At 56.1% G+C, this 56,570-nt stretch carries 53 protein-coding genes, 3 pseudogenes and 1 riboswitch (1 of these 57 running past the window's edge); of the genes and pseudogenes, 29 read left to right on the plus strand and 27 right to left on the minus strand.

The window, feature by feature from the left end; genetic code table 11:
• Window positions 1–400 precede the first annotated feature (400 nt).
• A riboswitch (TPP riboswitch) is annotated at window positions 401–504 on the plus strand.
• Window positions 505–562: 58 nt separating this feature from the next.
• From thiD to Q1A20_RS21525, 17 genes are all read left to right on the plus strand, one after another.
• A complete protein-coding gene (thiD, locus tag Q1A20_RS21445) occupies window positions 563–1,342 on the plus strand; it encodes a bifunctional hydroxymethylpyrimidine kinase/phosphomethylpyrimidine kinase (protein ID WP_299409789.1) in 780 nt (259 codons plus the stop codon).
• Window positions 1,339–2,319, plus strand: a complete 981-nt coding sequence (locus Q1A20_RS21450) for an FAD-dependent oxidoreductase (RefSeq protein ID WP_299409792.1) — start codon at window positions 1,339–1,341, stop codon at window positions 2,317–2,319. Before thiD ends, Q1A20_RS21450 begins: the two co-directional genes overlap by 4 nt.
• Entirely contained in the window at window positions 2,297–2,494 is a 198-nt protein-coding gene (gene thiS, locus Q1A20_RS21455; protein ID WP_299409794.1) for a sulfur carrier protein ThiS, read from the plus strand. The genes Q1A20_RS21450 and thiS overlap by 23 nt, the downstream gene beginning before the upstream one ends.
• A 1-nt stretch (window position 2,495) precedes the next feature.
• Window positions 2,496–3,266, plus strand: a complete 771-nt coding sequence (locus Q1A20_RS21460) for a thiazole synthase (protein WP_299409797.1) — start codon at window positions 2,496–2,498, stop codon at window positions 3,264–3,266.
• Window positions 3,263–3,859, plus strand: coding sequence for a thiamine phosphate synthase (locus Q1A20_RS21465; protein WP_299918620.1), 597 nt, complete (start codon window positions 3,263–3,265; stop codon window positions 3,857–3,859). The genes Q1A20_RS21460 and Q1A20_RS21465 overlap by 4 nt, the downstream gene beginning before the upstream one ends.
• A complete protein-coding gene (locus Q1A20_RS21470; protein WP_299918622.1) occupies window positions 3,856–4,812 on the plus strand; it encodes a HesA/MoeB/ThiF family protein in 957 nt (318 codons plus the stop codon). Before Q1A20_RS21465 ends, Q1A20_RS21470 begins: the two co-directional genes overlap by 4 nt.
• Window positions 4,813–4,822: 10 nt before the next feature.
• Entirely contained in the window at window positions 4,823–5,761 is a 939-nt protein-coding gene (locus Q1A20_RS21475) for an ABC transporter substrate-binding protein (protein WP_299918624.1), read from the plus strand.
• A complete protein-coding gene (gene tenA / locus Q1A20_RS21480) occupies window positions 5,758–6,426 on the plus strand; it encodes a thiaminase II (RefSeq protein WP_299918627.1) in 669 nt (222 codons plus the stop codon). The genes Q1A20_RS21475 and tenA overlap by 4 nt, the downstream gene beginning before the upstream one ends.
• Window positions 6,423–7,124 carry an ABC transporter ATP-binding protein gene (locus Q1A20_RS21485; RefSeq protein ID WP_299918629.1) on the plus strand — a complete coding sequence of 234 codons (702 nt, stop codon included), beginning with the start codon at window positions 6,423–6,425 and terminating at the stop codon, window positions 7,122–7,124. The genes tenA and Q1A20_RS21485 overlap by 4 nt, the downstream gene beginning before the upstream one ends.
• Window positions 7,121–7,774 carry a TenA family protein gene (locus Q1A20_RS21490; protein WP_299918631.1) on the plus strand — a complete coding sequence of 218 codons (654 nt, stop codon included), beginning with the start codon at window positions 7,121–7,123 and terminating at the stop codon, window positions 7,772–7,774. The genes Q1A20_RS21485 and Q1A20_RS21490 overlap by 4 nt, the downstream gene beginning before the upstream one ends.
• The gene (locus Q1A20_RS21495; RefSeq protein WP_299409815.1) at window positions 7,771–8,514 is read left to right on the plus strand and encodes an ABC transporter permease; all 744 of its coding nucleotides are present in this window, start codon (window positions 7,771–7,773) and stop codon (window positions 8,512–8,514) included. Before Q1A20_RS21490 ends, Q1A20_RS21495 begins: the two co-directional genes overlap by 4 nt.
• Window positions 8,515–9,079: 565 nt before the next feature.
• Window positions 9,080–9,235, plus strand: coding sequence for a hypothetical protein (locus tag Q1A20_RS21500; protein WP_299918633.1), 156 nt, complete (start codon window positions 9,080–9,082; stop codon window positions 9,233–9,235).
• Between the two features lie 177 nt (window positions 9,236–9,412).
• Window positions 9,413–9,934, plus strand: a complete 522-nt coding sequence (locus Q1A20_RS21505; RefSeq protein ID WP_299409817.1) for a ricin-type beta-trefoil lectin domain protein — start codon at window positions 9,413–9,415, stop codon at window positions 9,932–9,934.
• Window positions 9,931–10,164 carry a hypothetical protein gene (locus Q1A20_RS21510; RefSeq protein WP_299409819.1) on the plus strand — a complete coding sequence of 78 codons (234 nt, stop codon included), beginning with the start codon at window positions 9,931–9,933 and terminating at the stop codon, window positions 10,162–10,164. The genes Q1A20_RS21505 and Q1A20_RS21510 overlap by 4 nt, the downstream gene beginning before the upstream one ends.
• Before the next feature lie 8 nt (window positions 10,165–10,172).
• Window positions 10,173–10,508 (plus strand): hypothetical protein, encoded by a 336-nt coding sequence (locus Q1A20_RS21515; RefSeq protein ID WP_299918636.1) that lies wholly within the window; start codon window positions 10,173–10,175, stop codon window positions 10,506–10,508.
• Between the two features lie 324 nt (window positions 10,509–10,832).
• On the plus strand, window positions 10,833–12,236 hold the full coding sequence (locus Q1A20_RS21520; protein ID WP_299409824.1) for a sulfatase-like hydrolase/transferase: 1,404 nt from the start codon (window positions 10,833–10,835) through the stop codon (window positions 12,234–12,236).
• A 254-nt stretch (window positions 12,237–12,490) separates the two neighbouring features.
• Entirely contained in the window at window positions 12,491–12,775 is a 285-nt protein-coding gene (locus Q1A20_RS21525) for a YHYH protein (protein ID WP_299409827.1), read from the plus strand.
• Window positions 12,776–12,925: 150 nt separating this feature from the next.
• On the opposite strand, the gene Q1A20_RS21530 is transcribed toward Q1A20_RS21525, so the two are convergent.
• Genes Q1A20_RS21530 through Q1A20_RS21540 form a run of 3 tightly spaced genes read right to left on the minus strand, consistent with a single transcriptional unit; the run spans window position 12,926 to window position 17,474 of the window.
• The gene (locus tag Q1A20_RS21530; RefSeq protein WP_299409829.1) at window positions 12,926–14,497 is read right to left on the minus strand and encodes a sulfatase-like hydrolase/transferase; all 1,572 of its coding nucleotides are present in this window, start codon (window positions 14,495–14,497) and stop codon (window positions 12,926–12,928) included.
• A complete protein-coding gene (locus Q1A20_RS21535; RefSeq protein ID WP_299409832.1) occupies window positions 14,494–16,401 on the minus strand; it encodes a TRAP transporter fused permease subunit in 1,908 nt (635 codons plus the stop codon). The genes Q1A20_RS21530 and Q1A20_RS21535 overlap by 4 nt, the downstream gene beginning before the upstream one ends.
• A 59-nt stretch (window positions 16,402–16,460) precedes the next feature.
• On the minus strand, window positions 16,461–17,474 hold the full coding sequence (locus Q1A20_RS21540) for a TAXI family TRAP transporter solute-binding subunit (RefSeq protein WP_299409835.1): 1,014 nt from the start codon (window positions 17,472–17,474) through the stop codon (window positions 16,461–16,463).
• An 89-nt stretch (window positions 17,475–17,563) separates the two neighbouring features.
• On the opposite strand from Q1A20_RS21540, the gene Q1A20_RS21545 reads away from it, so the two are divergent.
• Window positions 17,564–18,475: a LysR family transcriptional regulator gene (locus Q1A20_RS21545; RefSeq protein ID WP_299409837.1), complete on the plus strand. Its 912-nt coding sequence runs from the start codon at window positions 17,564–17,566 to the stop codon at window positions 18,473–18,475.
• 256 nt (window positions 18,476–18,731) lie between these two features.
• On the opposite strand, the gene Q1A20_RS21550 is transcribed toward Q1A20_RS21545, so the two are convergent.
• Complete coding sequence (locus Q1A20_RS21550; protein WP_299918640.1) at window positions 18,732–19,598, minus strand: LysR family transcriptional regulator; 867 nt, start codon at window positions 19,596–19,598, stop codon at window positions 18,732–18,734.
• Between the two features lie 88 nt (window positions 19,599–19,686).
• On the opposite strand from Q1A20_RS21550, the gene Q1A20_RS21555 reads away from it, so the two are divergent.
• Window positions 19,687–20,484, plus strand: coding sequence for a hypothetical protein (locus Q1A20_RS21555; RefSeq protein ID WP_299918747.1), 798 nt, complete (start codon window positions 19,687–19,689; stop codon window positions 20,482–20,484).
• 538 nt (window positions 20,485–21,022) lie between these two features.
• On the opposite strand, the gene Q1A20_RS21560 is transcribed toward Q1A20_RS21555, so the two are convergent.
• The gene (locus Q1A20_RS21560) at window positions 21,023–22,447 is read right to left on the minus strand and encodes a hypothetical protein (RefSeq protein WP_299409845.1); all 1,425 of its coding nucleotides are present in this window, start codon (window positions 22,445–22,447) and stop codon (window positions 21,023–21,025) included.
• A 602-nt stretch (window positions 22,448–23,049) separates the two neighbouring features.
• Here Q1A20_RS21560 and Q1A20_RS21565 point away from each other — a divergent pair.
• Window positions 23,050–24,030, plus strand: a pseudogene (locus tag Q1A20_RS21565) (endonuclease/exonuclease/phosphatase family protein).
• Window positions 24,031–24,345: 315 nt separating this feature from the next.
• On the opposite strand, the gene Q1A20_RS21570 reads toward Q1A20_RS21565, so the two are convergent.
• Together Q1A20_RS21570 and Q1A20_RS21575 are read right to left on the minus strand one after the other, a co-directional pair.
• Window positions 24,346–24,966 (minus strand): LysE family transporter, encoded by a 621-nt coding sequence (locus tag Q1A20_RS21570; RefSeq protein WP_299409848.1) that lies wholly within the window; start codon window positions 24,964–24,966, stop codon window positions 24,346–24,348.
• Between the two features lie 17 nt (window positions 24,967–24,983).
• A complete protein-coding gene (locus Q1A20_RS21575; protein ID WP_299409850.1) occupies window positions 24,984–25,847 on the minus strand; it encodes an EamA family transporter in 864 nt (287 codons plus the stop codon).
• Between the two features lie 565 nt (window positions 25,848–26,412).
• On the opposite strand from Q1A20_RS21575, the gene Q1A20_RS21580 reads away from it, so the two are divergent.
• Entirely contained in the window at window positions 26,413–28,944 is a 2,532-nt protein-coding gene (locus tag Q1A20_RS21580; RefSeq protein WP_299918644.1) for a cation:proton antiporter, read from the plus strand.
• 490 nt (window positions 28,945–29,434) lie between these two features.
• Here the strand turns inward: Q1A20_RS21580 and Q1A20_RS21585 are convergent, their stop codons facing one another.
• Complete coding sequence (locus Q1A20_RS21585; RefSeq protein ID WP_299918646.1) at window positions 29,435–30,349, minus strand: homocysteine S-methyltransferase family protein; 915 nt, start codon at window positions 30,347–30,349, stop codon at window positions 29,435–29,437.
• Window positions 30,350–30,559: 210 nt separating this feature from the next.
• Complete coding sequence (locus tag Q1A20_RS21590) at window positions 30,560–31,018, minus strand: DUF6647 family protein (RefSeq protein WP_299738840.1); 459 nt, start codon at window positions 31,016–31,018, stop codon at window positions 30,560–30,562.
• A gap of 231 nt (window positions 31,019–31,249) precedes the next feature.
• Here Q1A20_RS21590 and Q1A20_RS21595 point away from each other — a divergent pair, with 231 nt between their 5' ends.
• Complete coding sequence (locus tag Q1A20_RS21595) at window positions 31,250–31,918, plus strand: response regulator transcription factor (RefSeq protein WP_299918648.1); 669 nt, start codon at window positions 31,250–31,252, stop codon at window positions 31,916–31,918.
• On the opposite strand, the gene Q1A20_RS21600 is transcribed toward Q1A20_RS21595, so the two are convergent.
• From Q1A20_RS21600 to Q1A20_RS21630, 7 genes and pseudogenes are all read right to left on the minus strand, one after another.
• Window positions 31,905–33,857, minus strand: a complete 1,953-nt coding sequence (locus tag Q1A20_RS21600; protein WP_299918650.1) for a hybrid sensor histidine kinase/response regulator — start codon at window positions 33,855–33,857, stop codon at window positions 31,905–31,907. The two genes, Q1A20_RS21595 and Q1A20_RS21600, sit on opposite strands and share 14 nt — an antisense overlap.
• Before the next feature lie 24 nt (window positions 33,858–33,881).
• Window positions 33,882–35,144: an extracellular solute-binding protein gene (locus Q1A20_RS21605; RefSeq protein WP_299409859.1), complete on the minus strand. Its 1,263-nt coding sequence runs from the start codon at window positions 35,142–35,144 to the stop codon at window positions 33,882–33,884.
• A gap of 852 nt (window positions 35,145–35,996) precedes the next feature.
• Window positions 35,997–36,983: pseudogene (locus tag Q1A20_RS21610) on the minus strand (IS110 family transposase).
• A gap of 115 nt (window positions 36,984–37,098) precedes the next feature.
• A pseudogene (locus Q1A20_RS21615) lies at window positions 37,099–37,727 on the minus strand (tyrosine-type recombinase/integrase); the annotation flags it as partial.
• A 162-nt stretch (window positions 37,728–37,889) separates the two neighbouring features.
• Window positions 37,890–38,438 (minus strand): amino acid synthesis family protein, encoded by a 549-nt coding sequence (locus Q1A20_RS21620; protein ID WP_299918653.1) that lies wholly within the window; start codon window positions 38,436–38,438, stop codon window positions 37,890–37,892.
• A complete protein-coding gene (locus Q1A20_RS21625; RefSeq protein WP_299918655.1) occupies window positions 38,438–39,610 on the minus strand; it encodes a CynX/NimT family MFS transporter in 1,173 nt (390 codons plus the stop codon). Before Q1A20_RS21625 ends, Q1A20_RS21620 begins: the two co-directional genes overlap by 1 nt.
• Window positions 39,610–40,023 (minus strand): ester cyclase, encoded by a 414-nt coding sequence (locus tag Q1A20_RS21630; RefSeq protein WP_299918657.1) that lies wholly within the window; start codon window positions 40,021–40,023, stop codon window positions 39,610–39,612. Before Q1A20_RS21630 ends, Q1A20_RS21625 begins: the two co-directional genes overlap by 1 nt.
• A 185-nt stretch (window positions 40,024–40,208) precedes the next feature.
• Between Q1A20_RS21630 and Q1A20_RS21635 the strand changes: the two genes are divergently transcribed.
• The 3 genes from Q1A20_RS21635 to Q1A20_RS21645 all read left to right on the plus strand — a co-directional run bounded on the left by Q1A20_RS21635 (window position 40,209) and on the right by Q1A20_RS21645 (window position 43,965).
• Window positions 40,209–41,015 (plus strand): LuxR C-terminal-related transcriptional regulator, encoded by an 807-nt coding sequence (locus Q1A20_RS21635; RefSeq protein WP_299918660.1) that lies wholly within the window; start codon window positions 40,209–40,211, stop codon window positions 41,013–41,015.
• Window positions 41,012–42,451, plus strand: coding sequence for a LuxR C-terminal-related transcriptional regulator (locus tag Q1A20_RS21640; RefSeq protein ID WP_299409871.1), 1,440 nt, complete (start codon window positions 41,012–41,014; stop codon window positions 42,449–42,451). The genes Q1A20_RS21635 and Q1A20_RS21640 overlap by 4 nt, the downstream gene beginning before the upstream one ends.
• Window positions 42,452–42,753: 302 nt before the next feature.
• Window positions 42,754–43,965, plus strand: a complete 1,212-nt coding sequence (locus tag Q1A20_RS21645; RefSeq protein ID WP_299409874.1) for an MFS transporter — start codon at window positions 42,754–42,756, stop codon at window positions 43,963–43,965.
• Window positions 43,966–44,185: 220 nt separating this feature from the next.
• Here Q1A20_RS21645 and Q1A20_RS21650 read toward each other — a convergent pair whose 3' ends face one another.
• Both Q1A20_RS21650 and Q1A20_RS21655 read right to left on the minus strand, forming a co-directional pair.
• Window positions 44,186–45,265: an alpha/beta fold hydrolase gene (locus Q1A20_RS21650; protein WP_299409876.1), complete on the minus strand. Its 1,080-nt coding sequence runs from the start codon at window positions 45,263–45,265 to the stop codon at window positions 44,186–44,188.
• 231 nt (window positions 45,266–45,496) lie between these two features.
• Complete coding sequence (locus Q1A20_RS21655) at window positions 45,497–46,402, minus strand: AraC family transcriptional regulator (RefSeq protein WP_299918665.1); 906 nt, start codon at window positions 46,400–46,402, stop codon at window positions 45,497–45,499.
• A gap of 170 nt (window positions 46,403–46,572) precedes the next feature.
• Here Q1A20_RS21655 and Q1A20_RS21660 point away from each other — a divergent pair, with 170 nt between their 5' ends.
• Entirely contained in the window at window positions 46,573–47,601 is a 1,029-nt protein-coding gene (locus Q1A20_RS21660) for an aldo/keto reductase (RefSeq protein WP_299918668.1), read from the plus strand.
• Window positions 47,602–47,742: 141 nt separating this feature from the next.
• On the opposite strand, the gene map is transcribed toward Q1A20_RS21660, so the two are convergent.
• The gene (gene map / locus Q1A20_RS21665) at window positions 47,743–48,597 is read right to left on the minus strand and encodes a type I methionyl aminopeptidase (RefSeq protein WP_299918671.1); all 855 of its coding nucleotides are present in this window, start codon (window positions 48,595–48,597) and stop codon (window positions 47,743–47,745) included.
• A gap of 81 nt (window positions 48,598–48,678) precedes the next feature.
• On the opposite strand from map, the gene Q1A20_RS21670 reads away from it, so the two are divergent.
• Window positions 48,679–48,885 (plus strand): ParD-like family protein, encoded by a 207-nt coding sequence (locus Q1A20_RS21670; RefSeq protein ID WP_298975826.1) that lies wholly within the window; start codon window positions 48,679–48,681, stop codon window positions 48,883–48,885.
• A gap of 307 nt (window positions 48,886–49,192) precedes the next feature.
• Here Q1A20_RS21670 and Q1A20_RS21675 read toward each other — a convergent pair whose 3' ends face one another.
• Genes Q1A20_RS21675 through Q1A20_RS21685 form a run of 3 tightly spaced genes read right to left on the minus strand, consistent with a single transcriptional unit; the run spans window position 49,193 to window position 51,258 of the window.
• A complete protein-coding gene (locus Q1A20_RS21675) occupies window positions 49,193–49,933 on the minus strand; it encodes an SDR family oxidoreductase (protein WP_299409889.1) in 741 nt (246 codons plus the stop codon).
• A 28-nt stretch (window positions 49,934–49,961) separates the two neighbouring features.
• On the minus strand, window positions 49,962–50,810 hold the full coding sequence (locus Q1A20_RS21680) for an ergot alkaloid biosynthesis protein (RefSeq protein ID WP_299918674.1): 849 nt from the start codon (window positions 50,808–50,810) through the stop codon (window positions 49,962–49,964).
• On the minus strand, window positions 50,803–51,258 hold the full coding sequence (locus Q1A20_RS21685; RefSeq protein WP_299409894.1) for a nuclear transport factor 2 family protein: 456 nt from the start codon (window positions 51,256–51,258) through the stop codon (window positions 50,803–50,805). The genes Q1A20_RS21680 and Q1A20_RS21685 overlap by 8 nt, the downstream gene beginning before the upstream one ends.
• 58 nt (window positions 51,259–51,316) lie before the next feature.
• Between Q1A20_RS21685 and Q1A20_RS21690 the strand changes: the two genes are divergently transcribed.
• Window positions 51,317–51,952 (plus strand): TetR/AcrR family transcriptional regulator, encoded by a 636-nt coding sequence (locus Q1A20_RS21690; protein ID WP_299409897.1) that lies wholly within the window; start codon window positions 51,317–51,319, stop codon window positions 51,950–51,952.
• A 57-nt stretch (window positions 51,953–52,009) separates the two neighbouring features.
• On the opposite strand, the gene Q1A20_RS21695 is transcribed toward Q1A20_RS21690, so the two are convergent.
• Window positions 52,010–52,759, minus strand: coding sequence for an SDR family oxidoreductase (locus Q1A20_RS21695; RefSeq protein WP_299918676.1), 750 nt, complete (start codon window positions 52,757–52,759; stop codon window positions 52,010–52,012).
• A 103-nt stretch (window positions 52,760–52,862) separates the two neighbouring features.
• Here Q1A20_RS21695 and Q1A20_RS21700 point away from each other — a divergent pair, with 103 nt between their 5' ends.
• Window positions 52,863–53,768 carry an AraC family transcriptional regulator gene (locus Q1A20_RS21700; RefSeq protein WP_299918679.1) on the plus strand — a complete coding sequence of 302 codons (906 nt, stop codon included), beginning with the start codon at window positions 52,863–52,865 and terminating at the stop codon, window positions 53,766–53,768.
• A 358-nt stretch (window positions 53,769–54,126) separates the two neighbouring features.
• On the opposite strand, the gene Q1A20_RS26170 is transcribed toward Q1A20_RS21700, so the two are convergent.
• The 4 genes in view from Q1A20_RS26170 to Q1A20_RS21715 are tightly spaced (at most 26 nt apart) and all read right to left on the minus strand, a layout consistent with a single transcriptional unit that may run on beyond the window.
• Window positions 54,127–54,402, minus strand: coding sequence for a VOC family protein (locus Q1A20_RS26170; protein WP_367180954.1), 276 nt, complete (start codon window positions 54,400–54,402; stop codon window positions 54,127–54,129).
• A gap of 21 nt (window positions 54,403–54,423) precedes the next feature.
• A complete protein-coding gene (locus tag Q1A20_RS21705) occupies window positions 54,424–55,017 on the minus strand; it encodes a MarR family winged helix-turn-helix transcriptional regulator (RefSeq protein WP_299918682.1) in 594 nt (197 codons plus the stop codon).
• A gap of 26 nt (window positions 55,018–55,043) precedes the next feature.
• Complete coding sequence (locus tag Q1A20_RS21710; protein WP_299409907.1) at window positions 55,044–56,330, minus strand: TRAP transporter large permease; 1,287 nt, start codon at window positions 56,328–56,330, stop codon at window positions 55,044–55,046.
• Window positions 56,323–56,570: the end of a TRAP transporter small permease gene (locus Q1A20_RS21715; RefSeq protein WP_299409910.1), read on the minus strand. Its footprint extends 256 nt past the window's final position; only the last 248 of its 504 coding nucleotides appear in the window; the start codon falls outside the window, past its right edge; the stop codon is at window positions 56,323–56,325. Before Q1A20_RS21715 ends, Q1A20_RS21710 begins: the two co-directional genes overlap by 8 nt.

Here is a 56,570-nt window from a genome sequence, read left to right on the forward strand (position 1 = left end):
TCTCCCATGTTCACAGATATCCTGTGATCCTATCGGGAGCTCGACCTCAGTTCAGGGTCAGCCCAATTACGCATGCTATGGGCCGAAGCTAGGCGACGGGTCACAATGGACTTGGATCCTGCAACGCTTCTGACGTCCGTTACGAGTCCAACCCAGACTTTATCTGTCTCGTGCTGCGCGCGCACGCAGCAAGACAATCTTTCTGGGCGCGCGGTTTAGTGTGCTGCGACGCGGCGGGAAAAGCGGTCGTTCTGGCACAGTGCCCCCATCGACAGTTGCACTGCACCGATCGAAGTTTCACCATTTCAAGTTCGGATAGTGGAGAGTGTTGTTTTCGCGATACTCTGTATCATCCAAGATGGCGCGATTGACGACGTCATAACTATAATTTAGTAAGCGCTCAGATCTGTTGGGGTGCCCAGTTCCGGGCTGAGATGCGTTTTGCGCGGACCCATTGAACCTGAACCGGTTAGGACCGGCGGAGGAAACAGCAATGGCGTATAAGACCGCCCGTATAGTTTCCAACACCAGTTTCGAGCCGCACAACTGAGGTGTTGGTAAAGTGATAGCCAAAGCTCTGACAATTGCGGGCTCGGATTCGGGCGGCGGTGCGGGCATTCAAGCTGATCTGAAATCCTTTGCCGCGATGGGTGTCTATGGCGCGTCTGTCGTCACTGCCGTTACAGCCCAAAATACGCAAGCCGTTACCGCCATCCACGCTGTGCCGGATGAAATCGTTGCTGCGCAAATAAAGGCCACTCTGGACGACATCGACATTCACGCAATCAAGATCGGAATGTTGGGGACACCTTCCTTGATCCAGGTCGTGGCCGAAGCGCTCAGCAGCTTTTCGGGCCCGGTCGTGCTTGATCCTGTGATGGTCGCAAAGTCCGGCGATACGCTTCTGGCCGATAGTGCGATTGATGCCTTGACAACACAGCTGATCCCACGCGCAACCCTGCTCACACCGAACTTGCCCGAAGCGGAAAAGCTTGTTGGTGTCGGGACACTCCAACAACAATCTGCCCGGTTATTGGATCTTGGGGCGCGGGCCGTCCTGATGAAAGGCGGGCATGCCGAAGGAGCGACATGCGTCGATGCTTTGGTGACGCGCGATGCAACGCGTGAGTTCTCGGCGCATCGTGTTGAAACCGGCAACACACACGGCACGGGATGCTCCTTCTCGTCCGCGATTGCCGCATGTCTTGCGCAAGGTCTGACCTTGGAAGCTTCTGTCACGCGCGCGCATGACTGGTTGCATCAGGCAATCGTGCAGGCGGATATGCTGGAGGTCGGGCACGGTCATGGCCCTGTTCACCACTTCCACGCGCTTTGGACATGAGTGATGCGTTCACCATATTGGGCGGCGGTGTCTGCGGCCTCGCTATGGCGGCAGAGCTGTCATCGCGCGGCGCGCAAGTGACCATTTTTGATCCCAATGGTGCCCCTGGAGAACACGCTTGCTCATGGTGGGCCGGTGGCATGTTGGCACCCGATTGCGAAGGGATCAGCGCCGAGCCAGAGGTCGTACGGCAGGGCCGCAAGGCTGCTGATTGGTGGGAACGCCATGGGGCGGAGGTCTCGCGTCAGGGAATACTCGTGGTTGCTTTGGGACGCGATCAAAGCGAATTGACCACTTTTGCCCGCCGTGCGCCAAGTGCTCGAAGCTTGGACCGCAAGGCGATAAACACGCTTGAGCCACATTTGGCGGATCACTTCGCCAAAGCGCTTTTCATTGACGAAGAAGCCCACCTTGATCCCCGCGCCACTTTGGCCACCGTCCACGCGCGACTTCCTCAGAACGGCGTTTCCTTTGTCAACGAAATCGACGGGCAAATCATCGATTGCCGAGGGCTTGTGGCGAGCGACACCTTGGCGGATCTGCGCGGGGTCAAAGGTGAGATGCTGGTGGTCCGCTGCAAAGACGTATCGCTTTCCCGCCCTGTGCGACTGCTGCACCCACGCTTTCCGCTTTACATCGTGCCGCGCGGGGATGGCGTCTTCATGTTGGGCGCAACCCAGATCGAAAGCGGCGAGCGCAACCGCGCGACACTGCGCTCGGTGATGGAGTTGATGAACGCAGCCTACGCGCTCCATCCCGCTTTTGGCGAGGCAGAACTGCTGGAAATCGGCGTGGATGCACGTCCCGCGTTTCCTGACAATCAACCGCGCATTCGCCATCTCAACGATCGCATCTGTGCAAATGGGCTGTTTCGGCACGGGTTCTTGCTGGCCCCCGCGCTGGCGTGCATGACAGCTGATTTAGTGCTTGAGGGCAAAACACCGGAGGTTTGGTATGAAGATCATCGTGAACGGTGAAGCCGTGGAAACTGGATCACCAAACTTGGCGGATTTGCTGGCCGAATTGGGGAAAGGCGATGCAAAGGTTGCCACGTCCCTAAATGAGGCGTTTGTCCCCAAGACGCTGCGCGAGACGCAGGCTTTGACCGACGGTGACCGGGTTGAGATCGTCGCCCCAAGGCAGGGGGGCTGAGATGCCCACGTTCTACGGAAAAGAGATTGCGTCGCGTTTGATGCTGGGGACCGCGCAATATCCATCGCCCGCCATTCTTGCCGATGCATTTCGCCGATCAGATGCCGGGATTGCGACGGTTTCCGTACGGCGCGAGGCCGGTGGTGAACAGGCTGGGCAAGATTTTTGGGCGTTGATCCAAAACCTTGGCGTCGAGGTATTGCCCAACACCGCCGGGTGCCATTCCGTCCGCGAGGCCATCACCACAGCGCAGATGGCCCGTGAATTGTTCGATACGAACTGGATCAAGCTAGAGGTCATCGGCCACGCCGACACGCTGCAACCCGATCCGTTCGGTCTGGTCGAAGCGGCAGCGCAACTGACTGATGATGGGTTCGAGGTCTTTCCCTATTGCACCGAGGACTTGGTGCTGTGCGAACGCCTTGTCCAAGTGGGCTGCAAGGTCCTCATGCCCTGGGGCGCGCCAATTGGCACCGGCCTGGGGTTGAACAACATCTATGGGCTGCGCAGCCTTCGCGCGCATTTCCCCGAGATTTCACTGGTCGTTGACGCGGGCCTTGGCCTTCCGTCTCAGGCCGCGCATGCGATTGAGTTAGGATATGACGCCGTATTGCTGAACACGGCTGTCGCCAAGGCGGGTGATCCTGCTGCGATGGCCGAAGGGTTTGCCCGCGCGGTTGAGGCCGGTGCGTTGGCGGCTGAAGCCGACCCGATGGAGCCGCGCGACATGGCCGCACCCTCGACCCCTGTGCTAGGAAAAGCGTTTCTATGACCCTCTCCCGCTTTTACCCCATCTTCGATGATGTTGCATGGTTGCGCCGGATGTTGCCCTTGGGGGTCAAACTTGTACAGCTCAGGATCAAAGGGAAACCGGATGATATTCTAAGGGCACAGCTGACTGAGGCCCGCGATCTTTGCCGCGCGCATGAAGCTGTGCTTGTGGTCAATGACCACTGGCAGTTGGCCATCGAACTGGGCTGCGACTGGGTGCATCTGGGCCAAGAGGACTTGGACATTGCCGATGTGACCGCGATCCGTGAGGCGGGATTGAAGCTGGGCGTCTCGACCCATGATGATGCCGAACTTGAGCGCGCCTTGGCCCTTGCACCCGACTATGTGGCGCTTGGCCCGGTCTATCCAACCATCCTCAAGAAGATGAAATGGCAAGAGCAAGGGGTGGAAAAACTGACCATGTGGAAAGAACGCATAGGCGAAACGCCTCTTGTTGCCATTGGAGGGATGAGCGTTGAACGCGCCCCGGGGGCTTTTGCCGCTGGCGCCGATATTGTTTCTGCCGTGACAGACATCACCCTGAACGCTGATCCCGATGCACGAGTACGCGCGTGGTTGGACGCCTGCGCATGACCCGCTACGCCCGCCAAACAGCCGTGCTTGGGCCCGACGCGCAGCAGCGTCTAGCCGAAAGCCGCGTTCTTGTGATCGGTGCTGGCGGCTTGGCGGTCCCTGTCTTGCAATACCTTGTTGGGGCGGGCGTAGGCTATGTCCGGTTGGTGGATGCGGATGTGGTTAGCCTCAGCAATCTGCACCGCCAGACCCTGTTCCGCGAAGCTGACATTGGCCAACCCAAGACAGAAGTGGCGGCGCGCAGCCTGGCGGCTTTGAACAGTGACGTAGACTTCGAAACGGTGGTGATGCGTCTTGATCCATCGAATATCGGAACGCTCTGCAACGGTGTTGATCTCCTGCTGGATTGCGCAGACAGCTTTGCGGTCAGCTACATGGCCTCGGATCATTGCCTTGAAACCGAACAACCGTTGATCAGCGCCAGCATCGTCGGTTCCGAAGGATATGTCGGCGGCTTTTGCGGCGGCAAACCGGGCCTGCGTGCTGTGTTTCCCGGCCTCCCTGAACAGCTTGGGTCTTGCGACAGCGACGGGGTTCTAGGCCCAAGCGTTGGTGTGATTGGCAGCTTACAGGCGCAGATGGCGATAGCCTTGCTTGTTGGAGATCGCACACCCTTGGGCAAATTGGTGACGTATGACGCGCGCGCCTTGCGATTTGGGGGTTTTCGTTTTGACAACGCACACGATCCAGCGCCCAACCCAGCCTTTATCGCGCCCTGTGAAATTATCGCCGACGACTTTTTGGTTGATCTGCGTACCCGCGATGAAACCGGCCCACCTCTGCCCGAAGCCATACGATCCTCTGTTGCTGCATTTGGACCGGACGGGCCAACACCCAAACATCACAAACGTGCCGTTTTGGCCTGTCGCAGCGGGCTTCGCGCCTGGCAGGCGGCTGAGCGACTGTCGCAACACTGGCAAGGAGAGATCAAGCTCCTTGCTTTGGGAGACTAAGGAGACCCACATGAAAGTTTTTTTGACCAGCGCCGCAGCTTTGCTGATCGCCGCGCCAGCCTATGCCCAAGACAAGATAACCCTCTTGCTGGATTGGTTTATCAACCCCGATCATGGCCCGATCATTGTCGCCGAAGAGCTTGGCTATTTCGCCGACCAAGACCTTGAGGTCAAGATCATCCCCCCGGCAGACCCGTCGGCCCCGCCGAAACTGGTCGCAGCGGGCCAAGGGGATATTGCCGTCAGCTATCAGCCGAGCCAGCACTTGCAAGTTGCCGAGGGCCTGCCGTTGATCCGCGTCGGCACGCTTGTCGCGACCCCTCTTAACTGTCTGCTAGTCCTGAAAGATGGACCCATTCAAGACATCAGCCAGTTGAAAGGGGCCAAGATCGGCTTCTCGGTCGCCGGTGTGGAAGAGGCCGTGCTGACCGCGATGCTGGGCAAACACGGTGTCAGTCTCGATGATGTCGAGATGGTAAACGTCAACTTCTCACTTAGCCCGTCGCTGATGTCCGGTCAGGTTGATGCGGTGATTGGGGCCTACCGGAATTTCGAATTGAACCAGATGGAAATCGAAGGGGTCGAGGGCAAGTGCTTTTATGTCGAGGAAGAGGGCGTGCCGACCTATGACGAGTTGATCTACGTCACCAACTCCGAACTGATGAACAAAGATCAGGTGCGCCGCTTCCTGCGCGCCACGGAATTGGCGACACAGTACATCGTGAATAACCCGGAGGCGTCATGGGACCTGTTCAAGGGCTATGCCCCGGAATTGGACGATGCCTTGAACGCAAAGGCATGGGTGGACACGCTGCCGCGCTTTGCCTTGCGCCCCGAAGCACTGGATGAAGGCCGCTACAGCCGCTTTGAGCAGTTTCTGGCGGACAGTGGCTTGGTCGAGGGGACGCGCACTGTGTCCGCGCTGGCGGTCGATCTGGGTGCGGAATGAGTTACGGTCGCGTTTTCGAAAACTGGCGAGGGGCGACCCCTGCTTGGTCTGATTACACTCAGCATGCGTTTGTTCGGGGGCTTGGGGAGGGCACATTGCCGCCCGAGGCGTTCCTGCACTATCTCAAACAGGACTACGTGTTTCTGATCCACTTCTCACGCGCTTGGGCTCTTGCGGTCACCAAGGCTGATACGGTCGCGGAAATGCGATTGGCTGCAGGCACCGTGAACGGTCTGATCAACGAGGAAATCGCGCTGCACATCAAAATCTGTGCTGATGCCGGGATTGATGAGGCGACACTATTTGCAACCGAAGAACGCGCCGAGAATCTGGCCTATACGCGCTATGTGCTGGACGCGGGGCATTCGGGCGATTTGCTTGACCTGCTGGCGGCATTAGCGCCTTGCGTCATGGGATATGGCGAAATTGGCAGTGCGCTGGCGGCGTCCAAGACCTCCGCGACCTATGCGGACTGGATCAACACCTATGCCGGTGAAGACTATCAACAGGTCTGCCGGGATGTAGGCGCGCTGATTGATACGGCGGTACAGCGCAGACTGGGTGATGACCCCCAATCAAGCCCCCGCTGGTCCACCCTTCAAAACCGTTTTGCGACGGCAACCAAGCTAGAGGTCGGGTTTTGGGACATGGGGCTGACCCCGTGACGCACGCTGTGCGGCTAAACGGGTCTGCAACCATTGGCGGCGTTTCTGTCTTTTCGCACCTTGATCTGTGTTTGGAGCCCGGCAAATGGACCTGCCTGCTGGGGGCCAGCGGGGTTGGCAAATCCACGGTGCTCAAGCTCTTTGCAGGTCTGGCGGATGCGGTCGATTTTCAAGGCGAAATCACGGATCCTGGCCGCGTTGCCCTCATGGCGCAGCACGACCTCCTGTTGCCGTGGCTGAGTGCCCTGGATAACGTGATGATTGGATCTCGCCTCCGCGGCGAGAACCCAGATCCAGAGCGCGCAATGCAGCTTCTGGAACAAGTTGGCCTGAAAGAGCATGCGCAAAAGCGGCCCCATGCGCTATCCGGTGGGCAGAGGCAACGGGTGGCCCTGGCCCGTACCCTGCTCGAAGATTGCCCCCTCGTGTTGCTCGATGAGCCGTTTTCAGCCCTCGACGCGCTAACACGCCTGCAAATGCAGGACCTCACCGCGTCGCTTTTGAAGGGCCGCTCTGTCCTGCTCGTGACCCATGACCCCGCTGAGGCAGCACGGCTGGGCGAGCATATCAAAATCATGACCGCATTAGACCTGATCGACATAGCCGGACCCAGCGGCCCTATTCCCCGTCCCATCGACGCAGCAGACGTCCTTGCGACGCACACGAAACTTCTCAATGACCTCAGGGGCCCTCTATGAGCGCCACAGATACCCTTCAATCTCTGGTCTCTGAGGATTGGCACGCCGCCACGACCCATGCTTTTACCAATGCGCTGGTAGATGGGACATTGGACCGGGACAAGATGGCCGGTTATCTGCAGCAGGATTACCTTTTTGTTGAAGGATTTTTGCGGCTGGTTGCCTCTGCTGTGGCCCATGCGCCCAGCCTGGCCGATGCGGTCCCGGGCGCACAGTTCCTTGGGCTGATCTGCGGACCGGAGAACACCTACTTCCTCCGCGCGTTGGATGCGCTTGACGTGCCCCAAGCCAACGAAGTCGCCCCGGAAACACGCGCCTTTCAAGATCTGATGGACGCGGCCCGCCGCTCTGGTCGCTACGAAATCATGCTGTCGGTGCTGGTCGTGGCCGAATGGATCTATCTGGATTGGGCCACGCCATTTGAAGACAAGGCAGAGGACCTTCCCTTTTGGCTCGGGGAATGGATTACCCTCCATTCGGGCGAAGGTTTTGCAGGCGTGGTCGCATATCTGCGCGGGCAGCTTGATGCTGTCTGGCTTGGCCTCGATGAAGACGCCCGCGCTGATGTCCAAGCGACATTTACAAAAGCCGTCGCCCTGGAACGCGCCTTTTTCGATGCGTCGTGGGCTGGGTTCCCGGTCGCACGGTGAGCGGTTGGCGTGGAGGGCTTGCAGCAACGCTTCTCGTTGTTGCGCTTTGGCAGGCCGTTGTCTGGAGCACAGGCGTGCCCAGATTCATACTGCCGCCCCCGATGCTGGTTGCAGAGACGATCTGGACCAGCCGCGCTTTGCTGGCCGAACACGCGTTCATCACGATGGCCGAAGTTCTCATCGGGCTTGTCCTTGGTGCAATCCTTGGTTTTATGACGGCCATTGCGCTCGTCGCGTCTCCTACGGCGCGGGCATTGGTCAGGCCAATCCTCATTTTTAGTCAGTCGGTGCCGGTTTTTGCCTTGGCCCCCATCTTGACGCTGTGGCTCGGCTTCGGGCTAGGGTCCAAGATTGTGATGGCCCTCATAATCATCTTCTTCCCGGTCACATCCTCATTCTTCGACGCGCTTATGCGCCCCAACAAGGACTGGCTGGGTATGGCTCGTGTGATGGGTGCAAGCCCCACACGCATCATGCTGCACGTGCGCATCCCGGCCGCGCTGCCGGGCTTTGCATCTGGTCTCAGGCTTGCCGCAGTGTATGCCCCAATCGGGGCGATCATTGGCGAATGGGTTGGAGCGTCTCGCGGGCTTGGCTATCTGATGTTGCTGGCCAATGGCCGCGCCAAGACCGACCTCATGTTTGCTGCCTTGCTGGTACTTGCTGTTCTTACGATCCTGCTGCACGCGGGTGTCAACAAGCTCTGTGAAAGGATGCTGGACCACCCAGAATTATCATGATGGCTCAGTGAGTTTTGAGGCAGTTTCAGACCATACCACGACAAATCTCGGCACCCACCAAGCGATGTATCAATGATGACCGGATTGGCGACTTGTGCCGCACCGCAATAACAAGCGTGCCGCAAGTGCGAAGGCATGCTGCATCGGCGAAGACACAAAATCCAAGGTCCGCAAAGTCCCGCCTTGCGGTCATCGGTGCTGGCTGCGGCGAAAGCTGATGGAGAACCCAAATCAACCGATGCTGCGGCTTGCACCAACGTCCGCTTTCAAGGTCAAAAAAGTTGCGACGGAAATCGCTAGGCCATCCGTTCAATACGCATAGCTGCCGGAGAAACCGATGCTTGATAGTGAACGACTACCACCCGCCATCGCACTTCTCGTCTTTTCTACGATGAGTTTATTGGTAATAGAAACGTCCGAAACGCTAGCCGTTGAGGGGAAGTCTCCATTGGAACGCTTATCGTCGGCGCTGAGTTCATCGATTGATCGCGACATCGACTCTCAGAAACTCCATTCCTCAGCTCAAATACCTTGGATTTAAGGTAATTTTCCCTAGGCGGCAAGGATGGCTAAGAAACCTCATAAATTTCATTCGCTGCTCAGCGCGGACATCCTTATGATCGATCAGTTGCTCAAACTTGGCATGATCGACCGTCGCAAGAACCCCGAGGACCGAGAGGCGATCTCATCTCTATTACCGATCAGGGCACCGCGGTTTTGAACGAAGTCCGAGATGTCTGGCAGGATATCGATGAGATGATTGCAGAAAAGCTAGGCTCTAAAAACGCGGCACTTCTCACCGAGCTTACGCGCGAACTGAAGTTCGCACTCGGTGGTCGTGTCCCCGACCGAGATCTGCCCCCACCGTCAGACCGAACAACAAAGCGGAGAAAAACACATGAAACCTGACGTCTTGCCCTTTGTCTTGGCAGCACTCGTTGCAACAGCCACACCGATACTCGCCGAGCCGCCGAACCTCCAAACGCCGTCGCCCGTCATCTATCTTGCCGACAATCTCGACGAAAAAGATGGCCTCGGGTGGTGCATCGATACGCTTGGGAGAGGGTTTGCCGAGCGACTGCAAGCTCACTCCTGCAAGCCACAGGGCGGGGACGTTCAGTTTTCATTCGACGCCGCGGCAGGACAAATTCGTTCGGTCGAGTATCCGGAGTACTGCATGGCGCATAGCCCCAGCGAGGAGAGCACATTCGCCCTTGCCGTCTGCGACGCTTCCGCGGGCGACCAGCAGTTCGTCTACAACTCTGACGGCGGCACGATTCAAACAGTGGCGGATGACAGCACCTGCGTATCCGTTGGTGAGAACAGCAGGTCTGCGGGTCCCTTCATGTCGCGAAGGCTTGTGCTGGCCGATTGTGCCATGACGGATGGTGTGTTCAAGGAATGGATTGTTCTGGAGTGACGCGGAGCCAAAATCGCTTAGGCCCGGTCTCTGCCACCTCTGTCAACGACGAGCCACTGCCCGAGGGCAGTTCGCTCCATCGATGGCAGGACACGGCGGGCGCACCGCTTGACGGACGGAAAAGCTTCAAGACGTGGTTTGAGACAATTGCGGGCAAGTTGGTCATTCTTTGTGATGTTTTGATCCACGATGGTTCCGGGATGATGCAAATCGTCGAGGTCATCGAGTGACTCGGGCGTTGTCATTCATCAAGCAAAACTGGCTCTTGGTCAGTCTGTTCCTTGGATCATTCACAATCGCGCTGTGGTTTGCCTTCCATGCCATTAGCGACGCGCTATATTTCAACGATCCGCGCAATGTCGATGTCGCCTCAAAACCGTGGATGACGCTTCGCTACGTCGTACTCGCGTATGATCTGACACGCCCATTGGGCATGGAACTTCTGGAGTTGAACCCTGAAGACGACCGGGGCGTGCGGTTGGGACGCCCGGCGCGGGATCGCAACATCTCGATGGAAGAACTGACGGGTCTCGTGGGGGATGCGGCTGCCTCGTATCGGGAGGGCCAGGAATGACAGACGCCATACTCGCTCTCCGGACTATGGGATTTTCTCGGTTTTTGGTGTGGTCCTGTTGGCGTGCCTCTCGGTCCCTTTGCCCGGCTCTGTGCTGGTGTTGACGTCTGGGAGCTTTGCAGCGGCCGGAGATATTTCACTCTTGACGGTCTTCTTGGTTGCGACAGTCGCTTATGTCCTCGGCGACCATCTGGCCTACCGGCTGGCGCTCTGATCTGGACCGCGGAGTGTGTTGCTCTTGGCTACATATTCGCCTCCAAACTTGAACAATTCGCAACCATCCTCAGCGACTTTTTCGGCGTCGTTCTGGCGGGAGATATCGCGGTGGCCTCGGTCATCCTCCTTATACGCCGATGGCAAGTCCAGGCTTTGCCAATGAACCAAGAACCATATTCCCAAATACCTATCTCTCTGAACAGAAAGGTCGAAATCGTGAAATACTATCTCCCAATCGTCACCACTGTCATAGCTTTTGCGGGCAACGTGGCACTTGCTGACCCCAACATCCTTTTGATCATCGCGGACGACATGGGGCTGGATGCCTCGCGATGCTACGATGTCGGAAAACAACAGGCCCCAATGCCGAACCTTGAGGCCATGTGTGCAAACGGCATTGTCTTCGACAACGCCTACGCCCAACCGACATGCTCGCCCACACGCGCAACTATCATGACAGGCCAATATGGCTTTCGCACAGGCGTCGGTGCGCCCATTGCCCCTGACGGTAGTGATGATTTAGACTCCGATATACCCACCTTGTTCGATGCATTGGCCCCGACAGGATATGCGGCAAATGTGATTGGGAAATGGCATATCACAGGCCGCGACATGGGTTACGATCTGCCCCAACAGATGGGTGTTCCTGATTACTTCGGCCTCTTCTATGGCGGTGTGCAGGACTACTTCAATTGGACCGCTGTTGAGGACGGTCAGGAAGTCCAAATCGAGGGCTATGCAACAACCGTGCTGACGGATCGCGCGATCGAATGGATCGAGGACCAAGAAGACCCGTGGTTCCTGTGGTTGGCGTATAACGCGCCGCATTCGCCTTTCCACCTTCCACCAAACGACCTGCATACGTTCGATGATTTGCCGGTTGACGAAGCCTCAGTCGACGAAAATCCACTGCCATATTACCAAGCCATGTTGGAAGCACTGGACACGGAAATCGGTCGCTTGCTCAATTCTATGAGCGATGAGGAACGCGCGAACACTGTCGTCATGTTCATCGGTGACAACGGCACGCCCAATCAGGTTCTAAACGGCTTGTACGGCGACCATCAGGCAAAAGCGACACTATACGACAGCGGAACACACGTGCCCTTGATTGTCTCTGGCCCTGGAATTGACGCCGGACGCACCGATGCCTTCACCAACACATCCGATCTGACCGCGACCATCGCAGGATTGACCGGAGCAGAGTTCTCATCCCCCGATTCTTATGATTTCGGCCCAGTGCTGGCCGGTGGCGAGGGCAGTCGTGACTACATCTACACGGACCATTTCACCAATCGTGAAACGCGCGGTGGCGGCATATATGGATGGGCGGTGCGTGAAGACAACTACCGCCTTGTCGTGCCAAAAGACGCACCGGCAGAGCTGTTTGATTTGTCATCGGATCCGCTTGAACAAGTGAACTTGCTTGGGGATGGCGGAACGGATGAGGTCATCCAGATTGTGGCAGATTTGCAGGCGCGGCGCGATGCTCTGGTGGCGACAGCCAACTAGGTCAACGATCTGACCCTGGGCCAGTCGAGATCCAAAGCTCCTTGCCAGTCAATTTTTCAAGGCTGGCGAGGCAACCAACAGTAGATATCATGAAGCGCTCCCTTACTCTCAGCCTTGTTCTTACCAGCATGGCAGCAACCGCCGATGCCCACGAAGACAGCCCCTAGCGGCTGGCCCAGATCGTCGCGATGTTTGCGCCGGATGCAAGTGTCGGCGTCCCCATCACACCCGTTGCCGCGTAGGCAGTGCGCTGCGTGGACAATCTTTTGCCAAGCGTCGCGCTCAACGGCGTGCGGATCGATGGCCCGGCCCCGGCAGATGCCATCCTCGCTGCACATACGATTGCACCATTCGACGATTGCGGCGGGCACATCAATCTTGGTGTTGGATATTACTACCATGCGGTCAACAGCCGTTCGAAAGAGGTTTCAGCAGCAGTTGCGGACCACGCACCCATCATCGGTATCGCGATGGATGGACACATACTGCACGGTCAACTGGACGCTGATGGCGTGGAATCATCGGATTTGGATGCGTAGATTCTCGGAATACGCACTCTGCATCAAAGGTCGCGAATGAGCCCGGCTTTGCCACCGATGCGATAGCAGCCAGTGTCCAGCTTTCATTCCAAGTTTATTTGAAGTCATCGAACGACTCGGATGAAAATCCAATCGTGACGCCGTCGAATGCTAGGCGCGATAGGCTGGCAAGGGGGCTCGGTCTTGTAACTCGATCATTCTACGTAACATCGTTTCGGTGACGGCCTGGCGCGCGCCAACTGCGATGGGAGCGTCGTAAATATTGCTGAGTTCGTCCGGATCAAGCTCCAAGTCATACAACTCATTCCAGTCTTCCCCCTCCCTTAGCGACATTCGATATTTTTCTGTCACGACGGTCCGGACCCGTTGAGGACGGTCAAATCCGGTCATGGTGCGCTGACTGTCTTCTTCGACGATGATGGCTTCGGGTGGCTTTGTGGAGAGCAAATCGCGGCCCTGAAGGCCGTTGAAAGGCTGAATGCCGGCGCGGGCAAGGATGGTTGCAGAGATGTCGATGGACGAACTGAGCCCGGCATCGGCTTTCGCTTGGGTCTGGTTGGCAGGATCGTTCCAGATAAACGGCACCCGGATGATGCCTTGGTAGTGCAACAACAACTTCAGCATCAGGCCATGATCCCCCATGTAATCGCCATGGTCCGACGTGAAGATCACCACCGTATTCTCGGCGAGACCGAGTGTTTTCAACCGCTTCAGGACCCGCCCGATGGCGTCGTCGATCATGGTGATCATGCCATAGGTCAGCGCGATGATGGCGCGGGCTTCGTCTTCAGTCACGGCAAAGGGGTTCTGGTTGTCCCTTGGGTCGGTGCCTTTTTGCATCGCGTCTCTCATCGCCTGGATCGGCGGTAGATCGCCTTGGCCAAATGACGCGGGCAAGGGTATGTCGGCGGGATTATACATGTCCCAATATCGCCCTGGCGGCGTGAAGGGGTGATGCGGATCCGGGAAGGACATTTGCAGAAAAAACGGGGCGGCTTGTTTGGCCTGCTTCTGAAGCCAGGCTTCGGACCGGTCTGCTATCCAAGAGGTCGAATACCGCTCTTCCGGGACAGCGGTGCGCCAGGCCTGGGGGGCGTCGATGCGATTGTCTGGTAGGGCGTTGTCCGGACCGGTCATGGTGTCGAAATCAGGTACCTGTTTGCGGGCCCACAACAGGTAATCACCTGACGCCTGATCACCATGGTCAGCAGCAACCTCGACATGATCAAAGCCGTAGAAATCGCCCTTCAACCGGTCGGCCAACGGCGTGTCCCAGTTAGGCGCGACCTCAAGGTCATATTCGTCAGAGTGACGGTTGTTCTTGTAGGCATCGCGAAGATGCGCCGAGGGGGTGGTCAACCCTTCCCTGGCCTCAAACCTGTTGGCAGCAGGCAAGCCGGTGAAGCTTTGCAGGTGGGACTTGCCGATGAGGCCGGTGCTGTATCCGGCGTCACGCAGCAATTCGACAAAGGTGGTGTGATCCTTGGATAGCGGGATACCGTTATGGCGCGCCCCGTGAACCGAGCACATCCTCCCGGTCATGATCGATGCCCGGTTTGGCATGCAGATCGGGTTTGCGACATAGAACCGATCCCACCTGGTGCCCGTTGCGGCGATCCGGTCGATGTTTGGCGTTTGCACAATCGCATTGCCGTAACATCCCAGATGATCCGCGCGGTGTTGATCGGTGATGATGAACAGGAAGTTGGGCCTTTTGGTCATTGGGATGTCTCGGAGTTAACGGCTTTGGATCGACCGGCGTAAACATCGAATGCAATCAAGGCCAGCCCGACCATAATTGCCGGCAGATGGATCATCGGATCTGTTGCCAGGCACATGAACGCAGTTGCAAAGCGGATCACGATCTCGGGCACCGTCAGCTTTCGGCGGTCAAAGCCGGACAGGGCTGATGAGAACAGCCAGATGCAAAAGCACGTGCGGATCACGATCCAGATAAATGGCACCAGGCTGAATTCCTCAATGATCAGGATGGTCGGGTAGAAGGCGAAGATGAACGGAATAATGAACTTGGCCATGCCCAACCGGAAAGACATGAACGCGGTCATCAAAGGGTTGGCCTGCGCAATGGGTGCTGCCGCATAGGCGGCGATCGCAACTGGTGGGGTTAGCGATGACGCGACGCCATAGTAAAAGACGAACATATGGGCCGTCAGCATCGAGACGCCCAGTTCCTGAATTGCCGGCCCCATAACCAGGATGATGATCAGGTAAGCTGGCAGCGTGGGCATGCCCATGCCAAGGATAAGTGCGCCCGCCATGGCCACCAGTAACGCCGAGAACAGGCTCTCCCCTCGGACCGACGCAATGACATTGGCCAGTTTAAGACCCAGACCGGTGCTATCGAGCGACCCCACAAGGATACCAATGGCGGCAATGGCGATCAGCAATGTGGCACCGGATTCAGCCCCTTTTAGGAAGGAGCGCCAGATGCGGGCCGGATCGTTCCGGACCTCGGGATTGATGACCGAGAGGACCAAAAGAGCAACGACCGCATAAAAACCGGCGGCCGAGGTAGAGAGTCCCGCCAGAAGTGATCCGATAACCACAAGGATCGGTCCAATAAACAGAACTGAGTTGATCAGGTCGGTGCGGGTGATCTGATCATCGACGGTCATTTGCTGAACTTCGATGCCTTGGCGGCGCGCTTCGACTGTCACTGCCGAGAAGAGGCTGAAATAGTAAAATAGGGCCGGAAATAGGGCAGCGATAATAATGTTGAGGTATCCCACACCCGTCAGGTCAGCCATCACCAGAGCCGCGGCCCCCATGATGGGCGGCATGATCTGCCCGCCGGACGACGCTGTCGCCTCGATCCCTGCTGCGAAGGTGGGCGTAAACCCGCGTTTCTTGATCATCGGGATTGTGAAAGTACCCGTACCCACGATGTTCGCCACCGTCGAGCCTGACATGGTACCAAACATGGACGAGGCCAGAATGGCGGCATGGGCCGGACCACCGCGGGTGCGACGGGTGGCGAGAAAGGCGAATTTCAGCAAAGTGTCGCCCGCACCGGTCCCTTCGAGAAGCACGCCGAAGATGATGAAGATGAACACCGTGCTTAGCACGATATTCGTGATCGAGCCGAATACGCCTTTGTTGGTGTTGTACCAAAGTGCCTCGGCCACCTCTTTCAGGGAGAATCCGGAATGCGCCATGATGCCTGGCAGGTCCTGACCGAAAAGAAGGTAGACCACCCCGAAGGTGCCGACGCCAAACAGCCCCCAGCCCCACAATCGGCGGCACAACTCAAGAAACACCACAAGTCCGGCCAGCGCGGGCCATGCGTCACGATTGGTCACGTCATAAAGCGCAGTTTCCATTTCGGTCTGGACGAAATGAAAGGACCAGATTGACCAAAGCCCGGCAACGATCAGGGCAACGTCAAAGACGAGATGCAGAGGGGTCGTCCCGTGCCGACGTTTTTGGGAGACCGCCACAGCTACAAATAGGGCCAGACCAAACCCAAGGGCGCGGTGCTGCTTCGGGTCGATCAGGCCTACTCCCGATGAATAGAACGCGATCAGGCCAAGGGCAAAGCAGGCCGCAGTAGAGGCAAAGGCGAATAACCGCAGCGGGAGGCTGGCTTTGGTTGCCGCATCAGACATCGGATCCACTTTCGTTACTGAAATAGAGGCCGGGCCGTGTGTCAGCCAGGATCAAAAGATCACTTACCGGGGCGCAGTTCGTCAGGAATGTCGAACCCGGCCTCTTCGTAATACCGCAAGGCACCTGGGTGCAGCGGCACGTTCACCGATGTAAAGGCAGATTCTTTCGTGACTTCTTTCAGGAAGAACGCAGTGGCATGGACCTCGCTCAGGTTTTCCCAGAACGCTTTGGCCGCGTTGTAAACCACATCATCAGACACACCGGCATGGGTGCCAACGAACTGCGTGAAGCCAAGGGCCGTGATCTCGCCGGTCGTCAACTGACCTTTGTAAACGCCGCCATCGAATTGCAACATCCCGCGACCTGGACGACCAAACAGCGCCTGCATCTCTTCGCTCCCAACCTTGTCTTCGGGGATCGACAGAACCAGGAATTCGCCCGACAGGCCAAAGCGTTCGATGTTGGCCGAACCGATTTCCGCGGGGCGCACCATCATGTCGATCTTGCCGTCTGCAAGGGCCGCGTAGCCTTCGCCCCAACTTAGCCGCACCGCGGTATAGTCTTCGCCTGCCACATATCCCGTGATGATCTTGATCAGTGCTTCGGACGTGGCCGAGGCCGATCCAGCCGGTGGGCCGGTGAAGACGGTCTTGCCCTTGATGTCCTCCCAGGTCTCAATGCCCGATCCGGCCAGTGTCACCGGATGGTAGGCCCCGGCTTTAAATCCCAGAATGGCGCGAATGTTCTTAACCAGTTCGGGCGCATCTTCAATGTTTTCGTACATCCGCTTCTGACCAGCCATCAGATTGACCAATGACGGAACGGTCGAGAAGAAGTCGATATCGCCCTTTGCCCCTTTGAGCATGGACTTGGTCAACGTCTGTCCGGCGTTGACCTGGATCTCAACACCGGCTTTTCCGGCCTGATTGGAAAACGCCACGAACATAGTGTGGACCGGATCGCCAACACCGGCTGTCTCGCCCTTGAAAATTTGCGCTGACGCTGCGACCGGTAAGGCCAAAGCAATCGTAGCGGCCAGCAAGCTCCGGCTCATTGACTTGAATTGAAACATGGTGTCCTCCCATAGACGTTTTGAGGACGGTAGCACTTCAGATTGATATGGAATAATCAAACTTTTAGCCTTATTCATATCATTTAGGCATGAAACTTGACCCCAAACACCTGGCCCAACTCTCGGTCATCGTCGAGGCTGGATCATTCCAGTCTGCTGCCGGGCGACTTGGCACAACCCAACCCGCGCTTAGTCGGAATATGAAGGCGTTGGAGGCCCGGCTTGGAACACCCTTGTTTCAGCGCGAAGGGCGACGGTCGATGCCCAATTCCCTTGCGTTGCGGCTTGCCCGGAACGGGCTGGCCATCCGGCTGGCCGAGGAACAGGCCGGAATCCTTGCGGACCAGTCGGCCAGAGGTTCGGTAGGCGAGCTGCGCATCGGTGCACCCCCGATCGTATCGGGCCGCTTCCTCAGCAATGCGCTGACCCAATTTATCAAGACCAACCCGAATTGCAGTGTCGAGATACGCACCGGACTAGTCCATGAACTGCGGACAATGTTGGAACGCGGACAAGTCGATCTTGTTTTCGGTCCTGAGAGCCTTGCTGAACCTGTGGATGGGTTGGAATTCGAAGAACTGATCGACGATGGCGTCGGTGTCATGTGCAGATCGGGGCACCCGCTGGCCACGCGCAAAAGGATCATGGCATCTGATCTTGAGGCCCAAATCTGGCTTGCACATTCACGGGGCAGTCTACTGCGACAGCAGACCGAAGCTGCCATGATCGCGTGCGGCGTACGTTCGATGCAGATCGGATGCGAGACAGATTCCATCCGCTCAGTTCTGGAGATCGTTTCTGAAACCGACCTGATCACCACCATGCCAAAGGCTACAACCGCCCCATACCTTGAGGATCGTTTGATATTCCTACCGTTTCACAATCCGCAGTTTCACAGACCTTTAGGCGCCATCCGTCGCGCGAACACCTTGTCCAGCAAAATTGAGGATCGATTTATCCGTATGCTCCGTCAAACTGTCGGCGGTCTACTACCGCACTAACGCAGCAGCTTGTTTTTCACCAGTAAGTGGAGTGAATTGGCCGCCAAACCAAGGATTGGAAGCGCTTTGAACTACAAAATGCGCGCTCGGGGCACAAGAAATTTTCTCGCTCTTGCCACGAGCTAACACTGGTTGGTCAATAGGATCCGCCTTCGGCCCTCCAAACTACCACTCCTTTGCGTTTGCAGCGAATCTCGGCAATGCGGGCTTCGGCAGCAGCATTGCCGAGAGTCGATCAATGTCCGGTTGGGTCCGGCTAGCCTCGCGACATCTCTTTCACGAGTTCATTAGTTTCTGGGTGCCCCGATTGATGTCGGTATCTGAGCGCTACGACATCTCTTTGAATGTCGATGTCTTCGATCGGCATAGTCTTTAGCGTAGCATCGGCTGGGATCGCTGTCTCAGGTAGGATGACTGCACCAGAGCCTTGGCGTGCCAAATCAATAAGCCAATCGACACGGTTGGAGCGATAGGAGGCGTAGAGCGAGTGTCCGAGGTCAGAACAGGTCGAATGAAGAGTGTCCCGCATCTCGCAGTTTGGTCGATCCAACATTGTTGTTTTCGCCAGATCGGCAAAAGTTACGGCGCTAAATTTGGCTAGATCATGACCTTTCTCGACCACCACCCGGTATTCCTCACTATAGAGATGGTCTATTCTATATAGTTCCGGACTTACGACTGCCGCGACCACAACGACATCCAATTGGCCCTCGCGAAGCTGTGCGAGCAGGTCCTCAGTCGCGCCGACAATCAATTCGATCTCCGCTTGCGGCAGACGTGCCCGAAACCTTTCCACCGCAGCAGCGATCTTGCTGTTGCCTATCGTTTCTCCAACGCCGATGCCTATGGGAACACGTTCCAGTCTCGTGTGTCTTACGGCTTCGGCCTTGGCCTCGCGCGTTTCTGACTGAACCCTTTCCAACCGCGGTTTTACAAGCTGACCCAGCGGAGTGAGGCGACAACCTGCGCGATCCCGAATGAACAAAGCACCGCCAAGTTCAACCTCAAGTTTCTTTATCGCAATCGTGAGCGACGGTTGCGACACGTTGGACGCACTCGCAGCATGCGTGAAGTTTCGGTGTTCGCAAACCGCAAGGAAATAGCGAACCTGGTTCATCTCCATTTTACGCACCCTTTCAGGCTTCACCTCTCTAAAGCCCACTTCTAACCATAGCTTGTGGCTATCGTAAAATAGAATCTCGGGATTGGAGATGAAGACATTGGTCGTGGGACAAAGGCGCATCGAAACAAGTTCAGAAGAACACAGACCCAGGAGACGACTAATGAAAACGCAAATCCTTAGCAGACTGACCGCAATCGCGTTGATCGCAACAACAACAACTTCTCACGCAGAGGAAAACGTCATGGACAACTACACGGCCAGTTACATCGCCATGTCGGCCGCAGATGGCCAAATCGAAGCCTTCGCCGAGTTTCTTGTCGGTGCGGCCCCCTTGGTGAAAGAAACCGAGCCAGGAACCGAACTTTGGTTCGCGCTGCAAGACAACGACACGCTGGCCATCTTCGACATCTTTGTCGACGAAGAGGCCCGTAACACGCACTTCTCAGGTGTTGTCGCAGGCGCGCTGAACGAGAACGCCGATGCTTTTGTCGCTGGAGGCTGGGACGCGGGCGTTGTCGCCAACATCAACAACTCGAACGTGCTGTCGGCGAAGGCACCGGTCGATCTCTACAGCGCGACCACAGCCACTTATATCTCTATCGAGGCCGCACCAGGCAAAGCTGGCGAATTGGCAGCGCTGTTGACCGCAGCAGGTCCAATCGTCGCCGAAACAGAACCGAAGACCTTGTTCTGGGTGGCCCTTCAGATCGACGAAAACAACTTCGCAATCTACGACATCTTCGCTGACAACTCAGGCCGCGAAACCCACTTCGCCGGTGAGGTCGCAGGTCTTCTGAAGGCGCAGGCCTCTGACCTGGTCAAAGGGGGATGGGAAGACGGAGTCGTCGCCAATGTGAGAAACTTTGACATTCTGGCGATCAAGTAAATCCTACAGCGAAAGTCATAGGAGCCCGGCCATGGGTTGCCGGACTCCATTTTTCTTTGCTGCTCCGGCGCGTAATCAAAGTCCGCTTTGGAGAAGCGGCACTACCGCGAGCAGCATATTGGCAGGTGTCCGGTTTGAGCCGAGCCCGTTAGATGCACAAAATCCGATCAAGATGGTCGTGGGGCTCGCGTCTCACGATGTTTTCAGTGGTGGATCGTCTCCAATATCAATTGCGGGGTTGGCAGACGAACCTGCGTCCCAACCGTTCTTATCAGATCGATTTACCTCCTTCCGATGTCGAGTTCACTCCTCACCGATCATGGCGGGAACTCATATCAGGCGGTAGCCTCTAATCTTGCAAGCAATGCCCGCTTCGGTTCCCGAAACGGGCATTGCTGAAAGCTATAACTACCAATTCTGCACACAGAGCGGTTGCCCCTGTTTCAATCGGAACTGAACATGCAGCCCAATGTCCAGAAAGAATAGCAGGAGAATTCCCATCACTGATGTATGCGAAAACCAGTGCCGCTGCGATCAGCTATTTCGGAGTGGACCCCTCCAACTTGCCTCGCCTGATCATCAGCCGCACGGACGGACATATATCGAAATGCGTCTCCATCTTCTTCTGAGCACGCTTGAGGGCACCAATCGCAATTAAACTCGACTCATCCTGTTCAAACAGCACATCGTTCCTGCCGGACCCGTAGGCCCAGAGCTCGGGAGTTGTGCCGATGGGAGTGTCGAACTTTGAATGTGGGGTCTCATTCTCGATCGGAATCTCGGTCTGGTTTGTACTGACCGCCTTGCCATTCAAACCACGTTGATTGAGTGGGATCGTCAAAATGCTGGAGACCGGGGCGTCGTTTGCCTTCAATTCCTTGGTCAATTCATTGATGAACGCCTTCCCCAGCGCCGAGGCAGCGCCACCCACCGGACCGAGCAGATTCTTGAGCACTGCATCGGCCAACTTTCCTGCTAGAGCCTTAGCCTTGTTCTCGATCTGAGACATGGCGACCCGGCTCACGAAGGGTGTTTTCGTCGCGCCCGCCCGTATTGGCTCAAGGACAAGAAAGGCATCGACCAGATAGTAGCGCAGATCCTCATGGATGTGATTGCCCAAAAGGGCCAGTGTCTTCAGACCCTTCGAGCGATCATCATCGTTGACATATTGCTGGCGCTGCGCCTTGATTTCATCCTTTGACAGAACTTCTCCGGATTTTGCCACCGCCAGAGGATCGTACCCGGCAATATGCGTGAAGCGGTGGAAGGTGCCTTTCGCGACCTCTTTTGGAAAAGACTTATGCCGGTCGGAATGCAGGATTGGGTCCAACTTGCCCGGGAATTCACCGTTGACCCGTGTAAATGTATAGTCTTGCCCGTCGCTATAGAGCTTCACAGCTCCGGCGTTTTGCCGCCGGATCAGTTGGGCGAAGGGTTCTTCCATTCCCGGAAGCCGTGCCTCAATTACGAAGAACACATGAGCAGAATAGTCACGGTCCTCGATCCATGTCAGGCCTCGCCGATCGGGCGTTACAATGGTGTTCACGGTCGACCGCCACGGAATCGTCAGCCCTGAGATGTGCAGTGCATCCGTGTAGAGGTCAGAGAACAACGAAACGAAACTTGGCGGCCAATAGGCTGGAAGCTCCGGCCAGTTCACTGCGAAGGCGTTGAAGGATTCGCGCATTGCAGGGGCGATTTCCTTGATGTCTTGGGAAACGTATTGCAGGTCCTCGGCCTTCATTTTGGCGAGTAGAGCCATCTGCGGATCGCTCTCGATCAGATCGGGCTCGAGTTCCGCAAGCATACGCACCTGTGCCAAGAGGCCCGCCGCATCAGCCATGGCGACTCGGGAGGCGAAATCGGACGGGGATGGATCGGCCGGGTTCGTCGCGCGCCGCTCCTCTAGGACGGTAATTTCACTGGGATTGATGCGCCGCGCTGGAATAAATGCTTCAGTCATAACTAATATCCTTTGTTTACAATCGACCCGGACAATCCGAACAAGTGTTCTTCCCGGATCACTCAAGTATCGAATGCAGCACCAGAATAGTTTCAGCTGAGCGGTAACGAATCCGTGATCAACCATTCCTGGTGCAGTCAGGCTCTTGCGCTCTGCGTTCCCACCTTTTCGTGGTTTTGGTCGCCTTGGACTGGATCAATTTTGCGACAGCTCCAATATTCGATGCCTATTGGGGGTCAGCACCAACGCCGATTGCGATTGACAAAGCGGACCATTGCGTGGCCGTAGCGACCGGCCGCTCCGTCCCGTAGTGCGGCTTCCCAACGACATCAAGATTTCGCGCGAAGCGAATGTCGGCAACGCGGGCTGCACGTCTAGAATTTGAGGACCGTGCTCAAGGTCGGCGTTGGGCCGAGTACCCGTGCCAGGACCGGTTCGGAGCGCCAGTCATTCCAACACGATCTCGGTTACAAAAATGATGCACCACTAATTCCAATGCGGAATTGGGTGTTGTGTGCTACTCAGTAACAAGAATGGTCTCTGGGTCGGTCGTTAGTCGCAAGCGAATAGTTCGAAAAAAATACTTGCAGGGGTAAGGTCATATGGATGAACACTTCATCGCTTTTTGGAACGTAGAAAACCTATTTGATGTCTCTACATCCAACGATCGGCCAGAGTACTTGAAGAAGAAACTGAAAAACGAACTGAAGGGTTGGACTGCGGCTGTACTCAAGAAGAAAATCTCACAGCTCGTTAAGATCATCGTTCAAATGAACGATGACACGGGACCAGACATCCTAGGTCTCTGCGAGATCGAAAATGAAAACGTGGTTGCGAAACTACTCGAAGCGATGCCGTCTGGATGGCGAAACTAAGCTATTGCTCACGCTGACACAAAAGATGGCCGTGGCATCGATGTTGCCATCATCTACGATGCAGACAAATACGAAGCGGGATTGCAGTTTAACTACTTCGTTCAAAAGCGAGCCGCAACGCGCGATATCTTTCAAATAAATCTGAAGACCAAATCCGAAAGAGATCTGATCATTTTGGGCAATCACTGGCCGTCACGCACTGCAGGACAATATGAAAGCGAACCCTACCGGACAATGGTTGGTGAAACCTTATCTTACTTTCATTCCCGCATCTTGGAGGAATTGGGCAACGACACAGCAATCGTGTGTATAGGAGACTTCAACGACGAACCTTTCGACAGGTCCGTACGAAACTACGCCCAAGCCTCGCGTGAGCCTCGAAAGATCATGAACTCCAAGACGGTTCCCTATTTTCACAATTTGATGTGGGAGGCGACAGGCGAAAGGCTGGCAACATACTATTTTGGCAGCCAACCAAACATGTTGGATCAATTTTGGGTTTCCAAGGGCATTCTGAAGCGCGGTTCGCCTTTTCGTGTTGAGAGAGACAGTGTCACCATTTTCCGACCTGATGAACTGATCTCCGGTGGCGACTACCCGGGCGCTCGTTTCTTCAAACGTCCGTCGCACAAAAAGTACGATCCTGAGGGCTTCTCGGACCACTATCCGATCGTGATGAAGCTGCTTGAAAAACCGGCAACCTCTTAACCTAGAGAATCAATTCGCATCACTGCGAACCATGCCGCCGACCGCGTACTGCGCGCTTTGTCGGTAACAAAACCACGTTTTTATGCGGCACGGCCACCGTTGCTCTTTTGCTGCTAGTGCGCCAGTTGTCTGCGTTCGCTTCGGGGAAGCTGCACTGCGACACCAGCTGTACCGTTGAACGGCTGGTAAGGGCCGTCAGCGAGTTTCGATTGATGTGGGGCAAGGGGATTGCCGCGTTGCATCCGAAGTCTGGAAAGAGCCCAATTCCAACCAATGCTGCGAAGTGCACGGATGGCTGCTTTTGCAATCCCGCCGTTATCGGCTGTCCCACGCCAGACGCAGACCAAGGAAAATCAGAATGCCGCCGCAAAGCTGATCAACATACTTTGAAACCGATATGTATCGGGTCTGAACACGCGATGCTGAAAAGCTAATGGCGATCAAGACGTGCGACGAGAGAGACATAGCTGAGATAGCTGCGACGAGCAGAACCAAGACCCAAATCGGCATGTCTGGCGTGAGAAACGCGGCAAACACACTGGCATAATAAGCGGCGGATTTCGGATTGGTCATATTAACAAGCAATCCGCGCCAAAATCCGCGCGCTCCGCTTGTGGCATCGGTTGTCTGGTTTGCGTTTGGCTGAAACCCCTTCGAGCATAACAGCTTGATACCCAGGTAGATCAGATAGGCAATGCCCAGAACTTTCAGCATGAAACCTAGCAGCGGCAACGCTTCAAACACCGAAGCAATGCCAAGCGCCGCCGCTCCGGCCCACGCAAGTGACCCCATTGCAACGCCGCAAGCGGTCCAGACGGCATGACGGCGCGATTTGGACACCGCTGCGGAGGTTGTCAGCACGAAATTCGGGCCGGGGCTGATGTGTGCGAGAAAGTCAACAAACAGGATCGCGGCAATGATGGGTAAAAATTCCATAGCAGTCTTTCACGCTGTCATTTTGAGCCTGAGCTTAACACTGCTCCGGCGATTGCAAAGAGAGCCCCGACGATCGTTGCGATGGTCACGACGCCAAGGCCAAACACGGCCAACAATATCATCGCAACCAGTGGTGTCAGAAATGCCAAGCTGGAGATTGTGGCGGCAGACCCTTCGCGCGTGGCCTTATCCCAGTAGATGTTTGCAACGGTGAAAGGGCCAATGCCCATGAGAACAATGGCAAGCCATTGACCTTTGGTGGGCCAGTAGGCCGGTTCAAGAACGAAATGTGCAGTCATAGCCGCGATGCCTGCCAACCCAAGAGAGGGGCCAACGACGTTTGTCTCAACCTGTGCATGCGAGCGATCAACCGAATAAATCGCAAATGTCAGCGCGCCACATGCACCAAGGAGCACGCCGATCAGATCAAGACCACCACCTATTTGCGGAGAGAGGGCGACAGCAACACCCATAAATCCGCAGGCGATGCCTAATGTCTGAAGCAAGGTCGGTGCGCGCCGGTGCAAAGCAGACGTCAGCCCGACAAGAAAAACAGGCAACAGATAATGCACCACATTGGCCTCCGCAGGGCCGATCCGGGCGATTGCCAGATAGAACGCATTGTTGCCCATCAGACCGATTGCTACAAAGGCGAGCGTTTTGAATGGTACGGACGCGAAGGAGGTGAGCGCCTTCTGCTTGGCAGCCAGCATAAATGAAAAAAGAAAACCAACCAGTGCCGATGCGCCGAGAACCAGCAAAGGAGGAGCCGGATAGGCGACTGTGGCAAGCGCAGGCCAGCTCGCCCAAAGCACCACGGCTCCGCCGACAAGGGCATATGTCTTGGCCTTAGGTCCACTGGGGAAACCGAACGCACCCACGCTTTGAACTGGTCAAAGCCGCGTTGGTGTGTGGCAGTTGACATCCCGTCGATCTGCATAAGCGCAATATCCTGCTTCATTTGCCTGAACGATGCAGCCTGAATAAAAATTGTGCAACCGGTCTAACTGCATGGAAGCCGACATTCGCGCAAATGCAGCGAAAGGCCGTTTTGTCCCGCATTATCTGAGTTCATCGGCGCTTCGTTCTCGCGCTCGCAGCGAATGGCCGGTCTGAGGGGCTGCGCTGCAGCATCTTTGCCTATTGGTGAAGGGCAGCTCTGGGCCGCGTGGTGGTGCAATGTACAAGATCTTGGTTGACGCCCGTTTGCCGCCGACGCCGGGTGATGAGCAAACAGTTCAAGAAGGATAGATGGCCAAGCACTTAATGCTAGCGACACAACGCGTACACCTGGATTCATTTGAAACTGGGCGTACATCGCAAATTTGAAGCCCATAGCCCCTTTTTTTGCCGTTTCAATGGCCAAGGTGAACCGGCCGTCTGTTGGAATGCCTCGCACCATTTGCGCCGTCTGGTTTACGCTGTATCGCTGCGATAGACAAACGTATGGATATCGTTCTGGTCACTTCAGTTGTCGCCACCCTGTTCGTCGTGATTGGGCTGTCCGAGCCATTGGCGGCGAAAATTCGGCTTCCGTTCAGCGTGATACTGGCCGTGCTTGGCTCATTAATTGGGACCGGCGCGCTGTTCTTCCTGCAGACCGATCTGACCGACGCGTTAAACCCGGTCGCCGGGGCCATTCTTGATTTTCCGATCAAGTCGAACGTGTTCCTGTATCTCTTTTTGCCAACTCTGCTCTTTCAGGCGACGCTAGGTATGAACCTTCGTCGCATGCTGGACGATTGGGTGCCGATCCTCGTCATGGCAGTGGTGGCCGTTCTAGTTGCGACGCTGTCGGTCGGATATGCATTGAGCGCGGTTAGCGCGCTACCGCTCGCGGCCTGTCTTCTGTTGGGCGCGATCGTCTCAACAACGGACCCTTCGGCCGTCGTGGGCATTTTCCGGTCTATCGCGGCGCCGCAGCGGCTTTCGCGGATCATCGAGGGCGAAAGCCTTCTCAACGATGCGGCGGCAGTGGCGTTGTTCGGTCTGTTCATGGGGTTTGTGATGGTCGGTGTGCCGGATCCCACACTGCAGGACGCGCTGAAGGACTTTCCGGTTCTCTTGCTGGGTGGCGCGGTCACCGGCTGGTTCCTTGCGCGCCTTGGCATCTGGCTCATGGCAATGTTCGAGGGATATGAGCTTGCGCAGATCTCGATCTCGATTGCCTTGCCTTATCTGGCTTACATCGGCGCAGAGCAAACCGTGGGGGCGTCGGGCGTCATCGCCGTGGTAGCGGCGGGTCTGACCCTAAATCTTGCCGCGCCAGGGCGCTTGACGCCGCAGGCGTGGACTCGGCTGGCGGAGACCTGGGACGTTCTGGCCTATTGGGCGGGCGCGCTGATCTTCATCCTCGCGGCGATCCTGATCCCAAGATTCCTGTCGGATCTGCGCCTGGGCGATCTTGCACTATTGGGCGTCGTCATTCTGGCGGCCTTTGTTGCCCGCGCTGTAGTCTTATTTGGCTTGCTGCCGTTGCTGTCTTTTCTGCGCGCGTCGCCGATCATCGAGCGACCTTACCGTGTGGCTATGCTCTGGGGTGGGCTGCGCGGGGCAGTGACGCTCGCACTCGCGCTGGCCGTGACCGAAAGCGCGCGTGTGCCCGATGAGGTACAGCGCATTGTCGGCATTCTCGCAACCGGCTTCACTCTTTTTACGCTACTGGTTCAGGGTACGACACTTCGCAAGATCATCGGGCGGTTGGGGCTTGATCGGTTGAGCCCGCTTGACGAGGCTCTGTCCAAGCAGGTTGTCGCGGTTGCCTTGCAGACCGTGCGCGAAGATCTGGCTCGGAACAACGAAAACTACGAGTTGGATCCCGAGATCGTCCGCGCAGAGGCTGTGCAATTTGGATCACAGCTGGAAGACGCGGTGCAGCGCGCGGAAAACGCGCGGGATATCCTCGACCGCGATCGCATCACCCTGGGGCTGCTCTCTGTTGCCGGGGCGGAGAGGGATATCATCCTGCGACACATGCGCGACCGGTCCCTGTCGACGCGGCTGGCTGAAGACGCCATTGTCGATATCGACCGGTTGATCGAGGCCACGCGCCTCGATGGTCGCACGGGCTATATGCGTGCGGCCCTGCGTACGGTCACATTTGGGCGGCGGTTCCGCGCGGCGGGTATTCTCAACGACTGGTTCGGTGCGCAGCGCCCCATCGCGGTGATGACCGCGCACCGGTTCGAGATCCTCCTGGCACAGCGACTGGTGCTGCGCGACGTTTGCGACTTCATCGACCAGCGCATTCGCCGCATCCACGGGCGCCGCGTTGCCGATATTCTTCGCGATCTTGTCGATCGCCGCATCGAGATCGTCGAGACCGCGCTTGAAGGTCTGCAACTGCAATATCCGGGCTATTTCGAAGAGCTGCAGAAGCGCTTTATCCGGCGTACGGCCCTGCGGTTCGAGGAACGGGAATACAATGCGATGCTCGACGATGGTCTGATCAGTTCCGAGCCGCATTCGGTTCTCATGCAAGGCATCGCGGCCGCGCGTATTGAGGCGGAGCGTCGACCCAAGCTTGATGTTGCAATCCGGCGCATTGAACTGTTGCAGAAGCTGCCATTGTTCGGCGACCTGGACCAGAAAAGCCTTAAGCAACTAGCTCGAGCGCTAAAAACCCGCTACGCGGATGCGGGCGAAAACATCATCCAGAGAGATGATCCGGCACGGAGCGCATTCTTCATCGCATCCGGTGCGGTCGAACTGAGGCTTGCCGGGCAAAGCTGGCGCCTGGGCCGGGGCGAGATCTTCGGGCAAGCGGCGCTTTTGAGCCGGAGGCGGCATCGGCCGACAGTCAGGGCGATTGTGCCCACGGCGTTGCTGGTTCTGGACGAAGGCCGCTTCCGTCGCCTGATCAAACGCAGCGCCATCTTCCGCGAGGCGGTTCAGGCGAGTGCGCAGGCGCGAGGGGTCGACATTGGCCCGTTTCTTGACCCTAAAATAGCGCGGGCTAGCCGACTTGAGGTGCGCTGAGCACTCGGCGTCGGATACCGTTGAGCATAGTCCGCTCAAAATAGTGTAGGAGCACGCTATTGGCCCGTTAAGTGTTGATGTACAGGTGAACGGAACCGGCACCTCTGGTCTGCTTTGGTCTGCGTTTGATCTAATTGGATTATTCTAGCTCAAGTTGTTTACGGGGGAGCGTAAACGTCGATGTCAGCAGGGTCTTTTCGAAGCAGCGGCAAAGCCAAGCTAATCTAGGAGATGGCTTCAACGGCGGCCTTGGCCTTGGAGCAGTCGTTCGTGCGTCGCGCAGCAAATGGCCAGATGAGCCCACTGTGTCCGATGCTGCAACGCGCGCAAATGGCGCCGAGTGCTGAAAGCCGACACTGGAAGCTCTCAAAATGGCTCACTCAGGGCATTCACCCAATAACAAATGCGGTAGCACATCTCTTCACTGAAGCAGTCATTTGAAAAGGAGCGCAGCTTATTTAGCTTTCGGATAGTAGCCGTGATTTCGGCGTTAGCCCACGATGGCTCGTGCCATCTCCCCCATGTGCCGAAAGTCGGACCCACAGCAGCCACCAACGACGGAGATCTTGGGGTATTCGTGCACAAGGCGCGCGACCTCAGCACCCAGTTCTTTTGGATTCCCGTCGTCCAATTCACTGGCATCGTCTAATTCCGCATGACTGAGCCTCGAAGCATTCACCACCATCCCCTTCAAACGAGGATGACCGGTCAGAGCGTGACTAAAATGATCTGGGTGCGCGCAGTTCACCATAAAATAGGCAGCGGAATTTCCCGTGATCGCATCAACCTGATCAATCGCCTCCTCAAGCCCGGTGCCATTGTCCAAACAGCCATCAGTTTCCACCACGAATGAGACAGCAATCGGCACTCCGCAATCCTTGGCCGCGAACACGGCGCCCGCTGCCTCTTCCACTTGATTGAACGTATAGGCATTGACCAAGTCGATATCGGTACCCGCAACAGAACCAATCTGGAGGGCATGATAAGCCCGTGCGGCCTCGACTGTCATCGGGTCAAGCTTTGCATACGCATCCCGCGATGGTCCGATGCACAGTGCCACCAAAACGTCGTCGCGATCTGTCTCATTGCGCAGATCGCACATCAGCGTTGCCGCCTTCTGGTTTAGAGTTGCCAACCGTTCGGTATCGTATCCCAATGGCGCGGCTCGGTCTCTGTTTGCCATCCAGGTCAGAGTGTCGATGATGCATCCCAACTCATGCTCGGCGGCCACTTCTATCAGTTCACGCATTTGGTCAACAATAATGGGTTGTGCCTTCGGGTCTTCGACAAGGGGGAAAGAGGCAAAGCCGGGCAACTCGACCCCGCGATTGAAAATCAAATCCGTCCCAGTCGCCGCGAATACAAGAAATCGCTGGTCCGTTTCATGAGGTAGACGCCGTTTCATTTATCGTTTCCCAATCAGATCAGTGCCCATTGTCGCATATTGCCAACTCAACACCTCGCTAATCAAGCCTGTCACGATTGGCCGTCAAACCACCACCATCCTCTCGTCCGTACAAGCAAATCGATTATGTGTCACAAAACTATAGAACTTAGGGGCCAGCAGAAGGGCATGGGAAAAAACATCGTGCTAAATATGATCCGGAATGTCGCCTTAAGGCGGCCCATGCCAGCACTTGGTAAGAAAATGCAGCGTCATAGCGTCAAGTTCGAACTCTTGTTCCAATGTGGTGCCGACCTGCTGAAGCCAACGTTCCTGTGCATGATAAGCTGGCAATTCGCGTCCTTCCGGGCAGTCTTGTGGGATCTCTGCAACATTCTGCAGATGGTGCACCATTTCATGGACCAGCACGGAAACATCAGCGGGGGACTCTGCGGACCAGCCTTCGGGAAGATAGATTGTGCGCGTGGGATCATCGTAGAAGGCGATGATACTGTGCCCTTGTTCAACAGTTCTCCGAAACTTCACGGCATCCTCGTCGTCCAATGCAGCAATGCGCAATTCGATCATTTCGTTTTGACCAATCAGCTTGACCTCGGGATGTTCGAAATTGACCGGCAGACCGAAGTTGATGGCTAGCCAGGTCACGACGACTGTCAAAAAAGTATCCATGAATTGCCTCCGTTTGACGGTTGATCATTTTCGACGGATACCGCCAGATTTGCGGGTTCATGACACACGCTCAATCAGCCAGAAGGAGCGCCACCAAAGTCATGCGGTATGCGGAGAAAGCCGCAAAATATTGTTTTCATAGCTGAAATTCCGGTGGCGACTTGCAATTCTGGATGGTGCAATAGTCCTAGGACTGGCGTATGATCCACGTCCAAGAGACGGAGAATTCCCATGCTTGCGCTGATTGTCGATGACCATGCACTGATCCGAGATGCGCTGCGCGGCGTAATGGGTTCCTTTGGCGAGATCACCGCCGTACTTGAGGCGGCAACGGCTGCTGACGCCGAAAAGGCGCTTGCTGAGACGCCGGGAATTGGCTTGGTTTTGCTCGATCTTGCGCTGCCTGATCGTGACGGGCTGCCGTTTCTGAAGTCGATCCGAAGCGACCATCCAGGGACATCCGTCGTCGTGCTATCGGCAAACGAAGACCGAACCCAAATGAGTACAGTGCTGGAAAACGGCGCGGCAGGATACATCCCCAAGTCTGCGACACGAGAGGTGATGCGCAGTGCGTTGAAATTGGTCTTTTCAGGTGGAATCTACGTGCCGCCCGAGATTCTGAACCGACCGGTTGTACCGCCGGCGGCCAAACCTTCACCTTCGGCAATACAGAACGCTGCAAAGCTTGGCCTGACAGAGCGCCAGATCGATGTACTGCAGTTGATGATGGAAGGACGGAGCAACAAGGTGATTTGCCGTCAGCTCGATATCGCGGAAGCGACGGTCAAGAATCATGTTACCGCAATCCTGCGCGCCCTTGGCGCGACGAACCGGACCGAAGCGGTTGTCGCGGCATCCGCACTGGGTCTGTCTTTGGGGAAGGTCGTCAGCCGTTCTTGATGAGTTGCGATGAAAGGGCTCTCAGCGCCATTGGCGTAACCGGTTTGTGCAGGATCGGATACCCGCTTTGAGCGGCGTCACGCAGGCGCGTGGCCGCGGTTTCCGCTGTAACAAGGAGCGCTGGTACGGTGCGGTTGGTAATGCGGTGCACCTCGACAATGGCGTCGAGGCCGGTTTGGCCACTCTCCAAACGATAATCGGACACGATCAGGTCAGGTGTCGGACCACTTGATACGACTTTGACGCAATCGGCTACGCCTTCTGCCAGTAGCACTTCACAGCCCCAAGCTCTAAAGGTGCCCGCCATACTTTCGCGGGCAAGCGCATCATTCTCGATCACGAGGACGCACCGGCCAGCCAACGGCTCGAAGGGCGCGGAAGGTGCGGATGCAATCTTTCCTGCATCGATAATCGGCACATGCACCGAAAATCGTGTGCCGCGCCCTTGTGTCGACGCGAGTTCAATGTTGTGGTCAAGCAATTTCGCGAAACCATCGACAATAGAAAGTCCGAGGCCGAGACCCTCTGACGCATTTTGATGTATCGAGGCCGACTGGGCAAACTCCGCAAACAACGGGTGCTGCATCTCAGTTGGAATACCGGGCCCAGTGTCATAGACATCAATCCGTACGGTCTTGCCCCGCCTGCGGCATCCGACAATAATCCCACCTTCATTCGTAACCCTGACTGCGTTCGACACCAGGTTCAAAAGAATGCGTTCCAGTAGAATCGCGTCACTTTCGACCCAAAGGTCACTGCCGACAACGCGAAACCGCACGCCCTTGTTCATAGCAACTGTGGTGAAGTTGGCTTCGAGACGATCCAGAATTGACGAAATCGGGAAAGAGGATACATCGGCCTTAAGAACCCCGGCTTCCAGTTTCGACATGTCGAGCAAGGCATCAAACAACTCGTTGGTCGAAGCGGCGGCTTCTGATATTTTTTCCTCCAGATGGCGACGTTCATCTGGTTTCGGCGCGTCACGCAACTGATCAATGAGCAGGTTGAGCGCATGAAGCGGCTGCCGTAAGTCATGGCTCGCCGTGGTGAGAAACCGGGTCTTGAACTGGTTCGCAGTTTCAAGTTCTGCTGTGCGCTCCGCAACCTGTTTTTCCAAGCGCTCAGCAGCTTCGGCGCGCTCTTCAAGTAATTTGTCTCTCTCTTGTGCAGTGACACGAAAAGTCTCGACCGTGCGGGTCATTTCATCAACTTCGTCACCGCCTTTTGCTTCAGGCAGGGATGTTCGAAGATCACCGGCAGCGATTGACAGCATTGCCCTGCTAAGACTGGTCAAGCGCATGACAAAATTGCGATCTACGACCAACCACGTGAATAGCAAGAGCATCAAAACACTGAGGCCACCGATGGCAACCCCGGCAACAACAGGACGGTTGTGGATCTCACGTTCGCGGTCGACGGCTGCTTGCAACTGCACGCGCAATTCTCGTGATAGATCATCCAATGCCGCAGCGACATCGACCAGGGCAGCATCCAGAAAGATTGCGCGCTCAAGTAGTGTGTCCATATCCACCTTTTCCGATGACAGAACTCGTTCTGTAAGGGCCAGTTCTTGGGGAAGGCCGGCAAACGCATGCTCAAGCGCGCCAAAGCTTTCTTGGGCGGCTTGCCGTGGTGTTCCAGATGAAATCGACTGTATCCGCAGCGTCAATTCATCGAAGGTCGTGCGCATTTCCCCAAGCTCTTCCTCGCCCAATGCTTTTTCCGAGACGAAACCAGACGGTAACCGCTTCGCCTGATCGCGCAATTCGACCACAAGATCACCTGCAGTGAATGCGTCTTCAATCGTCTCGTGGGTCTCGGCTATGAATGTGACGGCCACTTGCAGTTCACGGACGAAATACGTCACCAAAGCAATCTGCAGCAGCAGCAAACCAACCGGGACCGTGATGGCAAGCAAGAGCTTGTTGCGAATCTTCATCGCAGACTTAGGCCGCTGGAATGTTCAGATCTTGCCGGCATCGCGCCACTTCTGAAAAATCGGGACAATTTCGGCCTGTGCGTGATCCATCGCGTTTTGCGGTGTCGCGGCACCACTGGCGACCTGCGCAAACATCTTTGAAATGATCCGCTGATTGAGCACCTCATCGGTTGCTGCGTTCGAATGCCCTGGATGTCCAAGATTGGTTAATCCGTCCGCGAGGTTGAGAAGTACGTCATAGCGTCCTGACCTCCCTTTCGGAGCTGCCACAAGATCAGTCAGCTCCGGCACAGTGCCGGGATAGCTTGGCATGCTCTGAAATCCGCTATGGATGATCCCATCGGCGAATGCAGCCATGTAATCGAGCAGGAATTTCTGAGCGCCGGAGATGTTCTGGGCAAATCTCCAGATGACATAGGTATTGGTGGCATAGGCAGGTCCGCCACGCCCAAACGGTCCCTCTGGTAACGTGGCAAGGGCAAGATGGGGCTCAACAGGGAGCGTTTTCGCTTCGGCCGCTCGGATGATCGACATCGTGTCTATGGTCAAACTGACATCGCCGGCGAGCACGGCTAGATTGTTGGACGTGGACCTCCAGTTCAGGACGTCAGCTTGCATCGTTTCCTCAAATAGCGCCTTGCCGAATTTTAGCGCTTCCAGTGTATTTTGCGACGCAAGAGAGGGCCGCCCACCTTCATTTTGAACGGAACACCCGAACGTTGCCATCAGAGCCCGCAAGCTATGTTCAGCATTGTGTTCCGGGCCAAGACTGATCCCGACAGGTGCATTGTGCAGCAGTTTCGCCGCGCGCCCCGCCTTTCGGATGTTGTCCCACGTGTCCGGGATTGTTCCGACCGCGTCCCAGATATCTTTGCGATAGGTCAGAAGTGTCGGAGCAAAGCTTTCAATAAATCCGTGATGCACGCCGGTGCGTGGATTGACGTTGCTTTGATTGACAAAGGGATGTGCCTTGCCAAAACGCCGCTCGCATTCTTCATGAATTTCACGGTGATCGATGGTGTGATCTTCAAATGATGGCTTTGGCGAGAGGAACAGTAGGAGGTCGTGGCCTTCCTGACGGGCAATTTCATCCACAGCAAGTTGCTCGATTTGCCCCAGTCCAACATTTGTGACGATCACATTGGTATCGTTTTCCGCACCCCAGTTTTTGACAAAGACATCATTGAACCAAACCTCAAAGGCCGGAACAAAATTCTTCCACCGCATTATACGAAGTGTCTTCGTCTTTGCGGCTGTTTGGCTTCGGACTAGTGAAGGCGTAAACAATTTGCACGCCCCTAAAGCCCCGCTAACAATCAGAAGTTGCCGCCGTCTCATTGGGTAAGGGCCTCCCAACCTGTTTTGATGGCAAGGTTCGCAAATGTCACCTGTTCCCTTTAAAGTCTTGCGAACCCAAATGGTTTCACAACATCTTACGTTTGGTAAGCTGTACTGTCGACTTTGATGCATTCAACAAACAAGGGCAGGTACGGCCCGCGGGAAAAAGTGCGGTCTTTCCCATGGCTGAAAAACTTGAACATCCTAGCGGGCTAACTGCGGTCTATACTTTGTCGAGCCCTCACAGGTCTATTGTTGGAGCAACAGGAAGCACGGGGTGTATCTCGAACCCATACAAAAGCTAGTGTGAATGTCGGCATTGGCCTCAGGTCAAAAATTGCAGCCTACTAAGAAAAATCTGCGGGATCCGCCCGACGTGATTTACGCCTCGGTCACAAAGTGGGCAAAAGCGGCCTTTCGAACCGACAACACTAATGGCAGGTTTGGTCCCGACTGTGTGAGTTCACCGCCCCAGGGATTTTGCGCATGCGGCGAACGGCTGGTTCGGCGGGCAGCGTCGCAGCATCTTGACAGGTCGGTGAAAGGCAGCCTCTCTAATTGGGTGTTTGGGTCGAGCTCGTTTTCCTTTGCTATTGGGATCTTTGTCGCTCATCCGGGTCACGCTTCTCTTCGCAGTCTGTTTGATGCCACTTGGGGCATTGCTGCACGCATGTGTCCGATTGGCAGTGGAGAGCCTTGCTTAGAGACGTGCTTCAAGTGGCGCAGCAGCCATTTTCGGCTTCATCCACGAACCTCGTCCGGTGAGGACGATCCCGTTCAGATTGGCGTTGGGCGGTTAGATCATGCTATGCCCTCCACCTTCTCTGGACGGAACTCGGTGCCATCTGTCGACATGCGGTGGAGCAGAACGGCCAGCTTTCGCGCGACAGCCACAACTGCGCGGCGGCGACCTTTGGTGCGCATCAAGCGCATGCCCCATGACTTGATCTGCGATCCGGCCATAGTTCGCATAAGCAACGCGTTTGCGGCGGCATAGAGCGTTGACCTCACGTCTCGATCCCCGGCTTTCAATATCCGGCCTGGGTTGTCGTGTTCTCCAGACTGGTATCGTCGGGGCGTCAAGCCAAAGTGGGCGGCCACGTTGCGAGACCGTTTGAACCGCGCAGGATCATCGACCGCCGCCTTGAAGGTCAAAGCTGCGATGGGGCCGACACCGGGAGCCGTCATCAAGCGCATGCAGACCTCATCCTAACTGGCGGCGCGTTTGACCCTCCGATCCAGTTCAAGGAAGTAGTTCAAGGAAGTGCTGATAGAGAACCAGCCGGACGACGCCATCGAAGCTGCCATGCTTGACTGTTTTCGGCAGGCGGATGCCAAATATCTTCAGCAACCCGCGCATCTCGTTCGCCAGATCAATGGTCTTGTTCAGCAGGGCTTTCCGTGTGCTCAGCAGTGCCCGAACGCCGTGCGCCTACCGGCTCTTCATATGAACCGGGCTGAACCAACCGTCCGCAAGATTTGGGCGATGCCGCGGGCATCGTTGCGATCTGTCTTGTTGCGCATCGCGGAGAGCGCGGCGCAGACCTGGCGCGCCTCCATGCAGACAACATCGAACCCTTCCGCCTTCAATCCGTGGAACAAATGCTGGCTCAAGGTGCCGGACTCGAACCCGATGCGCTGGATCGAAACGGGTAGCGCATTTAGGTAAGCTGCGATCTCCACGATCTCGCAGGGCAGGTCTCGCTCACGCAGAACCTTGCCTTTGCCGTCGACAACACAAATCGCGCAGGATCGAAGCGACACATCCAAGCCGGCATAATATTCTATTCGAAATCTCCCTTGTTCACAGTTTCCCTGTGATCCTATCGGGAGCTCGACCTCAACTCAGGGTCAGCCCAATTACGCATGCTCTGGGCCGCCCCTGTAGACGACCCTTTGGACTAATTTCAATGGCTTCTGCGATGGCCAGAGCGTCCTCAAGTTCTACACCAAGGTAATGGACTGTGCTGTCCATTTTGGTGTAGCCCAGGAGGAGCTGAACAGCCGGCAGGTTTCCAGTCTTTTTGTGGATCTGTGTAACTTTGGTGCGGCGCATCGAATGGGCTCCATGGGCCGTCGCTTCAAGGCCGATCGAAGTTACCCAGTCGCAGACAATCCGCGCATATTGGCGAGTCGAGATATGCAGGCGTTCGTGGAAACGACCTGGCCACAGATACTCCGAGCCGACCATAAGTTCATCTTCCATCCATTGCTCGATGGAAGCCCGCGTTCCTTCGGAGATCTCGAAGCGGACAGGTTTCTGCATCTTGCTTTGCAACACTGAGGCCCGCTTTTTGATCTGGCCCGACGCCATTACGTTGACGACTTTAATCTTAACGAGATCACACCCACGAAGCTTGCTGTCGATCGCCATGTTGAACAGCGCGAGATCGCGATAGTTTTCGGCCAATTCAAGCCGGACGCGGATCGCCCAGAGATGCTTTGGCTTTAGCGGGCGCTTCTGACCTACAATGCGACCCTTGTTCCAGGCAGGCGAAGTGCGCGAATGGCTGGTAGGTTTGGTGTTTCCATGACTGATCCTCCGATCCGCTATGCCCTCCCACGCAACGACAACCCGACGTTGACCAGAGCACCTTATCACAAGATGCTGAGTTGCCTTCGAGGATTGCAGTGAGCCCTCTTTGACCGGTGCTGCGTCTGTATTTAATGGTCTCTTTGAGAACGTTGGTGCGATCAAGTGGGGCCTGGGCCCGTTCCAACCCGCGGATGTACACGTGTTCCGTCCGACAGTCCGATGCACAATACGATTTCGTCGGCGCGCGGTGCGTCAGGCACCCCGAGCGTCATCGTGTCGATATGGTCAAAAGACCATGCCTCATCCTTGTGACCCAGTGGCAAATCAACGGACCCGCCCAACGGCCCGACTTTGTGGTTAGAAGGCATCAGGGATTTGCCGCCGCCAACGGCTGCCCGCACCGGTTTGCCAAGCGCGGGGTGTAGCAGGGCGGCCCCATGCTCCATCGCGCCCAAAGATCCGACCAGGGCCGCTTTTCCATAGCAGACAGCGGGTACACCCAGCATGTTCACCAGCTCTTGCGTCAGTGACCGACCAAGTCGCGCGCCGACATCGAAAAGCGGCGACAGGTCGTCTTGATGGACGCCAGCGAAGGGGTTTCTGATGACGGCCATTGCAGCGACGCGCGTGATCTGGTCGCATGCCTGCCCCATTTCATCTGCGGTGATGAACTCCTTGGTGAAAACCGTTTTCCGAATGTTGAACATCACACTTTCCTTTCATGACCGACCACGGGCGCACCCCTGAAAAGCTGAAACGCGAAACCTAGCGGCACCACTGCAAAGAAGAGGATCATTGCGAGCCACAGGGGGGCCCGTGGATTATCAGTTGCGTCAAGGATCGCACCGGCGACCGGCGGCGTGATCCACATAATCGCATAGTAAACAGTTAAGAACATCCCCATGCCAAAAGCCCTGACCTGGGGCCGCATGGCTTGCCCTGCCATCGCCATGATGGCCCCGGCAGGCGCCATGCCGATCAATCCAAACAGAATGCTTGCGCCAACTCCGGCGCCTGGCAGACCGAGCAGCAAGAGTGCCGCGATAGCGCCACCCATACAGACCGCCAAAACACCATTTCGTCCACCAAATCGGTCCACGATCTGCCCGCATACCGCACCTGAGAAAATCATGATCCAGCTGCCGATACTGATGATGCCAGCAGCAACGATGGCGGTTTGGCCATGGCCCTCAAGAACTTTTGGCGCGAAGGCAAGATAGATGACGTAGGCTGCGTTAAAAACGCCCCAGGCCGCCGCCGCACACAGCAACAAAGACCATTCCTGCCGTGTCAGCGCAACCCACGCTCCTCCTGTCGCATCCGGCAAATCATGCGGCGGACGGTAGAGCAAAAAGACACCAAGCGCTGCAATCAGGCAATACACTGAAGCGGCCTGAAACGGGACTTGCCAGCCGTATGTCTGCGCCAACCAGACGTGGCCAACTTGTCCCATTGCGATCCCGAAGGGCCAGCTCATCACAAGGACGCTCATAGCCGTGGCGATCTCGCGGCCTTCGAACCAATCCGCGACCATCTTGGTGAAATATAGCGAGGTGAACAGAAAGCCGACCCCTGCAAAGACGCGGCCAATCCCAATAACCCAGCTTTCTGTCGCAAGGGAGGACGCGGCCCCACCCAAAGCCAGTGCCCCGAGCCCGAACACCACCATGATACGATCGGAAACGTACCGCCCCCAGTACCCGGCAGGGATGGACAAAAACAAACCTGGAGCCATGAACAGCCCGATTAGGAAGCCGATATCAACATAGTCGAGCCCAAAGGCGACAACGAGATCGTCACTCACTGAAGCCACGGTTTGAAATTGGAACCCGATCCCGATGCGGGCCAGAAACAACAATCCCAGGACGCGCCAGCGCATCACGCCCAGCCGAGCCCGCGCAGCGCGTGTACGTCGTTCCAGATTTTGGTCATATGGCTGATCTTGTCGCCGTCGAACTGGATGACATAGGCATAGTGCGAGACCACTGCTTTGCCCGTTGGCGCAACCGGTCCGCCTTCCCCGGTTTGCGTTCCATGGAATTCGGCGGCGGCAACAACGGTGCCGCGCGTTTCATCTGCCGCAAAGGCTGCCAGCTTGTAACGGCCATCCGGCACGGGGGTCAGCAGACCTTTCATCCAGTCCGCGTAGTCTGCAAGTGTTGTCGTTTCTGCCAGCGTGTCAGCCTGACATGCAAAGGTCGCCGCTTCATGGCACCAGGACTTGCAACCCTCCCACCCTTTGCCGGTTTCGCAAGCTTCGAAAAAGGCTTTTGCAGTTTCATATTGTGACATTGTGCTATCCTCTACGTTTACCTGTTGTAGAGAGTTTGGCCCAACGCCCATGGTGCTAGGTATCGTGCAGATGCTGTAAAATCAGCATCCGACGTGCAGTATTCAAACTACAGCATTTGCAGGATTGCTTGTTGAACGCGTTCTCATCAAACTCATAGTAAGTTGATTTTGTCGGAGTATTTTAGGTGTCTGGACAATCAGGTCTCAGCCAAAGGGAATTGCAGATCGCGCAATCTTATGCGGGTGGAGAGACCTATCAGACAATCGCTGACACGCTTTGCATTGCACCATCCACTGTGAGGACGCATCTGGCGACCATCTACCGCAAGCTTGAAGTCTCCTCAAAGCTGGAACTGGCAACCCATCTGAATGGCGACGCCCCGCAACCCCGTAGCCAATCCGAAATGGCGGCTGTCGTTTCCGAATTGGCGCTGAGCCTAGAAGAAGCAATCAGTCGGGAAAAAGCCCTGAGCGAAGTCTTGCGGATCATAGGCGCGTCCCGAGGTGATCTGGAAGCAGTGATGCCATTGATTCTGACCTACGCCCTTGAACTTTGCGATGCGGAGTTTGGCATTCTGTTCGAGTATCAGCACGACGGTAGGTTTCTTGCCAATCACGCTGCGGGAATTCCGAAACCGTTTAGGGCGTGGCTGGATGATCAAGGCGTCTTCGCCGTCAGCCCCGAAACCGGTCTCGGCCGCATGAACAACCAGCGTGCGGTCATCAATATCATCGACGTCAAATCCGAGGCAATTTACCAAACGGACGATCCCTTGCGCTGTGCCACAGCGGACCTCGGCGGGGCGCGGTCCTTTGTTGCTATCCCTATGCTTGCCGGTGACCGTTTGGTGGGCGCGTTCACGATCTATCGCCAGACCGTCCGCCCTTTTTCCGACGACACCACGCGGCTTGCGCAGATGTTTGCGGCCCAAAGTGTGATCGCTTTGGAGAACGCGCGCATGATCAAAGCGATACAGGCGGCGCATTCGTGACCGAGAAGTTCGACGAGACAAGCACGCTCACCACCCGCGAAAACCAAATCGCGGAGGACTACGCACAAGGCGAAAGCTATCAACAGATCGCGGATCGTTTGTGTCTTGCGCCGTCTACGGTGCGCACCCATCTTGCAACCATCTACCGCAAACTTAGCGTGTCCTCGAAATTGGAATTGCGTGATCGGCTGACCCCAGTTGCGACCCCGCTCTCTGAATTGCCCATCGAACGTCCCACCCGACCAGAAAGACCCTCCATCGCGGTGCTGGCCTTTGAAAACATGTCCGGCGATGCTGAGCAGGAATATTTCTCCGACGGGATCAGCGATGACATCATCACGGCCCTGTCACGGTCTCCTTGGTTGTTTGTCATCGCACGCAACACGACCTTTACGTACAAGGGCAGATCCGTTGATGTTCGGCGCATCGCCGAAGAACTTGGGGTTCGGTTTGTCCTGGAAGGCAGTGTCAGGCGGTCAGGCGACCGGATGCGGGTGACGGCGCAGCTCATTGACGGAACAACCGGTGGGCATGTTTGGTCCGAACGCTATGACGGGCAGCTCGCGGATGTCTTTGATCTGCAAGATGAAATCACTCGTAACGTGGTAGCCTCGATCCAGACAACTGTTCACCTAAGCACCATTCAAGAGCCCGTTGAGCGCGCGACACGCCCCGATCTGACGGTCTGGGAACTGACAATGCGGTCGTGGCATCTACTCTATGATTTCGCACCAGAAAGCTATGCCCACGCCAAGACGTTGCTGGAACGGGCATTGGCGATTGACCCCGAGAGCGCCGAGGCGAACATGATCTTGTCGTTGATCAACCACCATATCGCCATCATGGGGTTTGTATCGGACGTCCGGCCTGCAATGGAAACGGCCTACGCACTGGCACGGCGCGCCACGCAGTTGGACGACCGCAATGAATATGCGCATTGGGCACTGGGGATTTCGTGCTGGGGGCTGCTTAAATACGATGAGTCGCTTGCATCCTTGGAGCGCGCCGTGGCCCTGAACCCAAACTGCTCGCTGGCCTATGGCAGTCTTGGTACATTGCTTGGCATTCTTGGTCGCTCGGACGCGGCTATTGCTAATCAGGAAATCGCCATCCGCTCAAATCCTCTAGACCCAAGCATCTTCTTTCGCTTTTCTGGTCTTGCGCTTGCGCACTATATGGCCGGACGCTTTGAAACCGCAATCGAATGGGCAGAGCGCGCAATCCATCGTATGCCAAGGTGGTACTTCGCACACTTCATCTTGGCCGCGAGTCATGTGGCGCAAGGCCACCAAGAAGACGCGACCAACACCGTCAAATCCTGTCAGAACGTCCTGCCTGACATCAGCGTCAAAGATCTTGATCGTGTTCCTTTGAAAGATCTCAACAAATTGAACGAACTGCGGACGCGATTGTTCAAAGCAGGTTTTTCTGGATAACTGATAGTCCGTTGAAACAGCCTTTGACGCAACCGCTGCGAAATGGTGCTGCGCCCGCGGATTGCGGGTTTAAGAATCTTGAAAATTTGCGCTTGCAGCGAATGTCCGGAATGCGGGTGCAACCGCAGTATTCAAAAACCCAACTGAGTGTCAGTTAAGGTCGTCCTCATCTGAGCAAGTTGTGCTGGTAGTTAGGATGCTGCACTCGACCGAGGTCCGCAATGAGCACAGTTTGCCGAGTTTCTGTTTTGCAGCGAATGTCGGCATTTGTGTATTTCTAAGTTTGCGGGCACCGTCGTGCCATGACCCCGATCGCATTGAAATCCGAAGAACTGCGAAAGCTCTTGTTGGCACAGCTACCTGCGGATTTAGCAGACTGGTTGGATTTTGTGGCTATCGGGACGCTACTTGCATTTATCTGGGACGCCCCAAGCTATGCCTACGCGTTTCTGGCCGTGGGCATGGGAACGCCGTATCTGATCATTGGTCCGTTTGCAGGGGCTCTTGTTGATCGGTTGTCTATTCGCAGCGTTCTCATTTGGAGTAACGTGGGACGTGCACTCGCCACTGGAGCTTTGTTCTTCGCAGGGAACTGGGTGACACTGATCCTGCTTGTCGCACTCAGAAGTTCGGTGGACAGTTTCTTTACTCCGGCCAAACAGGCGGCGATCCAGGTACTGTCCAGCTCGGAGGACCGCGCGTCTGCAAATGGTTTAAGCCACGGTATTAATCAAGCTTCGAAGATCGTTGCACCTGGCGCCGGTGGCACGTTTTTGATCTGGTTTGAACCGGCGCTCATCTTTTTGATCAATGCGACGGTCTCTCTTGTCGCGGCATTGCTTTGTGCGCGATTGAAAGAAATCGAGAGGCCTGAAACCGCAGTTATGAGAGTTGAGAGCGGCCTATGGCGTGACGTCCAAGAAGGGCTGAAGTTCGTTCGATCACAGCAAATCGTCAAAACAGTGCTCTTGATGATGGCCGCGCTGTATTTTGCTATGTTCATTTACGACACCTTTATTGCTCCACTCGCGCAGGGCTTGGGTTTCGAGCAACAGCATCTTGGCTACGCGCTCGCTGCCGTTGGTGCCGGGGGTGTTATCGGATCGATTGTGTTTTCATTCTTGCCCGATCTGAGAAATCCGCAGCGATGGATCGCCATTGGCACCTTTATCGGGGGAATGATGCTGATCGTCTTAGGCGCATCTGATCTATTTGGGGCATCATTGAACTTGCAGCTCTTTTTTCTCCTCTTTTTAGTTCTAGGGATCACATCCGCGATGGCGGTTGTCCCTATCCGCGTCATACTTCAAAACACCGTTCCGCCAGACCGAATGGGTTCAGTCACTGCGTTGAGCGAGGCTGCGAACACCATTGCCCTGCTCACGGCACCATTCGCAGGCGCAATCCTGGTCTCTTTGTCCTCCGTTGGAGTACCTTTCGCTGTTGGGGGCAGCATTCTTCTAATTGCGGCAATCTTGATCTCGCGACTTGGCTTGGATCAACCCAAACGCTGACATCCATTGCTGAAGCGGCTAAGGCAGCTTTATGTCCCCCGAACCGGTCATCGGGCGCTGGTAGGTGCTGGTGAACTTCGCTTCGCAGCGAATGGCGGGAATGCGGGCGCGACCGCAGCATCCAAACCGACCGGCGGATGACCGCTTTGGCCGTGCCGTTCGTACCCAAGTTCGGAGGTGATACAGAGAGGTCACTGTTGCAATGAGTCCATCCTCTTGTCTATTTCGTGATCATTAGTCGCTCAGCGACCCAGGGAAAAATGATATTCTCCAGGCGCTCGCTCACCTGTTCGCGATGGTCACCCGCATAGACATCCAAACGGTGTGGAATGCGTTCCCTGCCAAATTGCTGCGACAATTCAAGCGTCCCCTTTGGGATATGCAAGAATTGATCATTGAGACCGACATCCATTGCCAACCCACTCAGTTGGCGAAGATTGTCTCGGGCTGTCTGCACTTGCCTAACCGGCAGCTGATCAAGATATCGATCAAAGGTCGCGTTGTTCAGGATGATCTCTCCGCGAACGATTTCAAATGGAAACTTACCGTAGATGGGCGCGGCTTCTGCGTCAGGGCTGAAGGCCGTCACGATTCCGAGAACAGCGATTGGATAGAAATCGCCACTATCGATCAGTTTTTGAAGATCCTCCGGCTGATTGACCGATGCTGCCCGTTGCCAAGCATCGTTGCCAAAGCTCAGGTCGTCGTTGGCTGCAAGGCAACAAGGACTAAGGGCCCATACCACGGAAAAAACTCCTGGTCGCGTCATCGCAAGATGAAGCGCGCCGTAGCCACCCATTGAATGGCCCACAACAGCGCGGCTATCGTCATCCGGGATGGTCCGGAACCGCGCATCAATGGCTCCGACGAGATCATCAGCAATGTAATCAGCCCAATTCCCGCTAACGGGTGAATTTCGGTAGAACCCTCCGCCGTATTTGTTGCCGCCATTGGGCATGACCACGATCAGCTCTGGCATTTGCCCGGTTGTGATGAGGTGATCCAAGATGGTTGGCACCTCAAAGTTCTCCGTCCAGACCCCATAATCGTCAAAAATGCCATGAAGCAGATAGACCGCCGGGAAGCGGCTATCTGGCTGCTGGTCGTAGCTGGGCGGAAGATAGATGGCAGCGGCCTGAATGCTAGGGCTTTCAAGAAGATTGTCCTCCAGCGCGGGTGCTGGAACCTCGATCTCGACCACACGACCAGTGGTTTCGAGACCGGATTGAGCAAGCGATTGTATAGGGGCGAATGTAAAGATGACCGCAGAGGCCAAAACCCAATCCCGTATCTTCAGCATCGCGCCACCTCCATGTAAATGCTGTTTACATTTAGGGGCTGCTGAGCAATACGCAAGTGGGCGGCCTCTGGCGCGTCGATTGGTTTATAGCTTGCTCTGTGTCCACTGCGTAGATCAGTCAAACAGCCACCTCCTTGCACCCGCAGCGAATGTCGGCGATGCAGGCTGAAAGCGCAGCGTAGCGGTTGGCTACTGGATGTCCCTTATGGGCCGGTTTGCGTTCGATGCAATCTAGCCGTGGCTTTCTGCCGCAACGATATTGCGTAGCTGAATCCCGTCGCGACCGGGGGGTGCGCCGAACATCCGGCGGTATTCGCGGCTGAACTGCGATGGGCTTTCGTAGCCAATGGCAAAACCGACCTGAGCCACATCCACCCCTCCCGACAAGAGCAATCGCCGGGCTTCCTGAAGACGCAAACTCTTTTGGAACTGAACCGGTGTCATTGCGGTCGCGGCCTTGAACTGCCGGTGAAACGTCGCTGGACTCATCCCCGCGAGCATTGCCAAATGGGGTACACTCAAAGCTTCATTGAAGTTCTCCCTCACCCAGGCAATCGATTTGCCAATGCGCGCAACGCGGCTGTCAGCCAAGCCGACTTGGCACAGCATGCCAGCTTGCGGGCCATTCAGAAGCTGCCATATGATTTCCCGCTGTATCATCGGTGCGACGACGGGTATGTCACGGGGGCGCTTTGCCAACGCCAAAAGCCGTTCGAGCGGGTCGATCAAGTCACGGGACAGAGGATGCACAGCGAGTGCCTCAGGTGTGATTTCGGCACCTGTTCCCGTTGTGGGGTGATCAAGCAACAGCTCAGCTACAACCGCCGGATCGACATTGACGATCATGGCCGCGTAGGGGCGCGCCTTTGAGGCGGTGGTTATTTCTGCTCGCACCGGCACATCCAATGAGGCAATCAGGCATTTTCCTGCGTCGTAGCGATAGGTCCTGTGTCCGACCCGGCTGACCTTAGACCCTTGAAGGACAACGCAGAGCGAGGGTTGATAAACGCCGTGCAGAGGACCCGTCGGTTCTTCGGCTACGGCAAGAAAAACACCGGGCAGAGGGGACTCACGCCCGTGGATCTGCCAGAGATCCAGAGCGCGTTCCGTCAAGGTTTCAAGATGCGGGCTCGTCATGCTGTTACTCTACCTTTTCACCCATGGGTGGCCAGACCAATCCCGGACGTTTGAGAGGATCGTGCAATGTTTCGCGAGGATCGGCGTGGCATGAACAAGCTGTGAGGTCGCATATCTTTGGCGAGCCTCGGCTGCATCGGCCCAGGCACTTTCAACGAAGGAAAGATATCATGCGTTATAAACGCCTCGGTCACAGCGGTCTCTTTGTCTCGGAACTTTGCCTCGGCACTATGACGTTCGGCGGATCGGACGATATGTGGGGGCAGATCGGCAAGCTCCAGCAGGACGATGCGGACGGCCTGCTAAAAACAGCTTTGGATGCGGGCATTAACTTTATCGATACCGCCAATATCTACGCAGCGGGAAAAAGCGAAGAGATCCTCGGGCAATCTCTGAAGAATGTCGGTGTCGCTCGGGACGACGTTGTGATTGCCACCAAGGTCCACGGCCCGATGGGCGAAGGGCCAAATGCGTGTGGCTCTTCGCGTGGGCACATTTTGGATCAGGCAAAGGCGAGCCTCAAACGGCTGCAGCTCGATCACGTCGACCTGTATCAGATTCATGGGTTCGACCCAGCCACGCCAATGGTCGAGACGCTTGAGGCATTGGATATGCTGGTTCGGCAAGGCCATGTCCGTTATCTCGGCCTTTCGAACTGGGCGGCGTGGCAGATTGTCAAGGCAGTTGGGATTGCAGAGGCAAGGCATCTTGCGCCGATTACGTCGTTGCAAGCTTACTACAGCGTTGCCGGTCGCGACCTAGAGCGGGAACTGGCACCGATGCTGCAAGCTGAGCAGATCGGTCTGATGGTCTGGAGCCCGCTCGCAGGTGGCTTTCTCTCCGGTAAGTTTGATCGAGAAGGAAAGACCGCGGAAGGTCGTCGCGTGAGTTTCGACTTCCCGCCGATCGCTAAGGACCGGGCTTATGATGCAATCGATGTGATGCGGGCTATCGCGAAGGATAAAGGCTGTTCGGTACCACAGGTGGCGCTGGCCTGGCTACTGCATCAGAAGGTCGTCACAAGCGTCATATTGGGTGCAAAGCGTCCAGAACAGCTTGCCGACAACGTTGGTGCCGTTGAGGTCACCCTTTCATCAGAGGATATTGCGGCGCTGGACAAGGTGACACAGTTGCCAGCGGAGTACCCAGGCTGGATGATACAGCGGCAAGGCGAATATCGGTCGCATATGCTTCAGTAAAAAGGAACCAATGTGGGCCGCCTTGGCGGCCCGCTCAAACAGGCTGCGCTTAGGGCTGGATTCTTGGATTAGATCGGATGTCCCCTTTTGGAACGCTGCATTGGCGAAATGATTGACATGTTCAAAGTTCGGTTTGGGCCGTTAAGCAGATGCTTCCTCACGTGTAACACCGGGTGCATGAAGACCCTTGGCCGATTGCGTGAATATCTCGAAGCCATCAGCTGTTACTCCTATCGAGTGTTCAAACTGGGCTGACAGTGATCTATCGCGGGTCACAGCCGTCCAATCATCAGCTAGCATTTTGACCTCCCCGCGACCCAAGTTGATCATGGGTTCGACCGTGAAAATCATACCTTCACGCAACTCAAGACCTTCTCCAGCCCTGCCAAAATTAAGGATGTTGGGAGAGTCGTGAAAAACCTGCCCAATGCCATGTCCACAAAAGTCTCGCACGACCGAGCAGCGTTCCGATTGTGCATGGGTTTGGATTGCATGACCAATATCGCCGAGCCGTGCGCCAGGGCGTACTGCCTTGATCCCAAGCATCATCGCTTCGTGGGTTACCTGGACAAGTCGTTCTGCCGCGCGTTTCGGCTTACCAACCGAATACATCCGGCTTGAATCGCCGTACCAGCCATCGAGGATCAGGGTGACATCGACATTGACAATATCACCGTCGCGCAACTTCTTCTCATTCGGAAATCCGTGACAGACAACGTGATTTACAGAGGTGCAGCAGGCATATTTGTAGCCTTTGTAGCCGAGGGTCGCAGGCATTGCGTTATGCGACGCCGCGAAGTCAAGCACGTAGCTATTGATCTCGGATAGGGAAATCCCGGCGGTTACAAGGTCAGCCACTCCGTCCAAACAGGCGGCAGTCAAACCACCTGCATTACGCATCCCCTCAAACGCATCCGGTCCATAAAGTTTGATGCTTTCAGTCCTGCGTGCATCTTGCGCGCGGGGCGCAACGGGGACGTTTATATAACTGTCCATTTGACGTCCTATACGTTTAGCCGATCTAAAGTATATATACGATTCGTATATGCTTCGTATAACGAAATTGGAGGCTCCCCGATGGGTATCGTGAAGATTGAAGACGGACTGCATGAGGATATTCGTAAGGCCAGCACAGTGATGTGTCGGTCGATCAACGCCCAAGCGGAGTTCTGGATAAAAGTTGGGATGCTGGCTGAAACCAACCCAACCCAAACCTTCAATGAGATTATTGCGCGTCAACTTAAGAACGCGGAGCTAGAGCTATCTAACATAGCGGCGGCATAAACAGTGACGTATCGCTATAGCAAGTCCACGAGCTCAATGTGGCGCCTGCCGCATCTGATGCCTTCTCAGTACTGCGGAAGAGAACCGATGCAGCCTTGTCTAGCCGTTAGACTCAGGTCAACCAAACCACATAAATACCCATGGCAATCCACACCACTATGATCTGCACCAACATGGTAATGATCAGGAACTTTGACCGTTTGTAGTCTTGTTTTACATCGATCTGTTTCATTGATGTATCTCCAGTTTGTAAGTCCGTTCAGTCTGGCGCCACCCAGAGCTTGGCCGTTCTGGTCTGTGGTTTCCTTTAGATAACTCCTCCATTGGCACGCAGCGTTTGTCCGTTGATCCAAGCACCGTCTGGACCCGTCAAGAATGCCACGACGCCTGCGATGTCTGCGGGGGTGCCCAACCGCTCTAGCGGGGGCATTTTCGCCATCCGGTCTACGACCTCTTGCGGCTTTCCATCGAGGAAGAGGTCCGTCGCTGTCGGTCCGGGCGCCACCGCGTTCACAGTGATCGCGCGACCTCGCAATTCTTTGGCCAAGATTGACGTCATGACCTCTATCGCAGCCTTGATGCCCGCATAGATCCCATAGGTCTCAAGTTTCAACCCAACCACGCTTGAGGAGAAATTGATGATCGCGCCTCCGTCTCGAACGCGGCGAGCCGCTTCGCGCAGGGTGTTGAACGTACCTTTCAGGTTCACAGCAACTTGGCCGTCAAACAGTGCATCATCGCTTTGCGCAATGGGGGCAAGTTTCATAATGCCGGCGTTGTTCACAAGAATATCGACACCGCCGAACGCGGCTTGAGCTGCCTCGAACAATTGCTCGACTTCGGCTGGGTCTGAGACATCGGCTTTTGCGGTGATGGCGCGCCCACCCGCTGACTCGATTTCGTCAACGACTTTTTGGGCGGCGGTTTGATTGCCCGCATAGTTGACAACAACATTCAGCCCGTCGGCTGCGAGGCGTTGTGCGATGGCGGCACCGATGCCACGGGAAGCGCCGGTGACAATTGCTGTTCTGTTTGTCGAATTTTCCATGTCGGTTTTCCTCATTGGTTGGGATGGCTTATGCCTCGACTTGTGTGCGCCAGGCCGCTTTGTTACGAGTTGCAAATTCCGCCAAACTGGATGGCTGACGCCCAGTAACCCGGAACACATTCTCTGTGACCCGGTCTTCTGAGCCCTGGGCAATGCTTGTATCCATGGCGGCAAGCGTCGTGGCGTAGGCTTCTGGCAAACCTGCTGCCATGTGCCGTGCCGATAGCTCTGCTTCGCTGAGATTATGATGCGTGACCGGGTTTTGTGTCACCTCGGCCAGTGTTTTCGCCACGTCGTCATAACTGAGTGCAGCGGGGCCGGTCAGGACAAGATCGCCGGACGCAAACTCGTTCTGCGACAACGCTTCGACGGCGACCGCCGCGATATCTTCGGCGTCGATGAAGCCGACCCTACCGCGACCGGTCGCGGTATGGATTGCGCTTTGATCACGAATTGGCGCAAGTAGCTGCCCTTCCAAAAAATTCTGCATGAACCATGTCGGGCGCAGAACGACCCATTCCGGTGCATGATCGCGCAACCAGGCATGAACAGCGCCCATCATCGGCCCGCCTGCTTCCAGAGAAGACGCGCTGAGCAGCACAAATCGTTTCACACCTGCGCGGATGGCCAATTCCATAAACGGGATCATTGCGGGGAGAGGTTCGGCAACGCCGCTTGGTGCGACCAGGTAAATGCTCGAAACGCTCTCCAACGCCGCAAGCCAAGACGTCTCATCGCTCCAATCAAAGCGAATGTCGCGTGCCGCTTTGGGGCGCCGTGTTGCGACGCGATGGTCGAGGCGTCGGGCAGCAAGCTGTGCGGATATGCGGCGACCGGTTGTTCCGGTTCCGCCGGTGACTAAGATGGTGTTAGGCACGGGTAAATCCCTTCCCTTCAGGTTTGGGCACGGCATCTCCGGTCGCGGCAAGCGTGATGCGCGGGTCCCAATAATCAGCGTAGTAGGTGATCTTTCCGTCCCGCGTTTCGATGACGGAGATCCATTTCTGATCGTAGGGCGCGCCAGTGCGCCCTTCGCCGCTGCCGGAAAACTCCAGAACAACTTTGTTGCGGTCGGCCATCTCGCTGACACGCAGGTCAAAGAAATCGTCGATACGAATGAGATCAGGCAAGACGTTCAAGTAGCGCGCCAACGCGTCGCGCCCGTCGATGCGCCTGATGAAGCCAGGGGGTGCATAAGGCGCCTCAAACACGCAATCCTCCGCGAACATGTCTAGAAAGCTCTCGGCGGTAGGGTCGATCCGCTGGCCAAGGCCTTCCCGCAATATGTCAGTGAGACCCTCAAAACGGGTTTGCTCAACAGTCATTGACAAGTCTCCTTTTTCGATGGAACGGTAACGTATCGACCATATGGGGAGTAAATGAATGGAACGCAACCGTTCCGACGAAAAATCTACTGCAGAGCCGTCCGCACGGGTGCCAAGCGGGGCGGCGGTGATGCGGACATCGGTCACGGATGCGCTGACGCGGGCGTTCTTTGAAGAGTGGGCGCGCACAGGGATTGGCGCACTTAGTCTGGAGCGTGTCGCGAAGCGGGCAGGGGTAGGAAAAGCCGCGCTTTATCGCCGCTGGCCCTCGAAACACGAGATGGCGATTGAGTTGATCAGCGCCGTTGGCCTGAACCTGACCCCCATCCCCGACACCGGGTCCTTGCTTGAAGACCTGCGCCTGACCCTGCTTTCACTGCGTCGCGTTCTAAGGCACCCTTTGATCAAGCGCATTCTGCCAGACCTGCATGCTGAAATGGCACGGACAAGCGTGCTTAGCACAGAGATTCGAACGACATTGCAATTTGAGCGCCGCGCTCGTGGGGCGATGATCGTCGAGCGCGCCATCGCACGCGGCGAACTGCCTAAGAATGTGGATGCTGACCTGGCAAATGATGCGCTTGCAAGCATCCTGTACTGGCGAATTATTGTGACTGGCGGACGTGTGCACCGAGAAGATCTGGACAGGATAGCGCGCTTCATTGCTGTCGGACTTGGGGCGCAACCCGATTGAGATAAGGTGGCGTCCGCAGAAAAACAGCGGCGTAGACCGCTGTTTTTCTGATTTGACTTACGCTGCAAGAGCAACGGCATCACTGCCTGCGGGTACGCGGAATGGGCAATTCTCATCCGTTACAGCCCGCCAAACGGCCTCCACAACATCGGAAGGATGTGTCGGTTCTTGGGATGCGTTTTCCATGAATGACGCCATCACCTGATCGATGAAGGCCTGATAGGCGCCGGGCGTGTCGTTTGCTTCAGACATAAGAGCCCGTGCATTGCTGCCAAAGCTGGTGCTTGGCGCTTGTCCAGGCAAGACCAACCGCGTGTGGATGCCCAACGGTGCCAGTTCCAGCGCTAGACATTCCGTGTATGCGTTCACCGCCGCCTTACTCGCGGTATAGGCGGACAAGAGGGGGAGCGGTTTCATCGTGACGCTTGAGGAAACGTTCACGATTACGCCACTGCCCTGGGCGCGCATCTGTGGCAACACAGCCCGGATCATTTCGAAGGTGCCAAAGACGTTCGTCTTGAAGAGCGAGCGAACGGTTGCATCTGGTGTGCCCTCAAAGGCACCGAGCCAGCCGATCCCTGCGTTGTTGACTAATGCGTCGATTGGCCCGACGGCCCCAACTGCGCGGGTGATACTGCTGGGATCAGATACGTCCAACGGCAGAACGTGCAGGTGGTCGGAGGCAGGCAACACGGTTGGATCGGGCGTGCGCATTGTTGCGACAACCGACCAACCTAGGTCAAGGAAATGGCGGGCAGTCTCACGTCCGAAGCCCGAAGAGCATCCGGTGATCAATACGGTCTTCATAATGTCGTCTCCTTCTGGTTTCTGTTGTGGTGTCTCCTATCTTGTCAAAATTTATGAGATTTTCTATAATCAAATATCCATATTTTATTACTGAGAGTCCGAAATGGCAGACCCCCTCTCCGAAGTGATCTCGCTTCTGCGCCCACAGGCGCCCTCTACAAAACTGGCGCATGCGTCCGGTCCGTTCCGCGTTTGCCGTGATGACGTAGACGAAGTGTTTTACTGCATGCTGTTGGCCGGGCAGGCTAAGCTGGAGGTTGAAGGCCATGCGCCTGTCAACATGACTGCCGGCAGTTTCGTTCTCATTCCCGCCATCGCCCCGTTTACTGTGTCCAGTCTGGTTCCCCCACCCCCGGTCGGGCTTGTCAGTCAACCTGTTGCCGGAGCGGATGGGATCACACGGATTGGCACTTTGGACGGACCGGCAGAGGTTGAAATGCTGGTTGGACATTGCAGCTTCGGCAGCCCGGATGCTGAGCTTTTGGTGTCGCTGTTGCCCGACATGATCCTAGTGCAGGGAGAAGATCGTTTGGCGGCGTTGGCAACAATGGTGCAAAGCGAGGCGCGCGCGGATCGACCGGCCCGAGATGCAGTCGTGGAGCATTTGCTGCAGATCCTTCTGATCGAAGCCTTCCGATCCTCGGGGCAACCTAATAAGACCTCTGCATTGATAAGTGGTCTAACTGACGCGCGGATCGGCGCGGCGATACGCGCGATCCATGCGGCACCTGACTATCCCTGGACGGTACCTGAACTCGCACGGGAAGCTGGCCTTTCGCGGTCGGCTTTCTTTGCACGATTTAGTCGGATCGTCGGCGTCGCACCGATGGGGTACCTTTTGAATTGGCGGATGACGCTTGCAAAAGACATGCTGCGCTTGGGCAATCATGGCATTGCTGAGGTATCAGACATGATAGGGTATGGGTCCCCGAGCGCGTTCAGCACAGCATTTGCACGTCATGTCGGCGCTCCGCCGGGGGAATACGCGAGGATGGCCGCTGCTGGTTAGAGGCACAAGCGGCTCGGTTCCGGTCTCCTCGGCACGATTATGGGGCATATCAGGTTTGGACTGACCTACGATCACCCGACTGCCGTAGCCATAGTCGCGACACTCTTGTGAACCGCGTTCGGTTTTAGGCCAGACATTGTAGCGGGCGCAGCGAAACGGCACTCTGTCCGCACTGACTGTAGTTTGAACACCTCAAAACTTTGCAAATGCAGCGAGTGGCGGCAATGCGGGCTGCGACTGCAGTATCTTGACCCATTGGTCAACGGCAAGAATGGGCCGCCTTTGTCCAACTGATTTGGAGCCGTCAGCGAGTTGCTGAGTTGATCCCGAGTTCATCGGTGGACCCAAGCCTGCGACGCTAGTCCTTGTGGGCAAGAATGCTGAGAAGCTTACCTGCCGGGTCTAATAGGAAGAAGCGGCGGACCCCCCAAGGTTCATCTGTGAGTTCGTATTCAATAGTGCAACGCATCGAGGTTGCGCGTTCGTAGACGGCATCGACATCATCGACCTCTATCGAAGTATCCGGTACCGGGGTTCCCGAACCTCCTTCAGAAGCAATGCTGATTTGGACGCGGTCAGAGTGCTCAGACGCGAGGTGTAGGGAGTGGCGCGGCTTGTCGGCGCTTCCTCTCATTTGCTGACCTGTTTCGGTTGGTTAGAGCTTTTTCAAACGCTCATGTAGGCGCGATAGCTCAGCATTCAGCGTCTCAACATCCTTCTCAGATTGGCCATCAAAGACCAGGTTGTAGATGGCTTGTGCCTCTTTGAAAGCTTCCCTGCGCAGGTTTTCACCTTTTTCAGACAGGTTTACTTCGGTCACACGGCGATCTGTTGACCGGACACGTGTGGTGACGAGCCCATCTTTGACCATGCGCTGAACGACCTTGGTGGTGGTATTGAGTTTTTGTGCGGAATGCTCCGAGATTTCTGAGACAGACAGATACCCATCGTCGTATAGGCTCATCAACGCGCGCCAGCGAGCAATGTCGATGCCCAAATATTTGAGCCGTCTTTCCAGCGCATTCTCATATGCTGCGTTGATCTGGCTTACCCAATAGAACGGCCAGCTTTTCTTGAATTCTGCCTCGTCAATTTCAGGCACCTTGTCGTTCTCCCGCCCAGATTGCGCCTGACAATATTCAATTGAGCACCTTTTTGTAACATGAAAATTGACGTGATTTTTGAAGTTGTGAGAGATGAGGCACCCAGGTTCCGGAACTGTCCAACCGGCAACCGCAAGAGACCGCAACGGACGCCCGTCGGACTTCCTTTGGTCTACATGAGGTTGGGAATGAACAGGACCAAGCCAGGGAAGGCCAGCACGATGATCACACGCAGGATGTCCACAAATAGGAAAGGAAAGAGACCTTTGAAGATGGTGCTCAGCTTGACGTCTTTGACCACGGATTTCAGAACAAAGGCGTTCAGTCCGACAGGGGGCGTGATGTAGCTGAGCTCGGTAACGATCACCACATAGATGCCGAACCAGATCAGATCATAGCCCAGACCGGCAACAATCGGATAAAAGATTGGCACCGTCAGGGTGATCATCGACAACCCTTCGAGCACACACCCCAAGGCAATATAGATCAGCGTGATCACCATCAGCGCGGTCAGCGGATTGCCCAGACCGGCCACCAGCGTCTGGATCTCGCGGCTCATACCTGACAAGTTGACGTAGTTGGCAAAGACCAGCGCGCCAAACAGGATCAGGAACATGCTGGCGGTGGTTTTGGCCGTGTCGTAGAGCGTGATCAGAAGATCCCAGGTGCCGAGCCGCCCTTGCAGCAGCACCAGCAAAAAGGCACCGCCGGCCCCCATGCCTGCGCTTTCGGTTGGCGTGAAAACGCCGAGATAGATGCCACCCATCACAAAGACGAAAAGCCCTAATGCTCCAAGGACACCCTTGAGCGCAGCAAGCCTCTGGGAAAGCGGCAGTTTGGGCTGCGTTTCCAGCTCCATATTGCCAATGCTGACCGAGATACGCACCGCCACCACATAAAGGACGACGCCAATGATCCCCGGGACCAGACCGGCAAGGAACAGCTTGCCGATATCCTGCTGGGTCATGATGCCGTAAAACACCAGGATCACCGATGGCGGGATCAGGATGCCCAGGGTGCCGCCCGCAGCTATAGCACCGGTTGAAAGCCCATCCGGATAATTATATTTCCGCATCGAGGGCATAGCGATCTTGGTCATGGTCGATGCCGTGGCAAGCGACGAACCGCAGACCGAGGAAAATCCGCCACAGGCAACAACCGTGGCCATGGCCAACCCACCCTTGCGGTGACGCAGCCAGGCGTTTGCAGCGGCGTAAAGGTCATTCGCGATACCCGATTGCACCACGAAATTACCCATCATCAAGAACAACGGCAGGATTGACAGATTGTAATGCCGCGCGTTGTCGAAATAGGTCTGGCCCAGCAGCGAAAGCGAGGGTTCAAATCCGATGATCGAAGCCGTGCCGATGGTACCTACAAGGGTTAGGCTCAGCCCGATTGGGACGCCCAAAAGCAGCATTGCGAAGAGGATGCACAAGCCAATTTGCCATTCAGCCATTGCGATTTCTCCAGTGACTTGCGGCCAGGACGAGGGTGACCACCGCCGCGATGACACATAAGATGGCAGAGCCGTAGGCGATGGGGGCAAGCGGCAGTTTCAGGGTTGGTGTCGTTCCTGAATACCCGGCGATCTGTTGTCCGACGATCCAGATGCGCCAGCCAACGACTGTCAGCACCGAGGCGGAAACAAAGGAAATCACGATCTCCAGCAACCGGGCGCGGGCTTCGGAAAATCGCG

Origin of the sequence: uncultured Roseobacter sp. (genome assembly GCF_947501835.1) — a bacterium.
Classification (GTDB): domain Bacteria; phylum Pseudomonadota; class Alphaproteobacteria; order Rhodobacterales; family Rhodobacteraceae; genus Roseobacter.

What these genes read in the sequence shown, in the direction of transcription:
- Q1A20_RS21645 (WP_299409874.1), top strand. Translation starts at nt 42,754, where the DNA reads ATGACCCCGATCGCATTGAAATCCGAAGAACTGCGAAAGCTCTTGTTG.
- Q1A20_RS21675 (WP_299409889.1), bottom strand. Translation starts at nt 49,933, where the DNA reads ATGGAAAATTCGACAAACAGAACAGCAATTGTCACCGGCGCTTCCCGT.
- Q1A20_RS21625 (WP_299918655.1), bottom strand. Translation starts at nt 39,610, where the DNA reads ATGCGCTGGCGCGTCCTGGGATTGTTGTTTCTGGCCCGCATCGGGATC.
- Q1A20_RS21595 (WP_299918648.1), top strand. Translation starts at nt 31,250, where the DNA reads ATGCTTGCGCTGATTGTCGATGACCATGCACTGATCCGAGATGCGCTG.
- map (WP_299918671.1), bottom strand. Translation starts at nt 48,597, where the DNA reads ATGGACAGTTATATAAACGTCCCCGTTGCGCCCCGCGCGCAAGATGCA.
- Q1A20_RS21630 (WP_299918657.1), bottom strand. Translation starts at nt 40,023, where the DNA reads ATGTCACAATATGAAACTGCAAAAGCCTTTTTCGAAGCTTGCGAAACC.
- Q1A20_RS21545 (WP_299409837.1), top strand. Translation starts at nt 17,564, where the DNA reads ATGAAACTTGACCCCAAACACCTGGCCCAACTCTCGGTCATCGTCGAG.
- Q1A20_RS21670 (WP_298975826.1), top strand. Translation starts at nt 48,679, where the DNA reads ATGGGTATCGTGAAGATTGAAGACGGACTGCATGAGGATATTCGTAAG.
- Q1A20_RS21475 (WP_299918624.1), top strand. Translation starts at nt 4,823, where the DNA reads ATGAAAGTTTTTTTGACCAGCGCCGCAGCTTTGCTGATCGCCGCGCCA.
- Q1A20_RS21690 (WP_299409897.1), top strand. Translation starts at nt 51,317, where the DNA reads ATGGAACGCAACCGTTCCGACGAAAAATCTACTGCAGAGCCGTCCGCA.
- Q1A20_RS21530 (WP_299409829.1), bottom strand. Translation starts at nt 14,497, where the DNA reads ATGACCAAAAGGCCCAACTTCCTGTTCATCATCACCGATCAACACCGC.
- Q1A20_RS26170 (WP_367180954.1), bottom strand. Translation starts at nt 54,402, where the DNA reads ATGAGAGGAAGCGCCGACAAGCCGCGCCACTCCCTACACCTCGCGTCT.
- Q1A20_RS21660 (WP_299918668.1), top strand. Translation starts at nt 46,573, where the DNA reads ATGCGTTATAAACGCCTCGGTCACAGCGGTCTCTTTGTCTCGGAACTT.
- Q1A20_RS21550 (WP_299918640.1), bottom strand. Translation starts at nt 19,598, where the DNA reads ATGGAGATGAACCAGGTTCGCTATTTCCTTGCGGTTTGCGAACACCGA.
- Q1A20_RS21700 (WP_299918679.1), top strand. Translation starts at nt 52,863, where the DNA reads ATGGCAGACCCCCTCTCCGAAGTGATCTCGCTTCTGCGCCCACAGGCG.
- Q1A20_RS21555 (WP_299918747.1), top strand. Translation starts at nt 19,687, where the DNA reads ATGAAGACATTGGTCGTGGGACAAAGGCGCATCGAAACAAGTTCAGAA.
- Q1A20_RS21560 (WP_299409845.1), bottom strand. Translation starts at nt 22,447, where the DNA reads ATGACTGAAGCATTTATTCCAGCGCGGCGCATCAATCCCAGTGAAATT.
- Q1A20_RS21585 (WP_299918646.1), bottom strand. Translation starts at nt 30,349, where the DNA reads ATGAAACGGCGTCTACCTCATGAAACGGACCAGCGATTTCTTGTATTC.
- Q1A20_RS21535 (WP_299409832.1), bottom strand. Translation starts at nt 16,401, where the DNA reads ATGTCTGATGCGGCAACCAAAGCCAGCCTCCCGCTGCGGTTATTCGCC.
- Q1A20_RS21620 (WP_299918653.1), bottom strand. Translation starts at nt 38,438, where the DNA reads ATGTTCAACATTCGGAAAACGGTTTTCACCAAGGAGTTCATCACCGCA.
- Q1A20_RS21685 (WP_299409894.1), bottom strand. Translation starts at nt 51,258, where the DNA reads ATGACTGTTGAGCAAACCCGTTTTGAGGGTCTCACTGACATATTGCGG.
- Q1A20_RS21465 (WP_299918620.1), top strand. Translation starts at nt 3,263, where the DNA reads ATGACCCTCTCCCGCTTTTACCCCATCTTCGATGATGTTGCATGGTTG.
- Q1A20_RS21505 (WP_299409817.1), top strand. Translation starts at nt 9,413, where the DNA reads ATGAAACCTGACGTCTTGCCCTTTGTCTTGGCAGCACTCGTTGCAACA.
- Q1A20_RS21650 (WP_299409876.1), bottom strand. Translation starts at nt 45,265, where the DNA reads ATGCTGAAGATACGGGATTGGGTTTTGGCCTCTGCGGTCATCTTTACA.
- Q1A20_RS21460 (WP_299409797.1), top strand. Translation starts at nt 2,496, where the DNA reads ATGCCCACGTTCTACGGAAAAGAGATTGCGTCGCGTTTGATGCTGGGG.
- Q1A20_RS21490 (WP_299918631.1), top strand. Translation starts at nt 7,121, where the DNA reads ATGAGCGCCACAGATACCCTTCAATCTCTGGTCTCTGAGGATTGGCAC.
- Q1A20_RS21710 (WP_299409907.1), bottom strand. Translation starts at nt 56,330, where the DNA reads ATGGCTGAATGGCAAATTGGCTTGTGCATCCTCTTCGCAATGCTGCTT.
- tenA (WP_299918627.1), top strand. Translation starts at nt 5,758, where the DNA reads ATGAGTTACGGTCGCGTTTTCGAAAACTGGCGAGGGGCGACCCCTGCT.
- Q1A20_RS21470 (WP_299918622.1), top strand. Translation starts at nt 3,856, where the DNA reads ATGACCCGCTACGCCCGCCAAACAGCCGTGCTTGGGCCCGACGCGCAG.
- Q1A20_RS21450 (WP_299409792.1), top strand. Translation starts at nt 1,339, where the DNA reads ATGAGTGATGCGTTCACCATATTGGGCGGCGGTGTCTGCGGCCTCGCT.
- Q1A20_RS21600 (WP_299918650.1), bottom strand. Translation starts at nt 33,857, where the DNA reads ATGAAGATTCGCAACAAGCTCTTGCTTGCCATCACGGTCCCGGTTGGT.
- Q1A20_RS21570 (WP_299409848.1), bottom strand. Translation starts at nt 24,966, where the DNA reads ATGGAATTTTTACCCATCATTGCCGCGATCCTGTTTGTTGACTTTCTC.
- Q1A20_RS21540 (WP_299409835.1), bottom strand. Translation starts at nt 17,474, where the DNA reads ATGTTTCAATTCAAGTCAATGAGCCGGAGCTTGCTGGCCGCTACGATT.
- thiS (WP_299409794.1), top strand. Translation starts at nt 2,297, where the DNA reads ATGAAGATCATCGTGAACGGTGAAGCCGTGGAAACTGGATCACCAAAC.
- Q1A20_RS21580 (WP_299918644.1), top strand. Translation starts at nt 26,413, where the DNA reads ATGGATATCGTTCTGGTCACTTCAGTTGTCGCCACCCTGTTCGTCGTG.
- Q1A20_RS21590 (WP_299738840.1), bottom strand. Translation starts at nt 31,018, where the DNA reads ATGGATACTTTTTTGACAGTCGTCGTGACCTGGCTAGCCATCAACTTC.
- Q1A20_RS21655 (WP_299918665.1), bottom strand. Translation starts at nt 46,402, where the DNA reads ATGACGAGCCCGCATCTTGAAACCTTGACGGAACGCGCTCTGGATCTC.
- Q1A20_RS21695 (WP_299918676.1), bottom strand. Translation starts at nt 52,759, where the DNA reads ATGAAGACCGTATTGATCACCGGATGCTCTTCGGGCTTCGGACGTGAG.
- Q1A20_RS21500 (WP_299918633.1), top strand. Translation starts at nt 9,080, where the DNA reads ATGGCTAAGAAACCTCATAAATTTCATTCGCTGCTCAGCGCGGACATC.